Below are 57671 nucleotides of genomic sequence, written 5' to 3'. Positions count from 1 at the left end.
GCGGCGCGATCGAGCAAGGCAGCCCAAGTGACGAAGCAAAGGACGCGCTGTTCGCTGTCCAACATCGCAAACGCGATACCTTCGAAAAGTCGGAACTCGATATCGCGAGACGGATCGGTAGTAAGGGGCATTTGAAATCTCCAATAGGCAATCCCTCGATTTTGGTGGGTTCTGTCGTTCCTCACAAGGGGTGGAACGGTGGCCTACGGCAGGCCAAATTGGTGCGCATGCGGCAGACGGCGTTACTGGAAACGAGCGCATCCAGATCACGTAAATTGCTCTGATCGCCGCGGGGGTGCTGAAGGTGCCGACGCCGGCGCGGTTGTGCGTCCGCAAACGGAGGCCCGCAGGCAGATGAGCTATTTCTTGTACAATCCCTTACCCCCCTGCGCATTGCCGAACATGGAATCGACATCGCCAATCAGCAGGAAGGAATACAAGTGAAGATTGCCATGGAGATCGACCACGGTGAGGGTATCGTTCCCGCCACGTGCATCACCCGAGAGCCCACCCCCATCGCCGTATAATCTCCCGCCTCCGGTCTGGGCTTCGTCCCCGATCGTGAAGGTGAGGTTATCATTGCCACCGTGCGCGTGATCGGCCATGCCGAAGGCATCGCCGTACAGAAGTGCCGAGCCGGTCTGGCCGGTCTGGAGAGCGATCAGCGTGTCGTTGCCGCCATGGACGTGCCCGGACATGGTTGTGCCATCGCCCACCAGAGTGTTCAATGATCGGCCGCCGAACGCGCCGATGACGATGTCGTTGCCGCCCTGCACGTGGTCAGACATGGCACCCTCGGCGTCCCTATAGAGTGTGAAGCCGCTGCGAACCGAGCCCGTGCTGTCGCCGATCACCGTGTCGTTGCCGCCCCTGGCATGGCCTGACATTGGATTGTGCATCGCCGTCGATGATGACGGTGTTGAGCGAGCCGTCGATGTTCACCCTGAGTGTGTCGTTGCCGCCATGCGCATTGGCCGGGAACTCAGGGTCGCCGAATAAGGTTTCGAAGCTAACTTGCGGGAGTGTCAGCGTGATCGTGTCGTTGGGCAAACGGCGCATGGCAACTCCAATTTCAAGGCGGAGAGGACGTGAAGATGTGAGGATCGCTTCAACGGTCAAAGCTACTTCGGGTTGATGACCGAGATTCGCTCGGAATTGGACTTGATTGCGACCGCCGCGCGCCCTCGATCACTCTGGTAAACCCGATCAACGGGCGGGAGCGTCTTGCCAACGGAAGTTGGGGGTTTGGCGGCAACTGTAAGCCGCGGCTTCCCTTGAGGCGCTACCGCTAGATGTCACTTTACAGTGCAGAGCGGACGTTTGCAGTGGAACGACAGACCGACGCTTCTGACCCTCAGCGGACGTTCAGGCTGCCTTTTCGAATCTTCCTTGAAGAGGGCGGGCGCTCCCCTTGAGGGGGCGATTTGTTGCAACTCGCCTCTGACGGGCCGAGATGGAATGGGCCGGCAACCTACGCGAGGTAGTCATTCCAAGGAAAGCATGCGATGCTGACGCCCAATTGAACGAACTTTCGGCCTGAAGACTAGTGTGTTGGCAATGACTCGAAAAGAATACGTAGAGCAAAGCAAGGAACATGCGCTCTCGCTGCTGAACGTTGGTCGGGCACGTGAGGCGGTTGCCTCGATGATGGTGGATATGCGGATTAGCGCGAACTTTGGCGCACCTCCCGAAATCCACGCAATAGGCATCTGCGCCGCTGCGGCGGACGACGCGTCCGGAGTTCGCGCCTACCTCGAGGGCTTCAACTGACAGTGCTCGGCAAGGCCTGTCCGCCTCTGGCCTAACCTTCCAGAATGCGCAAGCTCGTCCGACTCCATTCTGATAGCGGACCTCAGCTGTTGCACGCCCCTGAATGGAGTGAACGGGCGAGTCTTTGTGACCGTCGTCGGAATGATATTGTTGCGATCTAAGTTCCAGCTCTGCGCGAATTGCAGGCCCGCTCGCAGCGGGAGGTCGGGGGCTTTGGTCTGCAGGTCTGCCGCGCTGCGCTCAAGATTGCTCGGGGGCTACTTCTTCAACAGCAGTCCCAACGTTCGCGCCATGCGCCTCACCGATCCGGTGTGGCGGCCGAGTTCGGCGGCTATCCTCGATGCGCCGACTCCCTGCCGAGCCAGCGTGATCAATCGTCGGACCTCCTGCTCGGCCCATTGTTTCGGCTTCGGTGTTTTCATAATGCGGCGCTCGATCCGCACCAGTTAACCAGGGAGCGAAAATCCGACACTTGGGAAATTTACGGGTGGGCTTCCTGCCTGCGGCCCGCCCTCGCCGTAGAACGGCAATTCCGATGCTTGTCGGCTATTGCCTTTAACCGGGCGTACGGCTGCGCTTGCCAGGACCGCCGCTTGCGACCCATAGCGGGAATAGGAGGCTCGGTAAGTGCGGTACCCCTGAGGGAGTGGACGGCCGCTCGCAGGTGTGGCTAAGTCCGGACCAGTGAAGCGCCCGGAGGAGACCATGCCCCTATTTCACATCCAAACAGGACAAAGGCGAACGCGCAGCTAAGGTGCTGGCCGATGTATTCTGCGCGATTTTGATTGCAACTTTCGCGGTCGTCTTTTTCGGATGGATTGGGGGCCTACTCTCGTTTGTCATAGTCGAAGCCTGCCTCCTCGCGATCGACTGGGTCGTTCCGAGTGGTGACCATCCTGCAGCCGCAGTCCGCTAGCGCCTCCCTGAGAGAGTGGATGGGACTGGTTCTGCCTCAATAGCGGACCTTCGGCGCCCCCCCGGCCTGGGCAGCTTTTGACCCGTTGCGGAAGTTGACGTGAGCTGTGCGGCCGCGCGGCTCAATCACACACTTCCGCTGTGCCCTCCCGCCGCGTACCCATACGACAGTGCCTTCTGTCCGACAGCCGGACCTTACCAGCCGACAGCCCGGGATCAGATAGTTGATGCAGTCCAGTTCGGTGCCATGCCCGGCGTAATAGACCACCGCGACCTCGGCATCGCGCGCCTTACTGGCAAAGTCGCGCAGCGTCCTGCGCATCTCCGAAACATTGAGTTCGAGCTTGATGTTAACATTATCGAACCCGGCCCTCCTGCATGCCGGCGACTAATGCGGCATCGTTCGTGGGGTTCGCCAGCTTCGCGCCGAGTTACCGATCACCAGCGCGCCGCGCTTTTCAGCGTGTGCGGAGCTATAGCCCAACCAGACCGCACAATATCAACAAGGCGATTAGCCGAAGCAGGCCCTAGCGCCGTGTCGGGAACACGGACGAACTTCTGCCGGCGGCGATTTGCTGATTTAATTGTTAGACCTGTTATTAATATTGTCATTATACTAATAACTGGCAGACTCGGGAGAGACAGATAGGTCTAAATAGTTGCGATGCGCGCCTGCAGCAGCACAACTTGCCTCCGTCAACGTTGTTTAGTTGGGACGTCATCGGCCGGGGAGACTTATGCAAGAGAGAGCAAGCGCCGCCAATCGGCTTCCGGTCACCGTGCTCAGTGGATTTCTGGGTTCGGGGAAGACGACATTGCTCAACCACGTGCTGAGGAATCGCGGGGGCCTCCGAGTTGCAGTCATCGTCAATGACATGAGTCAGTTGAACGTAGATGCGGATCTGGTTCGCAACAGTGGCGCGAACCTATCGCATACCACCGAAACACTCGTGGAGCTCAGCAATGGTTGCATATGCTGCACGCTGCGCGACGATCTCCTGGTGGAGGTCAGGCGGTTGGCCGAGGAGCGGCGCTTTGACTATCTTCTGATTGAAGGGACCGGTATTTCTGAACCTCTCCCTGTCGCGGCAACTTTCTCCTTTCGCGACGAAGCCGGCGTCTCGCTCTCCGATCTTGCGAAACTCGACACGATGGTGACCGTCGTGGACGCGACGGACTTGCTCGCCAAGTATAGCAGTCGCGATCTTTTGCGCGACCACGGCGAGCTACGTGATGCCTCCGACGTTCGTACGGTCGTCGATCTCCTAGTTGAGCAGATCGAATTCGCTGATGTGGTCGTCATCAACAAGGTGTCAGAAGTGACCGAGGCGACGCGAGCGGACGTGCGCAAGGTGGTTGCCGCGCTCAATCCCCGGGCACGCACAATCGAGACCGACTTTGGCGACGTTCCTCTCCACACAATTCTTAACACCGGCCTCTTCAATGAAGCCAAGGCTGCGACACATCCTCTCTGGAACAAGGAGCTGTACAATCCCGCTTGCCATGTGCCGGAGACCGAGGAGTACGGCATATCCAGTTTCGTCTACTTGGAAAGACGTCCGTTCGATCCCGTCAGTCTCTTGTCCTTTCTCAATAAACCCTGGCCAGGCGTATTGCGCGCCAAAGGACATTTTTGGCTTGCGACCCGTCCGGATTGGATCGGTGTCCTCTCGGTTGCAGGGATGCAACGTCGGTGCGAGCCCATAGGATACTGGTGGGCAACAGTCCCAAAGTCGACGTGGCCAAGCCATCCTAACGTCCAACAACACCTCAATGATCAGTGGGACAGCACTTGGGGCGACCGTCGTCAGGAGCTGGTGTTCATCGGTTCAGGCATGGACGAAGCATACATCCGAGCCTCGCTGGATGCCTGCCTTGCCAATTCGAAGAATGGGTTTGATCCCCAGAGCTGGCGCAATCTCAGCGATCCCTTTCCGCCCTGGCAACATCCTGATCACGTAAGCTAGGCGGCGCCGGGGCGCTTTGCATTTTAGCTACATCAAGACGGCCAGATGGCGAGTATGTGATATGAAAAATCTTGATATTTAATATTTAATAAGTTAAAACGTGCGCTTTAATTCGGCGGAATTGAATTTTGGGCAATCATGGCAGCCGCTACGAGTAACGGTGCAACCGCAGCCGAAAGGCAGATCGAGCAGTGCGGCTTCCCGCTCGCCTACTGGTTCAGAGCCCCGCCTGTCAGTCCAAGATTGGCTCGTTCGCGAACATTGGAGATGTCCCTCCGACATCCACGTCATCGTCTAGGTGACGGGCATCAGAATCTTTCATTCACACTCTCCCATCTCTCGCGAGGATGTCATGAGGTCCTTGTACGAAAAGTCTGGCTTGAGCCAGTTGGCTTTCGGATTGCGGACTTGGCCACGGACCCTGCACCGGAGGAGCATTTGGGCGTCAGATCCAGAGGCTAAGGACGAACTGCTGCCAACGCACCCCGTGCGCAATCCGCTTGAAACGGACCTGCGCGCCTCAGATGCCACTGCACTATCTTTATCCAATTTGGCTTCGAGCGCCGAATTGCCGAGGGTAACCGCAGGATGGCGAACGCCAACCTCTGCGGCAGCCGACCAAACGACCTCAAATCCGGTCGTCATTCTTGGTCGGATTCCCTCGGCGGCCTTGGCTCCGAGTATCGTTGGATCGTCGGGGATTCCAGCGGCCGCGCAGGTTTGTGGTTGCGGCTACTTCATTGCTCCAACACGATTGCTCGATCAAAGTGCAGCCCACATCGGGCAGTTGCAAGGTACTCGTTTATCTGGTGGAGCGGACTTCGTGCTGACCGGCCAGACCGGAATCATGGGAGCCTCCACCAGTGCCGACATGCCATTGCAGCAGGTTACGCCTCTTATCAACTGGAACGCGCTGCCAGGTGGAGGAGAGACCGGTACCGGGACGGCAACCAGCCCAATTGGAATTCTGTCCGGCTCGGTGACAACCGCAAAGACTCCCCCAGCCGGCCGGCAGGCCGCCACAACGGAGTCCACCAGCAGTCTCGCGGCTGCAGCGACTTCGACAAACCCAATTGTTCTCGAGAACCAGAAGCCGGGAAACCCACAAAGCGAATGGGATATCGTTGGCGCGGGCAGTTCGAATATCGAAGGTTTCGCCACCGACATCAGCGTCAATCGGGGTAACCGGGTCGACTTCAAGATCAATACGAATTCATCAAACTACCGGATCGACATCTACCGCCTCGGCTACTATGGCGGCATGGGAGCGCGAAAGGTCGCCACCATCCAGCACACGGGCGTGCAGAACCAGCCTACGCCGCTGCGCGACGCGGCGACCGGCCTGGTCGATGCCGGCAATTGGTCCGTCTCAGCCTCCTGGGATATTCCCGCCGATGCCGTGTCCGGCGTCTATATTGCAAAGCTCGTGCGCCAGGACGGAACTGCCGGCGCCAATCACATCCCCTTCATCGTTCGAGACGACAGCAGCACCAGCGATGTGATCTTCCAGACCTCGGATACAACCTGGCAGGCCTATAACGGCTGGGGCGGTGCAAATTTCTATGGCGGCAACGGTCCCGCGACCGGTCAAGGCGCCGGGCGCGCCTACGCGGTGAGCTACAACCGGCCGATCGCCACCCGCGGCAACGTCGGGACCTATGCCGGCCCGCAGGACTATTTGTTCGGCGCTGAGTATTCTGCGATCTACTGGCTGGAGCAGAATGGTTACGACGTCTCCTACATGTCGGGAGTCGATGCCGATCGTTACGGCAGTCTCCTCCTGAATCACAAGCTCTACCTCGACGTTGGCCACGACGAATACTGGTCAGGGCAGCAACGCGCCAATGTCCAGGCGGCCCGCGATGCCGGCGTGAATCTTGCGTTCTGGAGCGGCAACGAGATGTATTGGCGCACGCGCTGGGGTAACAGCATAAGCAGCGACGCCACCGCCTACCGCACCTTGATCTCCTATAAGGAGACTTTTTCACCAGGAGCGTCGATTGATCCAAGCGACCAGTGGACAGGAACGTTCCGTGATCCGCGCCTCAGCCCGCCGGCGGTCGGCGGGGGAATCCCGGAAAATGCCCTGATCGGACAGATGTTCCAGGTCGATGATGTCGGCCAAGGCAGCGGCCTCCAGTCAATCACAATTCCCTATGACGACGCTAACCTGCGCTTCTGGCGCAATACCAGCGTTGCCAATCTTCAGCCCGGGCAAACGGCAACGCTGACCAAGAACTATCTTGGCTATGAGTGGGATGAAGCGCCTGACAACGGATTCGATCCAGCCGGCCTGGTTCGGCTTTCCTCGACAACCATTCCGGTCAATACCTATCTGCTTGACTATGGCAACACGACCGGAAGTGGCGTTTCAACCCATAACCTGACCCTCTATCGCGCTCCGAGCGGCGCATTAGTCTTCGGCGCCGGTACGGTCTACTGGGCATGGGGCCTGAGCGACAATCACGACCTGGCGCCGACGCCGACCGATCCGCGCGTGCAACAGGCTATGATCAATCTGCTCGCCGACATGGGGATTCAACTGGGAACGCTCCAACCGGGGATGATCGCGGGCACCGGCTCGACGGACTCGGCGGCTCCGACTTCCACCATCAACGCCCTGGCGAATTTCAGTGCCGGACGTGCGGTCACGATTTCCGGCACGGCAGCGGATGTCGGCGGCGGCGTGATCGCTGGCGTGGAGGTCTCGACCGATGGTGGGCTGAGCTGGCAGAACGCGATTGGCGATGAGACATGGACTTATACCTGGGCGCCGCAAGTTGCCGGGACCTACACGATCAAATCACGCGCGGTGGACGACAGCATCAATCTGGAAACGCCTTCGGCGGGCCGCACGGTGACCGTGAGCGCGCCGTCCTTCATCTCGCTCTTTCCTGGCTCGGCGACCCCCGCCACAGTCAACACGATAGATGCCAGCGCCGTCGAGCTCGGTGTGAGGTTTCAGACGTCGACTGCCGGCACCGTAAGCGGAATCCGCTTCTACAAGAGCAGCCAGGATACAGGCACCCACACGGGTGAACTCTGGACCAGCACCGGCACCTTGCTGGCAACCGCCACGTTTACAAACGAAACGACAAGCGGTTGGCAGAGCGTGACCTTCTCCAACCCGGTCCCGCTGACGGCAGGCACCACCTATGTCGCGTCTTATCACACGAACGTAGGCCACTACTCCTCCAGCGTGAACTACTTCACGAGCAATGTGACCAGCGGTCCGCTGACCGCCCTCGCCAATGGTAACGGCGTCTATACCTACAGCAGCAACAGGGCATTCCCGACCACCACGTTCCAATCGACAAATTTCTGGGTTGACGTCATGTTCAACCCTTCCACCACCAATTCCGCGCCGGTGGCTACGAACGATACCGGGCCGACCGTGACGCAAAATACGCCCATGACGATCACGGCGGCGTCGCTGATCGCCAACGACAGCGACCCCAATGGGGACGCACTAACCATAAGCGGAGTAAGCGCAGCGACAAACGGCACCGTGGTCCTCAACACGCAACCCAATCCGCAGAATAACAACATCACATTCACGCCCGCCGCCGGCTATACCGGTCCGGCCAGCTTCAGCTACACGATTTCGGACGGGCGCGGCGGTACGGCCACTGCCAATGTCAGCCTCACGGTGGTACCGCCCGGTGCGGCTCCCGTCAGCCTGTTCAGCGCGTCAAATACACCAGCGCAGATCAACCTCAATGACGGATCGCAGCTTGAAGTCGGGATGAAGTTCACGTCCTCCGTTGCCGGCCAGATCACGGCTCTCAAATTCTACCGCAGTCCCGGCGACACTGGTCCCGACGTCCTTGATCTCTGGACGTCGACGGGCACCCGCCTCGCTACAGCCAACTTCACCAATACGTCGGTCAGCGGCTGGCAGACCGTTAACCTGCCGTCCCCGGTTTCGATCGCCGCCAACACGACCTATGTTGCTTCTTATCACACCACCGGCTCCTATGTGGCCACCGGCAACTACTTCACCACGGCTGTCACCAACGGCCCATTGACCGCGCTTTCGACTACGACGGCCGGCGGCAACGGCGTCTATTCCTATGGTGGCACCAGCACGTCCGGCATCTTCCCGACCAACTCCTATAACGCCGCCAACTACTGGGTCGATGTTGTGTTCGCGCCGTCCAGCGGCGGCAACCAGCCGCCGGTTGCCAACAACGATAGCGGCTACACCACCACCCAGAATACCGCACTGACGATTGCGGGCAGCGCGCTGCTCGCCAACGACTCCGATCCCAATGGCGGCAGTCTCACAATCACCGGCGTGAGCGGCGCCGTCAACGGCACCGTCAGCTTCAACAGCCAAACCAATGTAGTTACCTTCACGCCGACTACCGGCTATACCGGTGCGGCATCCTTCAGCTATGCCATTGCCGACGGACAGGGCGGAACCGCAACTGCCACGGTCGGCCTGACGGTAAATACCGCAACCAACCAGCCGCCGGTAGCTAGCAACGACAGCGGCTACAGCACCACGCGGGACACGGCTCTCACGATTGCCGCGTCGGCCCTGCTTGCGAACGACACCGATCCGAATGGCGACCCGCTGACGATCACGGGCGTGAGCGGCGGCGTCAACGGTACCGTCAGCTTCAATGCCCAGACCAATCGCGTCACCTTCACGCCGACCACCGGCTACACCGGCGCTGCATCCTTCAGCTATGCCATCTCGGATGGTCGCGGCGGCACCGCAACTGCAACGGCTAATTTGACAGTGACCCCGCCGACAGTGAGCCTGTTTTCAAGTTCCGACACGCCGGCCATTCTCTCGGATCCTGACGCGGCCCAGGTCAATCTCGGGGTGCGTTTCACGTCATCCGCGGCCGGCACCATCAGCGGCATCAAGTACTACAAGGGTACCGGCGACACCGGCACCCATACGGGGTCATTATGGAGCAGCACGGGCACGCTGCTCGCGACCGCGACGTTCACGAACGAAACCAGCAGTGGATGGCAGACCGTCATCTTCAACAATCCGGTTTCGATCGCCGCCGGCACGACCTATGTGGCAAGCTACCACAGCAACGGGCACTACACGTCCACGAGCAACTACTTTACGGCCCCGCGCGTCAATGGTCCGCTCACAGCGCCCGCCGGCAACAATGGCGTCTACACCTACGGCACCGGCAATCTGTTCCCAACCAGCACCTTCGGGGCCACCAACTACTGGGTGGACGTGATGTATAGCCCCGCGAGCGGTGTCAACCGGCCACCAGTCGCGGCGAATGACTCCGGGTTCAGCGCTACTCAGAACACTGCGATCTCGATCCCGGCTTCGGCATTGTTGGCCAACGACACCGATCCAGACGGCGATGCCCTGACCATCACGGGCGTCAGCAACGGCGCCGGCGGCGTCGCGAGCTACAACGCGCAGACCAGCACCGTCACTTTCACCCCGAACTCCGGATATACGGGACCGGCGTCATTCACTTATTCAATCTCTGACGGTCGAGGTGGGACGGCAAGCGCGTCCGCCTCTCTCAACGTCAACGCAGCATCTGCGAGCATCGTAAGTCTGTTCAGCAATAATCCGACGCCGAGTGTGGTATCGGCCAATGATCCGAATTCGGTGGAGCTTGGGTTCAAATTCCGGGCGTCGAGCGCCGGCGATGTCACCGGGCTACGCTTCTACAAGGGCCCGTCGAACACCGGCACTCACACTGCCAATCTCTGGAGCAGCACCGGCACCCTGCTGGCCACCGCCACCTTCACCAACGAGACGGCGAGCGGCTGGCAGCAAGTCAACTTCGCCACACCGGTGACGATCACGCCAGGGCAGACGTATGTTGCATCCTATCATACGTCGGGAAACTACTCCGCCGATCCCAACTTGTTTAGCTCGGCGGTTAGCAACGGACCGCTGACTGCGCCATCCTCGGCTTCGAGCGGAGGCAATGGAGTGTATGCATATGGATCAAACAGCCTCTTCCCAACCGACACTTACAACTCAACGAGCTACGGTGTGGACGTTCTGTTCCGCCAGCAACTGACTGGCTAACGGGGGCAGCGCCCGTTTGCGTAGCGACTACGGTCAGATGGCAAGGACGCAATGCGGAGTACGCTCCATGACTTCAGTCGATGAATCATTACACTAGCTTATGCGGAATTCCTCCCACCGTGTCTCCACTAGAGCGCGGGTTGCGGTTGGTGCCGCAAGGGTCGCCTGAGTCTCGTGTCGGCTACTGCATCGGGTTGTTTTTGCAGATTTTGAAATCAGGTCTCCTGCCCAAGCATCGCGATCGGCCTTACCCGGCGGACGGCAAAAGTTCTGGATCAAGGTGAAGAACCGCAGCCAATCCAGCGATGGAGCGCGAGTTGTAACGCGCGAGACTCCGGGCGGACGGTAGACATAACCGACGCCCGGTATCGCAAGTCAGTTTGGAAATGACATTACGCCCGAGCAGCGGTTTCTCAACAGGCGGCTTGGTTCTACACAGTCCGGGATCGCAGATCATTTCTGGATGGCTATGCGTTGGTACCTCGATGCAAGGACCTACAACTCCGCATAACGTGTGCTCAACCCCTTGCGGAAAAGCGAGGCGTGACTGGCTCTGCATGTCTCTTTCTGGGCGCTGCGAGGCCATTGCTGGCGCAATGGAAAGGGCGGAGAGCGCGACGGCAACCGCCAACGATATGGTCTTGAACATGTCTCTGACCCTTTGATGTGGTCGCTTGCGTCTGTGCAAGCCGCCGCATGGTGTGGGACCGGAACGTCTTCGTCCGTGAACCGCGTCACGGTGGCCGCCCAGTTAGCCCCGATATAGACGATGGCGCTTTAGAGGGGGGCACATGCGACTAAGGGACTTCCTTGGGCTGGGCGTTTTTGGCACTGCAGTCGGATCGACATTGTTTGGTTGGGACACAAGGGCGCAACCTGCGCGAAAACGTCCGCTCATCAAATGGGCAGGAGCTGCACCTCCGGGGGTCACCTCCTCTCATTCATGATAGACTTGGTGTTCGGCAATTTCGCTAAGGGGCTCTCGAACCACTTTCGTCGCATTCTCAAGGGCGGCCAAATTGTATTCGGCTCACTTTCGGTTGATTGCATCGTTCGCGATATCTCCGCGACGGGTGCCCGCATCCAAGCGCGGGGCCCGTTTTGGTTTCCTGACAGCTTCGTGCTCGCGATAGCCTCGGATGGCACTTCTAGGCCCTGCCATATTGTTTGGCGAAAGGACGGTCAGATCGGCGTAGCTTTCTACGCGTAACGCCGCATCAGCTAGAGACCCTCATCCTTTCGAATGTCGCCTTTTGGCCCATCGCGACTTGCTCGTCGCATCTTCGGACGTCCGATGAGCAGCCCATAGCGGACACGCAATCGACCCGAAAGACAGGGCCGGGGCTCGCTTGACCATGCGGCCGTCCGGCCTCTACGCCGCCAACATAACTCAGGATATTGATGTCGAGCTCGCTATCTGATCCCCTTGCTGAGGGGGCCGCATCACATGCGCGAGCAGCAGATCATCTTTGACCCGACCTTTGTTGATTTGCGTCCCAAGTGCGACGACTGCCACATTGCCGCTGATTTGAGATCGGTCATTCTTGATCCGCGAGACGGCCAACAAACTTCCGTCTACCAGTGTCCGAATTGCGCTCGGCTCGCCTTGAAAGACTAATCCAGTAAGCAATTTTGGATCGGCTCACACGAGTGCTTTGCTCACGCAGCGTACTTTCCCCGACAGGCTTCGCCGATCGACAGATGGCGAGGGTCGTTCCGGTCAAACCTCATTTCTCGTAAGCGGGACGATTTTCTATCCTCACGCTCCTCCCCGCGAAACAATCTCTCTGAAACGCGCAGGTTCGCAGCTAGCCGCGGTCTCGAGCTATTGTCTGCCACAACACGCAATTAAAACTAAGCTCCACCTGCGCCCACTCTGTCGACGCCACCGCGCCAAATGTCTGCTTCCGTGAATCCGGCTTCCGGCCAATGTATATGCGCCGAGAAACTGCAATCCAAGGCCGGCTGACGATAACCCTGCCTTGCTACAGGTAGGGAAGAATCGCCGGCGGGGGCGGAGGAGCCCCTGCTCTAATGTTGCTGACAGAAGGTCCAGTGAAGAACAGTCCCCAAAGCGTCCTCGGGCCACAAGATGGCTCAAATCGACTGAGGCCATAGCCTGGTAACGGGATGGGGCGCTGCGTCGCGAGGACAACATTTCCGAACTCACGCAACAACGGAAGGTCCTTATCCGAAAGCGCGTCAGGAAGTTGGCCGCTTGCTATAGAATAGATTCTCAGGAGTTCTGGCCGTGGCGGTGGTGACGCTCCACCTAGCAAGGTTTTGAAGTTTGCGACCTTCTGCAGGAATGCAAGGTTGCTTTCCCGAAGAAGCTGTGTGGGGAAACCAGCGAACTCGGGATAATACGAGTTCGGCTGCTTCATTTGCGTACGTATATCAGCAATCGATGATGCGCCTAGTAGGATCTCCTTGATTCTCAGCTATATCGGAAATCTCATTTTCAACCGAAAGTCCCAAAAGCTCCGACAAACGGCCGTGAAGAACCCGCCCGAACAATGGACTAGAAGCGAGGGTTGCATCGAGCCCATCATCGATCGCGAGGTCTTCTTCAGCGTTAGGAAGATTATCGAGGAGCGCCGGGTTGATCTGTCAGAGGAGGAGATGCTCTCCCGGTTGCGCAAAGCACTTCTTAGAGAAGGCCGCTTGACACCGACCATTATCGATCGAACGCCGGGGCTGCCCTGCTCCGCGACCTGCCAAACCCACTTTGGCAATTTTCGCAATCTGTATCGGTTGCTCGGCTACACCCCGAAGCGAAACTACGAGTTTCTCGACGCGCGGCCTGTCTGGTCTGAGTTCAGGTCAAAGCTCGTCGAACAGGCCACCGCTGCCATTAAGGCGGCGGGCGGGCGGATCAGTTCGGGGGGCTGGAGCGATTGCGTCCGAGTGGACGGGATGGCCTGTCTTTCCGTCAGGGCCGCCCGTTGGACCGCTGGCCAAAAGCCAACGCATGCACCGTACTGTAGTATCGAGCGCGAGGCGTGCCTTCCTCACGGCTGGATCGCCGCCATTCGCTTGGCCGAGCACAACAAGACAGTACTCGATTACGTCCTGTTGCCTACCGACGGCAAAATGAAACGCACAATCCGCTTTTCCGAAAAGTCACGAGCGCGGCGGGGGATTGCGCGTTTCAAGACAGTCAATGGCCTAATCCAAGCCGCCGCCCGCCGATTCATAAAGCCGGATCCTACTTCTCACATCGCGCAAGGGCCGCAAGCGGCCAAAAGCGCAACGATCCAAGACCAAAAACATCCGCCAGCGGCGCTGATTCAGCAAGCCGGATTTGCGACCTTGCGCTGGCGCTCGGGCTGAGCTTTGATGCTCGCATTTGGATTATGCCTACTATGAGTGTTAAGTCGATTGTCGCGAAAATCCTCAGGGATGAACTTGCGTCCATGGGCATCCGATCGCTGACCTTCCAGGAATCGGAGAGGATCGCCGCTCACATCTTCGAGCGGATCACTGACCTTGAATTGGAGCTTGCCGCGCGCGACCTCGCCTCTGCGAGCCGATATCGCGACTAGCCTTTTGGCGCTTTGCGCGCTGCGTTGCTTCGACGAGCAAGTATCCGGTGCCGCCCCGACTTGCACATGACAAATTGCAGAGCGGATTGCGTCAGGCCGAAATGAAGGGTGTTGTTGCGTTCGGGTTTCATGATCACGTACAAGCAGTATCACATCCAGCGGTTTGAGCACGGCCATAAGCGCTGGGTTGCCCGCATCACAAGGGCGGATGGTCAAAACATCCGAACCATCCTACCAACCTCTGAGCATCCCTACCTTGATACGAAACCCGCCGCTTCCGCCGAGGAAGCCGAGGAGCTTACCAAGGAAGGCATCGACTTTGGCGGTATCGTTTAGGCACTTGAAGGTTTAAGCCTCTGCTATCGCAGCGAGATATCGGCACAACGCGCGAAGGAATTGACGGTATCAGCGTCCATTCGCGATCCAGCCCTGAGCAGTGAGAGCCCTTCGCTTCCGGCGGGCACCCGGCTGGTTTAGGAAGCATGTCAGCTTACAGCAGCAACCCCCTCTTCCCCAGCCACGCCAGTGCCGTCGAGCAAGCGGCCGAAAGCAATGCCGCCCAAAACCAGGAGCGCCCACGGGCGGCGCTAACGGAGCGTAGATAAAGAAAGGCTCCAAGCAGCTTCCCGTAGTTCCTTCGGAATTCTCCGTTTAGCTTAGCTAGCTCCGGCAGATCGGACGAAACCTTGCATTGGTCGGCCATTGGCTGGACTCCATTTCGCACTGGACCAGCACCCTATGAACCACTGTTTTGCCCGACGACGCAAGTTCCATTTCGGTTTTTCGACAGGCTTTGCAGCCGGATGAATCCAAAAAAACCCTTGGAACAGTTTACCCGATGCTCTCGCTGAGCGACGTCTACAGCGAGCGTGTTCCTTTGAGTATGAATCGGAGCCCCTTCACGTCCAACACACCGATCTAAATCCTAAGCGAGAAAATCCCAATTTGCAGGCTTGGTGTCTGCAAGATAGAGATGATTGCGCGCCACCCTTTTTGCGGCGGTGGCTAGCTCGCTGAGGACGTGCCTCACGCTCGCGGATGCTATCTTACCGTACCAACATAGTATCCGTTGGCTTGGCCGTCCTCCGAGAATTTGGGACAGACGCAAAAGCCTCCCCGGCGAGCTGCGTGTCGGACATACCACCCTTGGTGTTTCCGACGGCAGTTCGGACGCATGCACGAGGCACTGCGATTTAGGCGTTGTGGCGTGCGGCGTGCTTTTGGCGAACGCGCCCCAAGCGCCGGCGAACAAAAAGCCAACCAGAACGACCTGAAAGCAGCGCACGTGCAAATCCTAGTGCGATGACACGAGTGCGGCTAGGCTGAAAGCCACCACGCATGCAGCAGCCAAAGACCACAGTGTTATGAGGACCTCTTTGTGCATACCTCTAAACCCACGCAGCGGTTCCTAGCGCTCCAAGCATATAGCCTAAAACTCCGATTGAAAGCCAAATTGCGTCTGCTCAGATGCGTTCAGAAAAAACTCGCGTAAGCAAAGGCCTACTTGCGACGACTGGCCTGCGTAAACATATCTTCCCGCCCCTGCCCAGTTCAAAGCTTATCTCTGTCGGGAGATCCCCGTCCCTGCACGGTGACTAAGCCGAAGTAAAACCATATCCGCACGAGGGGCAGCTGAGCGGACTGTCTAGTCCAACTTTACAAGCGTCACTTCAGCTTTTGGATACCCTGCGGGTCCCCGCCGATAGAAGCCTCGTACAGTTGATCGCCAACCTGCCCAAAGTAGCTCAGCTGCCTATCTCTGACTCGAATCGGGCTAGTCAGCAACTTCACGGGCCGGCCGCCATCGACGCAGGTTCGCCCGCACCATCGCGTAAAGCAGAAAAGACCGATGGTGAGGTCACCGTTAGCAGGGAAAAATGTACTCCATGCGGTCTCCAAGTCGTCGAAGTAAATGTGAAAGCTCCAAGTCCTCATCTGGTGTTGAGCTTCATGCGTTTAAGCCCTCGCCGCTGTCGCGAGAGCGCGGCCTTCTCATAACGTTCCAAGCTCGGCAGAAGTCTCATTTGTTTTGTATCAGCGCCCTCGATCACGGCCAGGATCAGACTTAGCCGAAGAGCTCGCAGGCGATCCTGTCGATTCCTGGCTTGAACAAAATCTTGAAGCGCGATCTCCATACCCGCGCCTTTGAATTCCTCTGCAAGAACTGCATCGAAGTCAGTGGAAACAGAGCCTTCAGAATCGTCCCAACGAGATAGACCATGTCGGTAAGCATTGCGGCTTGATATTGACTTCCCAGCACTTGTTTGCGGGCCGGTACTCTTCGTCGCGTTTGCGCGATTGGCTTCGATTTGTCTCCTTGTTGCCAACTTCCCTCCTTGATTTCAGAGCTAGCGATCGACCGATCTCGATCGCTAATCGAGGCGCTAATCCTCCGTTCCCGCGAACCCGCGGTGTTGATGAGGAGGATGGCGGGACCAAGCCGTCAACAGCGGGGCGACAAAGGTATGGAGGTTAGGCCCATCAAACAGATAGCCCGCGATGCCAGCCGCCCGCGCTGCGGCAAGGTCGCTCTGCTTGTCCCCAATTATGAAGCTTGCATCGAGATCCACTGAGTACCGCTCAAGCAGGGCTCTAATCATCCCCGGCTGCGGCTTGCGACAGTTGCAAAGGACACGGTATCTCTCAATCAGTCCATCGGGGTGATGTGGGCAAAACTCGAACGCATCGATATGTGCACCAACAATAGCAAGCTCACGCGACATCCATTCATGCAAGGTGCGAACATGCCGTTCCTCGTAAAAGCCTCTCGCAACCCCTGATTGGTTCGTTACGACAAAAGCAAAGTACCCTGCGTCATTGACTGCTTTCACGGCTTGTTGGGCTCCTTCCACCCACCGGATCTTGTCCGGATCAAAAGCATAGCCGTCGTCCTCATTGAGGACGCCATCACGATCAAAGAAAACTGCTGGACGCTTCAAAGCTCATTCACCCACGTTCGAGCAATACTGCCGATCTTCCGACAATCACTGCTCCATTTCAACACGTCGCGGCCGGACAAGATCCTCCTCTGCGCCCGCGCCTTGCGTCCAGCTGTCTGCGTTGAAGCATAAATTAGCTTCGTTTTGCCGCTTTGATGCTGGTCCGCCTCCCGTCACCCCCGCCCCAAACGCGTGAGAACAAGAGCCCATTCTTGACCCTAAAGAGAGCAACAATGTTGCTGCAGAAAGAACTGGCATTCCCGCGCGATCGGAGCGTTACTGAGTCGGCCGGGCGCTACCACCGATTATAGCGCCGGTATCTCGCCTCGCGGACGCGGGGCTTCAGGCAGTGCGGCATGTACCGCGGCTTGTTCTTGCGTAGGAGATACCGGTGACGACGGTTCAAACGAATGGCGCAGACGCGTCCAATCAAATCATCAGGTTCAACCCAAACGACCGCCGGCATTTCATCGGCGGCTCGGACGCCCGCATCATCATGGGGGATGATCAAGAGAGTCTCGTTCGCCTTTGGCGCGAAAAGCGCGGCGAAGCAGAGCCTGAGGATCTATCAGACAACTTGATCGTTCAGCTCGGCACCGTGACGGAGGTCCTGAACCGCGCCTGGTACCAACGGGCAAGCGGGCACACGGTCAAGGACATCCAAAAGCGCGTCCGTCACCCCGTGCACAAATGGATGGCGGCAACGCTGGACGGGACCGTCGAGCAGACCGGCGCGGTCTTCGAAGCCAAGTTCATGCTGCCCTGGGCCTTTACCGAGGAAGCTGCAGCCGAGAAGCACATGGCCCAGCTGCAGCACAACATGTGGGTCACAGCCAGCCGCAACGCAGTCCTCTCGATCATCACCGGCGGCGGCAAGTGGGTGGAGATCAAAGTCCACGCCGATCCGCTGTATCAACATCTTCTGCTGACCGCCGAGAAGAAGTTCTGGCGCTGCGTCCAGAGCGGGGAGCCGCCCGCTCTGTTCAACATCGAGACGCCCCGCCCGCGGCTGGAGGCTGTCAGAGTGGTCGACATGTCCACCTCCAACCAATGGGCAGAGCTGGCGGCCACTTATTTGCGAACTCGAGAGGCCCACGGGCAACATGAAGCAGCGAAGGCCGACCTGAAGGCGCTCATGCCGGAGGACGCCAAGGAAGCCATCGGTCACGGGAAGGCCAAGCGCTCCAAGTCTGGCGCGATCAGCTTCGAGGCTCAGGCGACGGAGGGGCCCCATGCATCAGTCCAGTGAGCGCATCGGGACTATCGCGGCCGCCCTCGCCCGAGCTCAGGCCGAGCTGACGAATCCCGAAAAGACCCTGACCGCCGTGATCCGGTCGCCATTCCCGCGGGAGGACGATCGCACCTTCCGCTACGCGTCTCTGGCTTCCGGCCTGGACATTGTCCGCAAGACTTTGAGCCAGCAGGAGATCGCCACCATCCAGACCACCCGGATTGAGCAGGTCACCGGTCAGATCCACCTCACCACCCTGCTGGCCCATGCTTCCGGCGAATGGATTTCCTCGGACCTACCGGTCTGCGCCTCGAAGGAGGTCGAGGCGCCGCACCGGATGGGCGCAGCACTGACCTATGCCCGCCGGTATGCCCTATTTGCACTGGTCGGCATAGCCGGAGAGGACGATCTGGACCCGCCTGATGTCGTTACAGGGCCTCCCGCCGCCACCGAGCCGCAGGCCGCACCAGGGCCGAAGGGAAAGTCGCCTAAGGGCGTCCTGAACCGGCCACCGGTGCTGCCTCCCGAACGATCCGCCGACCTGCTGGACCAGCTCCTGGACGAGCTGGGCCGCCTAGAGGGCAGCGAAGGACTGCTTGCCTGGGCTAGGACCTGCCTTCCTCTCAAAAACACTCTGCTGGAGGCAGATGCTCGCGTGCTCGAGGCCGCCTATCAAAAGAGGTTCGAAGAAGCTCCGCTCCCAGAGATCGATCCAGCAGAGCAGCGCCCCATATCAGCGGCCGGACAGCCCGGACTTGAGCAATCCTCGGAACCATCCAGCGACGTTCGCGCACCTCGCGACACCTCTCCCGGAGAGCAGGCCGGTCTTGCCTTCCCGAAGGAGCCGCCCCGGCGACGCAGCAAGGATCACCTCGCTTTCATTCGCAGCCAGGGCTGCCTGGTTTGCAGAAGACACCTGCCGATGCGCATCACCTGAAGTTTGCCCAGCCACGCTCCTTGGGACGCAAGGTCAGCGACGAGTTCGCCGTGCCGCTCTGCAGATCCCACCATCAATCTCTGCACCGACACGGAGACGAAAGTGCCTGGTGGACCAACCTTCAGATTTCGCCCCTGCCGATCGCGAAGGAGCTTTGGGATGGCAGTCCCGTCCATCTGGCGAACGGAGCAACAGTTGCTGCACCGCCTTCGCGTCGACTAACGGGTGCGCAAGGTCAATGAATGGTCCTGTCAACCTATCTAAATCTCAGCAGACGAGCGTCTTGCCGCCTCAATTCGAGGCGCTGTGCCCTCCGCCTCAACTTCTGCCCGGAGAGGATATTGAGCACTATCATGCAATCCAGGCAACGATCTTTCGCGACCTAAGCCCTCAATCGGCCGTCGAATGGCTACTCGCTATCGACGTTGCCGAACTCTCCTGGGAGATGCAGCGCTACCGGGTACTGCGGCATAGGGTCCTGAACACCTACCGCCAGAAGGCTATCGAGATGACGCTTCGCCGCGTCGACCTAGCTGGCAGTGCTCCAGACGTTCAGGATGTAGCCGAAATCTACACCATCAATAATGCCCTGGATTGGCAAATGGATGCTTCGGCCGCGCACGACATCGAGGCCCGTCTCAGATCGCACGGCTTCGATCAGCACGCCATCAGCATGGAGGTTTATGTTCAGGCGCACGAGATCCTCACGCTATTTGAATCACTCCTGAACGGAGCGCAGCTTCGGCGCCTACTGCTGATAAAAGAATTCAATGCTTCGCGGAACCCGGCCAGACGGCACCCAATCCGCGGTGCGCATCGAACCGCTTTGCGGCAAGGCGGAGCGTAAAGACGTAAGCGATGACATCAATGGACCTCCTGCGAAGTGATCGAAGCAGACCAACGCGAGCGCCGCCCAGCTTCCGCGGACGAGGCAAACATCGCCAAGGCAGTGCGAGTATTGCAGGATCTGATCGGATCGTCTTCGAAGTAATAACCTTCAAGCGATCACAGCTCCCGTGGACAGCTTACGATGGATTAAGCGAGAGTAACCGCTCTATCAGCCGAGCGACAGATATGCCGCGTACGCCTGTTTCAGACCGTCCGCGAGAGCGGTCTTCGCACGCCAGCCGAGCCCTTCGAGGCAACTGACGTCGAGTAGCTTGCGCGGCGTGCCGTCCGGCCTTGATGTGTCAAAAGAGATCTCACCCTTGTAGTCAATGACGTCTGCGACGACCCGGGCGAACTCAGCAACGGCGATGTCCTTTCCGGTACCGATATTGACCAGCCCGGCGCCGGAATAGGTCTTCATGAGGTACACGCAGGCATCCGCCATGTCGTCGACATAGAGGAACTCGCGCCGCGGCGTGCCGGTGCCCCAGACCTCGACGGTCTTTGCGCCCGACAGCTTGGCCTCATGGAAGCGGCGGATGAGCGCGGCAACGACGTGGCTCAATTCAGGATGATAATTGTCGCCGGGCCCGTAGAGGTTGGTCGGCATCACGCTGATGAAGTCGCTGCCATACTGGCTGCGATAGGCTTCCGCCATCTTAATGCCAGCGATCTTGGCGATGGCATAGGGCTCGTTGGTCGGCTCCAACGGGCCCGTCAGCACCGAGTCTTCCCGCAGCGGCTGCGGCGCCAGCTTCGGATAGATGCAGGACGAGCCGAGGAACATCAGCTTCTCGGCATGGTTCACATGCGCAGCATGGATCACATTGGTGGCGATCGCGATGTTGTCGTAGATGAACTCGGCGCGCAGCGTGTTGTTGGCGACGATGCCGCCGACCTTCGCGGCGGCGAGGAAGATCACCTGCGGCCGCACTTTCGCGAACCAGTCGAATACTTGCGCCTGGTTGCAGAGATCGAGCTCGCGACGCTCGATAGTGACGAGATTCACATCCTCCCGCGCCAGCCGGCGCACGATCGCGCTGCCGACCATGCCGCGATGGCCGGCGACGTAGACGCTCTTGCCCTTCAGCTCAAATGGTACGCTTGCCATGAGTTGCTTCCCGTTTGGCCTCGGCCAGATCGCCCGTCATCATCTCGTCGACGAGCTGCGCAAAAGTCCGCCTCGGCTTCCAGCCGAGCACCTTCTGCGCCTTGCTGGCATCGCCGACGAGCAGATCGACCTCGGTCGGGCGGAAATAGGTCGGATCGATCTTCACCACCGTCTTGCCGCTGATGGCCTCGACGCCGGTCTCGTCGACGCCCTTCCCGCGCCATTCGATGCGGCGGCCGACATGGGCGAAGGACAGCTCGACCATCTCGCGCACCGAGCGCGTCTCGCCGGTGGCGAGTACGAAATCGTCGGGCTTGTCGGCCTGCAGGATCATGTGCATGCCCTCGACGTAATCCCTGGCATGGCCCCAGTCGCGCTTGGCCTCGAGATTGCCGAGATAGAGCGTCTGCTCCAGCCCAACCTCGATCCGGGAGACGCCGCGGGTGATCTTGCGGGTAACGAAGGTCTCGCCGCGGATCGGGCTCTCGTGGTTGAACAGGATTCCGTTGGAAGCGAACATGCCGTAGGCTTCGCGGTAGTTCACCGTGATCCAGTAGCCGTAGAGCTTGGCGACGCCATAGGGCGAGCGCGGATAGAACGGCGTCGTCTCCTTCTGCGGGATCTCCTGCACGAGGCCGTAGAGCTCGGAAGTCGAAGCCTGGTAGAACCGCGTCTCTCTCTCCATGCCGAGGATGCGGATCGCCTCCAACAGGCGCAGCACGCCGACAGCATCGGCGTTAGCAGTGTATTCCGGGCTCTCGAAGCTGACGGCGACGTGGCTCTGGGCGGCAAGATTGTAGATCTCTGTGGGGCGGATCTGCTGCACCAGGCGGATCAGATTGGTCGAATCCGTCATGTCGCCATAGTGCATCAGGAACGGCACGTTGCCGACATGCGGGTCTTTGTAGAGATGGTCCACGCGCGCGGTGTTGAAGGACGACGAGCGCCGCTTGATGCCGTGCACGACGTAGCCGAGCGACAGCAGATACTCGGCGAGATAGGCCCCGTCCTGACCCGTCACGCCGGTGATTAAAGCGACCCGTTTGGTCATGGCCTACCTTGTTCCCGCGCATCTAAGATAAAACAGGCGCGACGAGGCGCCAGCGAAGCATGTTCACGCACGTCTTTTTGGACAGATCACCATTCGCACGTCAACCCCCATCCCGGCGTCTGTCAAACGACTGCAAGCTGATTGGAAACAGTGACATGGCTAGCCGACGGGACAGTGGCCAGGTGGTCGCAGATATTAACCCGCCCTTCCCACTGCCTCCACACGAACTCAGTTCCTCAACCTACATGGAGGAACAGTTCGTTCGCCCGCGCCTAGAGGGTTGCGCGAACCGCCGCGTCGGACCTGCTTCGATATTTCTTAAATTGAGGGCATTCGTGGTTCCTAACCGCTCCCCATTTTGGACAAAGATACCGGTTCGCGGCCGAGAGAAGATTGGTTACGGCAAGAGGATCGTGGCCCTCAGCACTAGCTGTAAGCACCAAGTGAGTCTCCACAACCAAAACGTTCTTTATGCCGTCTGGTGTCAGCTCTTTGGCTTCCCAAGCTATGCTGTCATTTGGATGATTAGAGCCCATCGGCAATGTCCCAAGATCTTAGAAAATCCCATAGAGGAGGGAGCGGTCAACCGGGAGCCGCCCGGAAGGAATTATCTGACCGCATGGCGGAGTCATGTACCGCTCTTGCGAAGCCCTTCTCGGATCGATAGAAGCGCCTAGGAGAATGGCTCGCCCACTCCAAGGGTGCACTCCATTGACAATGCTATCTAATTGCCCTTCTCATCGGGGGGCAGAAGTAAGACGCACAAAGATTGATGGGCAGGCGGAACCATCGAGGCGGCCCTCGCCCGGGCTCAGGCTGAACTGACAAATACCGAGAAGACACCGACTGCCGTGATCCGATCACCTTTCCCCGAGAGGATGATCGAAGCTTTCGGTATGCGTCCTTGGCCTCCGGCCTCAGTATTGTCCGCTACCGCGCCAGCGGCAGAGAGACCGACGTGTTTCTTGGTGATCGCCATTATTCAGCCCCCGGCTGTTTGAGCACGCGCGCGAGGCCGAACGCCGTCGAGAGAACGATGCCACCGAGCACGTATGCGAGTGTTGGGATTTTGTCAGCGAGCGCGGCCAAACCATAATCAGGCCGTCGATGGCGCTTCAGAATAGACCGCCACGGATTGCGACCCGCACCGACCAGAGGCGATGCCACGCCTCATCTAAGCCTGCCCTCAGTTGAGGACGGCACACTGCACCGGCAATGGTTGCAGGCTAAGCTTGCGGAATGTGGTTGAACCCGCCCGCCAGGATGAACTTTGCGGCGGCGGCGACGAACAGGGCGACTGCGAGCCAGATCAGTCTCGAGAGGTAGCCGTTCAGCTTGTCAACGCTGGTTTCGATCCGCTCCAGCGATTGCTTGATGTGCGGCTGCTGCGCTTCCAGGAGAACGACACGCTCTTTCATGTCGTTAAGCTCCCGTGGACTCGATCTCAGCTCGCGTGACTTCATCCATGATAATCCGCCCGGCCCGCTTTGGGCCACCTGAGCGCCTCGCAACGTTGTTACGAAATAGCAGCAGCCCAGCCGGCCACCATGTTCGCTTCACCCGCATCGTTCGGATGAACGCCGTCCGGTGTCAGCTTCAACCCATCGGGAATGAGCGTTGCCGTATCGACGCCGACCAGTTGAGTATACCCCAACTCCGTGATCACCTGCCCGGCCACAGCCTTGTAGCTGGCATATGGGATTGGAAGTACTTGCGTCGAGAGCGTCACGCCCGCGACGTAGACCGGCACGGTCGGCGCGACGACGTGGATGTTCATCAACAGTTGCTTAAGATCAGCCTTGTAGTCGGCGACCGGCCGTTGACCGAGGAAGTCATTCATTCCCAACAGAACAGTGATCCTGTCAGGCTTCAAATTTGCGGCAGCAGTCCCGTCGCTCGGCACTGTTTGGCGACCGCCATAGCCGAGATTGATGCAGCGAAAGCCCTTCGCCTGGGCGAGCAGGAACGGCCAAGATCGGCGAGTGTCGGTTCCCCCAAATCCTTGCGTGATGCTATCGCCCAGGCACACCATCAGCGGCCCCGTGCGCGGCGCTGCGGCCGTCACGACATAGGCCGGATCGACCTCGACGCCACCGAACTCAACGCCATCCGCATATGGCAGGATGATTTCATAGAGGCGGTTCGCGCTCGACCCCATGTTGATCACGACCGCACCAGTAGTGACCTCATTGATCTCTGCCAACGTTTGGAAGTCCTGGACAAACACGCCATCAACGAAGACGTGTCCGATCAGATTGCGCGCGTCAGTCCGCGTTACTAATCCGTTCCAGCGCAATCGCACAGAAACAGAAGGCGCGTTCGACATGAACCGCTGCCGCGCTCCGGGCATGCAGTACTGGAAGTCCGACCCAGGATCAGCGATCGGCCGCTGAAAGCGAGCCCAACCATTAACGAACGTCGGCGCAACGCAATCGCTGTAGGAAATAGCGGGATCATTGGCGGGGTAGCTTCCGGGCATGCGACCAGGAGGAGGCAACTCGGATACTCCGCTGCCACCCCTGACGCGTTGCGCGCCAATTCTCAACATCATCGCAGGCACCCCAAGAAGGAGTTGCCGTCTTGCCAGCGCCATAAAACGAGTGATTACATCTTGTACCTCCCGGCGCAAGCGGGCCAAACATGAAACGAGGCATCCTAAAGTAGAATGCCGGTTCACCACGAGGGGCACACTTCCGAAAACTCAAAGCGGGCCATGACAGGTCGCGTCGTCCCGTTGGCCTGAACTCCGATGGATCGGAGATCGCCAGCGTTCAGGAATTGCATGCAAGGGCCGTAGACCGTCCCTGCCGCGAGTGACCCGTAAATGAGAACACTTGCGATTTCTGCACGCTCGTCGTGTCACAAACCCAAGCTTGGTGTACGATGGCGAACCGCCCTACGTCTGATAGACGTAGACATTGACTAGATATCGCCCGGCGCGCGGGGCAACGAACGTCTTGTTAGCGCTATCGAAGAACAGGTTGAGCCCGGCCGGATCGTTGCTCGCAGCCGTCAGGTCGACCTTGACAGCGGGTGCGCCGCAGACGCTTGGTCGGTCGCGCGTGTCAGCAAGCCGACGAACGGAATTTGCTTCGCCTGGACAACCTCCAATCCGTGCGGTTCGAGCGCAGCAAGACGCGTTCATTCGCCCACATGACAATGCTTGCGCCGGATCGGCCGATGATGACTGCCGGCGTTGTGATCGTGTAAAGCTTGGAAGCGCTCGACGGCTTCAGCACGCTATCGAGATACGCACGCGCGAGGTTGCGCGCCTGCTCGCCATTCGTCCTCGCCGGGCGGACGTTTCGGCAAATACTTGTCGATCGCGTCGCGGATGCTTTCCGCCGCCGCCGAGAACTCGCGCTCGCGCTATGCATCAATCAGCTTGTCCCAGCGCAATACGATGTGCTCCAGATTCTTCAAGCTATCGACCACGCCGCGCTGCTCCTCGACCGGCAAGGTCTTGTAGGGACAGAGCCGGCGCAGGCGTGCCCTTCCTCGCGCGCCGTCCCAGGCGAAAAGCTGTTCCGGCTCTGCAAGGGCGGCCGGCTCTACAAGATGCTGCACCTGGCACTGGACCGCGCCAAGGTAGTGCTGCCCGCCGCATGCGGGGCTTTCACATCTTCTGCCACACGGACAGCGCGTGGATGCATCGCTATGGTGGACTCGACACGCGCGGACTTACCCGGACTGGGCGGTGGAAGAATCCGGACTCGCCCATTCGTTACAGCACACCATGGCCAGCGCAGAGGCCGGCGGGCGGCTTGTTGCCGGTGCCAACGACCAAGTCCCGCCCATTGAAGCGACTATAGCTCAGATCCAGCAGGCGTCCGACGGGAATCGCGCTGATTTGGTACAAGAATCCATTCCCTTTTGGAAGCACTTGTGCACGCTTCCAGGTTTCTGAACAATATCCCTCATTGGGGGTATACGATGATCATTTCGCGGGCGACGGCCTCAGTCGTTTTTACACTGCTGTTGATCGCAACGCTTTTGAGCAATGCTGAATCTGTTGAGATCAAAGTCGGCGTGGACAAATCCGGTCAAGCGACCATCTGGATCACCGGAGAAATTGTTCCCGCCGATGCGGATAGGGTTTCGCAGTCGGTTCGCCAGGCAAACGATGCCGGAAAATTCGTTGCCAACGTGAGACTGGATTGTCCTGGCGGTAATTCGCTGGAAGGAGTGAAGATTGCCGACACTATAAGGTTTGGCAAGACATCCATCGCTCAAGCATTTCAAGCGCCATCGCTTCCGTCATGGTGTCCTCCTCTTGCGTGGTGTCCAAACTACGGGCAATAAACCCCGGAGGCGCCACGCAAGCCGAAACCAAAATGACTCAGCAATTCGAGTTGAGCAGCCCCAGGAATTTCCTGTAAGTTGCAGGAACAGCAATTGCGTTGCTCGGTCCGACCTCGGTCGAGTTGGCAACTTTTCTAAAGTGCACGACAGCTAAAGAGGGAAACAGAAGTGCGTGATGAAATTAGGATTGGCGTCGTTGGACTCGGCTACGTTGGGTTACCGATTGCTGTTGCGTTCGCACGCGCGGGATTTCAAACTGTAGGCTTCGACATAAACCCGCAACGCATAGATGAGCTCATCAGAGGTTACGACCGGACCAGAGAAGTTGAGTCAGACGATCTCAAAGAAGCCGATGTGGTCTATTCGAACAATGTTCGGAGTCTTGCGGCGATAAACTTTTTCATCGTGACTGTTCCGACTCCCTTGGATCACGCCAAGCGGCCTGATCTTAGCATGTTGTTTAGCGCTTCGGAGTTCGTCGGCTCGATGCTTTCCCGGGGCGATATCGTTGTTTATGAGTCAACTGTGTATCCTGGTGTCACGGAGAATGAATGTGCGCCCTATCTGGAGAGAGCATCCGGGTTGGTAGCAGGTAGAGATTTTTTTCTTGGCTACTCGCCTGAGCGGATAAATCCCGGAGATAAAGTGCATCGCTTCGAAAACATCGCCAAGATAGTTGCCGGTCAGAATCAAAAGACACTGGAAACGATGACGCGTGTCTATGGCGCGGTCATTAACGCACCTATCCATGAAGCGCCAAACATCATGACCGCCGAAGCGGCAAAGGTCATTGAGAACACACAACGCGACTTGAACATCGCGTTGATCAACGAACTCTCGCTGATCTTTAAACGCCTTGGTATCGACACGGGTGACGTGCTGGCGGCCGCAAAAACAAAATGGAATTTCCTGCCCTTCTCGCCTGGCCTGGTCGGCGGGCACTGTATCGGCGTCGATCCGTACTACCTGACCCATATGGCAGAGCAGATCGGCTACCACCCGGAAGTCATACTTGCAGGGCGCCGCGTAAACGATTCCATGAGTAAGTCCGTAGCTGACGAATGCGCTCGTGTGATGATGATGAAGAAACTTGACCACCCGCTGACAGTGACGATCTTGGGGTTGGCATTCAAAGAGAACGTGCCTGACATACGAAACAGTCGCGTTGCAGACACGGTGAAAGAGCTTGAAAAATACGGGATTAACATCCAGGTGCATGACCCCGTTGTGGATCGGCTCGAGGCAATGAAGGAATACGGCTTGAGTCTTTTTGAGTTTGATGATCTTGCCCCGGCCGATGCGGTGATCATTGCTGTCCCGCACAAGATCTTCAGTGAGTATGGATGGCGTCGCGTCTCCGGCCTGCTCAAGCTGGCCGATCAAGGCATTGTTTTCGATTTAAAGGGCATGTTGCCGCGGAGTGATGTGCCTAGCGGAATCCATCTCTCCCGCCTTTGACGGATGAACTGGTTGAATGTCTGTGCAGTCTGAGATGGCCATTGGACGTCTAATGCAGTTGGGGCGACTTGGAAAAAACTGCGCGCCTGTTTCTTTCTCTCTGGGAGAGCAGAGCCTGAATTGTTTGAGCCCGGAGAAGCGATCTTTCATTTTTTTGATAGTGCTTCTTCACATCCTCTTCCTATGGTTGCAGGGTGCAGTCATATGGGCGGATGCATCAAGCTACATCAATATATCTGATGCGCTCTTTACCTCACAGCGTGGCGTCGGCATCATCACGGGGGAGCCCCTTTGGTGGCACAATTACGTTCCATTAGGCTTGCCGTTGCTTTGGAACGCCTTGGCGTTGTTGCCAGTCAAGCTGATCTGGCCTTGCCTTGCAGTCGGACAACACGCAATTGCCGCTTCTGCACTCGTCTATTGCACCCGATCCTTTTACTCTACCTGGCCGTCAAGATGGTTTGCGGTTGCGGCGGTGGCGCTTTGTCTCATTCCATTCTATCAATCGATGCATAATGCGCTTTTGACGGAGTCGCTATCTTCGTCGTTTTTGCTGATATCCTTGGGAACATCGGTCGGCGCGATCAATAGCCGCAGCATGAGCGCTCGAGCTTCGGTTCTCTTTTGCATTTGCATCTTCTTCGCAACTCAATTGAGAAGCACCGTAGCAGTATTCTGTCTTGGCATCGCTTGCGCGACGCTCATTCGGCGAGGCCGGCTGCTCTCCGGGAATCTCGCGGCATTCAGCTTGGTTTTCATCTTCGGCATTTTGCTTTTCCCGTCAATCAGAGCACTTGATGGAGGCGAGTTCATTTTTCCCCGACTGGGTCCGAGCAAGTTGTGGGCGGGGCTGTATGCAAATCCCAAACCGAGCCCGGAATTGACCGAGAGATTTAGAAGCTACCAGTTACCACCCTCGATCAGTGCGGAAAGGCTGCTCAAGGAGGGAGCTTCGTTTGGTGACGTTACGACCATCATGCGCTCCTGGATTGATGCGGGTGCCTCCAACACAGAAGTCATCGGCAAAATCGAGGACATGGGCCGGGCGCTTGTGGCCGACGGCTATCGACCTCGACTTAACTCGATCGGCTACGGTCTTTCTTCGAGCGGTTTCAATTTTTATCTTTTAGCTCTTCCAGCCGACTATGAGATTTTTCGCGGCTTCAATGGCAAGAAGCTCTTTGCGCATGAACGCAATCACTATCTTTACCTGTCCTGGGTTCAGCCAAACGTTGGCGCCTTCGACAGTCAAATCGCCGAGTTCTTTGAGAAGGATGGCAAGTCCGAACTTCATCGGGTGTTTGCTGCATCGATGAAACCATACTTCAGAAGCCAGCCGACTTACCTTCATTTTATCATGGGGTTGGTCGCCTATATTCCGCTTGACCTCTTCTTTCTTCTTTCATTAGCGGCATCGGCGGTTCTCGTGAGAAAGGACGTTTTGCTTGGCGCGATATTTCTCGGGATACCCCTGATCAATATCTACATCACGGGAAGCTCGTTGTTCGCAGACGTCCGCTATAGTTACGCTTTGCTCGGGACGTTCCTTTTTTCCATAGCAACTTGCCTTGCCCTTTTGCCTTTGCCTCCAACGCCGGTTCTTCTTCAGATCTCCGCGATCGTTAAGAGGAACTTTTCATTTGCCAGGAAGGGGGTGGATTGCGGAAACAGTCCAATTCCAATTGAAGGCGCTCGCTGGAGCCTTCGGGCATGACTCGAACGCCGCGTACAGGCCACCGATCGTCCGTTGCTCCACCCGCGCCATTTGGCGTACAACACTGAAGGACGCTAACTGGCTCAGGATGAACGTTCAGGGCGGCGGCCCAAAGCAAAGCGGAGCCGGCTTTGGAAGCCAAGACAATATCGAGGGCACGAACCCTGAGTTCGTGAAGTCAAAGATGCCGACGCTGATAACCGGCGCAGCTGGTTTCATTGGATATCACACCGCCCACCGTCTGTTGGAGGCAGGTCACGACGTCGTTACGATCGATAATGTGTGCGATTATTATGATGTGAATTTGAAAAGAGCCAGACTAAGCCGGCTTTCTGCCTTTCGGAATTTTCACTTTGTAGAAGCGAATCTCGAAGATTGCAGCGCCGTTTCGGGCTTGTTTTCAAAGTTCAAGCCGGAGAAGGTCATCCATTTGGCGGCTCAGGCTGGCGTGCGCTATTCCCTGGAAGCGCCACATGCTTACATCAACTCAAATATCATAGGTTTCTTGAACATATTGGAGGGCTGTCGCCACAACGGCGTCAAGCATCTCGTCTTTGCGTCGTCTTCGTCCGTATACGGCGCAAATACCAAGATGCCGTTTTCGGTCAGTCATAACGTTGATCATCCTCTCAGCCTCTACGCGGCCACCAAAAAATCCAATGAGCTAATGGCGCACTCGTATGCCCATTTATACAATCTGCCTGTAAGCGGATTGCGATTTTTCACCGTGTACGGTCCTTGGGGTAGGCCGGATATGGCTCTGTTTCTCTTTACGCGCAGTATTATTTCCGGAACGCCCATCGACGTATTCAACAACGGGAAGCATGAGCGAGACTTCACCTATATTGATGATATTGTCGAAGGCGTCGTTCGGGTTGCAGACAAGATTGCAACGCCCAGCGCGGTCCGAAATTACGAGGCGCCCGATCCGGCAACTTCATCGGCGCCCTACCGAATTTACAATATTGGAAACAGAAATCCGATTAAGCTGACTTCATTTATCGAGTGTATCGAGGCGAAAATCGGCAGGAAGGCCATTAAACGATTTCTTCCGATGCAGCCGGGCGACGTAGCCAGCACATATGCCGATGTTGATAGTCTCGCTGAAGCCGTTGGATTTCAACCGAAGACCTCGATTGAAGAGGGAGTCGGGAAATTCGTCGATTGGTATTTAAGCTACTACAAGCCCGACCAGTCCGCCTAACCACGTTGCGAGGGGCCACCAGCAGTTTTCATCGTACCCCGATCACACTCCAGCTGTAGCCGTGCCTGTGATGGGTACGAACGTTCGTGAAGCCGTTGTTCTCCAACAGGCCCCGCGCCTCGTCTTCGCTATAATACTTGGCGTATGCTGGATTGAGCTGGTCATAGATCACCAGGCGTCGCTTATCGGGGGGCAGCCGGCGATAGACCATTTGCATATATTGGCGCATCGGAAGCGGCAGGATTCGCGAAGCCGCGGTGTACGACATCGCAATGAAGTCCAAGACGTGGCACAGAATGGCTAGCAGGCGATGCGGCATTCGCTTGGTGACGGCTCGCAAGGGCTCGAACAGCGCCAGGTATATGCCATTGCCTTCCCGACCGTAGAGCCAAATGAAAATCACGCCTCCCGGTCTTAGCGCGCATCTCGCCGCCTTGACGATCGGTGCGGGATCCTCGACGTGATGCAGCACGCCGATCGATACCACGAGGTCGAAATCACGATCCTGCGGAATGGCCGTCCCGTCGCAGCGTATCACCTCGACCCGGCTGGCGCGATCCGCGGTGTTGGCAGCGACAACAGCGAAGGATTCCGAGGGCTCAAGTGCGGTCACGTGCGCGGCGCCGGCATCCAGCAGCATACTTACTATTCGGCCAGTACCGGATCCGATATCCGCAACAGTGCGTCCGCGCACATTGTCGAGGCTCAGTAGCGGCTCGCAGATATCGGCAAAGAGTCCGAGCGAGCCATAATAGCCAGAATTGTCGGTGTAACGGGTCCATTGATCGCCGAAATCGGCAATCGTCCGCTGACCGACGTCCGGCTTGGATTTTGCTGAATGCGAGGATGTCATTGCCCGTTTCCCGCTTCCGGCGCGCCGCGCCTTCTGGATCAGGTGCGCGTAGCCAGATAGAGATAGTTCATTCCATAGACAAACCGCTTTACCGAAACCTGCGTGAAGCCGGCTTGCTCAAGAAGCCGTAGCATCTCAGTCTTGTCTATTCCCATGACCTCGCCTTCGGCAACGTCGCGGTGCTTGTCTTCGCTGTACCACCAGATGGCATGGCCAACATCGCCGATCAGCCGCCCGATCATCGTCGCTACCAGCAAACCGCCGGGCTTGAGCACACGATGCGCTTCCTTCAGGGCACCGATCCGCTCAGGGATATGATTGAGGCATGCGACAAAGGCGACCGTATCGAAGCTTTCCGCTTCGAACGGAAGACTGTCCGAGGATGCGATCTTTAGCGTATCCCCGCCCCAGTCGACGACATCGACCCCGACGCTGTCGTCCGCGCCGGCGTCATCCTTGCCTGAGCGTCGCAGCCTTTGTAGATAGAGACGTATCAGCGCATTGTCGCCAGCGCCGATGTCGAGAACCCGTCCCCTGAGCTGCGGCAACACGGCCGCATAGCGCTCGGCCCGCAGCGATGTCAAGTGCAGCCGTTCGCTCTGTGAATCCGGCAGCAGCACCATCCGCAGGGGGGCACCGGCTAGGTCCCAGGCCGACTGCAGCAAGCTCCTGCGCGGGGCGAGCGCCCAGCTGGGCGGGAGAGTTCCATCATGTGTCGTCGCATTGGGATTCATGGCCGAACCCGTGTCCCTTTCGCTATCAGAGGAGGCAACCGGGCGATCATTTCACCGCCGGCGCGATCGCCTTCCCTCGCAATGCCTGCAGCAGCGGCCAGGCGAAAATCACTCCTGGGACACTGGCCGCCAGATTGCAAAGACCTATGCTCAAGCTGAGGGCGACCGCATCCGAGTCGACCAGAACGCCACTAGGTACGAGCAAAGCGGCGAACGCAATCTCGCGCGAGCCAAACCCAGCATAGAAGATCGGAACAACCTGCGAAAGATAGATGGCGGGCGTCGTCGTGAACGCGACCCAGAGCGGAATGCGCAAGCCGAGCCCGAGCCCGAGCAGCACCAGCATCGCTACGAACAGGCCGGTGCTGACGGCCGCGAGGCCAAGCTGCCAGCCGAGGCTATGGCACGTCGCGATATGTCCCAAAAACCGTCGCGCGGCTTCTGCTGCGGACTTGAGGAACCGCACGTGCAAGGTCAAGCCGAAGGCAGCGACTCCGAGGAGCACGAGCAGCCCGCCAAAGGCCGCGATCTGAGCCATGACGATCCGCCAGGGCCAGTGCATCGAGATCTGCAGTGGAAGCAACAGCAGTCCAAAAAGCGCAAATCCGGCTACCGCCAGCGCGCGATCTGCGATCACGCCCTCCACCGCCTTGCCGACCGACATTTTCAGGAGCCTGCGCGAAATCAGCGCGCGCATGGCATCCACCAGCGCGCCGAAGGGGACAAAATGCGCGCTGAAGAGCGTCAGGAGGTTGAGCTTGAGCAACGGGAAGTAATGCACCGGACCGTCAGGACAAAGGGTTCGGAGCACCGCTTGATAGCGCAGGGTTGCGACTGCGTTGCTCAGCAACATTAGCATCACGGCGGCGACGAAGAAGCCCGGCCGCATCGCCGACAATTGCCGCAACACTTGGCTCGAATCGACCGCGTATGACACCTGCCAGAGCAGCAACGAGGTCAATAGCAGCGGCGCGGCGGATCGGCCGACCTTCAAGACATGGCTTCTCAAGACAGTCCCGGCGGTAATTTCGCTTCGCGGTCCTTTGCAAGCGGCAGCGCGCGATAGGGTGTGGTGGTCTCGTATTGGACGAGGCGCAACTGGCTGAGCTGGTCGGCGATCAGCCCCAGCATGCCGATGAGAAGGCCGGCGAGCATCAAGAAGATGCCGAACGTCGGAAACCCTTCGCCGTGCAGGATTGCCAGGGTCGCGCCGTAGACCGCGCCGATGCTGAACATTGCCAATGCGAAGGGCAGGAAAATCCGCATCGGGGCGAACATCATGATCACCCGCATCACCAGCAGCAGACTGGCAAAGCCCGCGCGGAGGGTGACCTTGCTGGTTCCGATGCGGGCGGCGAGCTCCACGGGATGGTATCCGATAGGATAACCGCGCTCGAGCATCACCAGCAGGCTCGTCATCGACGCGCTATAACCATTCGGAAGCAACGGCAAATATCGACAGATCACCTCAGTGCGGAACACGCGAAGCCCGCAGTTCATGTCGCGACCGCCGCGGAACCCGAGCGACCGGGCGAGCATCAGGATCACCGCCTTGCCGACGCCGCGGACCGCGGACGCGCCGCCCGATATTCGCTGGCCGATCACCGCCGCCAGACCGCCCTGGCGAATGGCACCTATCATCGAAACTAGATCGCTGACGCGATGCTCGTTATCGGCGTCGAACCAGGCGACCAGCGGACGGCTGGCGTGGGCCATGCCGGTTTTCAGCGCCGCTCCGTATCCCCGGTTGAAGCCATGCCGCATCAGGGTCACGTTCGGATATTTTTCGACAACCTCGGCGGTGCTGTCGATCGAGCCATCATCGACGACGATGATTTCGGCGCCCGGCACTGCAAGCGAAAGCTGCTCCAAAGTCGGACCAATCCCGCCCGCTTCATTGAACGCCGGAATGATGACTGAAACGTCTTCGAACGGCCCCAAAATTGTTTCCTAAATTAGGCTCGGAAAGCACTGCTAGACATTGGCCGTTGTTCGCCAGGTCGCCAAGGTCAGCAAGGTCCAGAGGGTGTAACTATAACGGGAATTTCCGTCAACGTGCTCTCGCCAGAGTCGCCGCACGGCATCCGGCTGCAGGAAGGGCGCCAGACAGTCAGCCTCCCTGTCCAGCAGCCTTTCTCCAAGCGACCTCAGGCCATGGCGCAGATAGCTTGCCACCGGAATATTGAAGCCCTTTTTAGTCCCCTGTGTCAGGTCCTTTGGCAGACCGTGTCTCTCGAGATAGGCCCGCAGAATGCGCTTGTCCGGACCGCGAAGCGGGCTGAGCACCGCCACGTCGAGGCCATTGGCGAATTCCATGACGCGCCGATCGAGGAACGGCACCCGCACCTCAACGCCGTGCGCCATGCTCATCGAATCGGTCTTCATCAGCATGTCGCCGGGAAGATAGTAACGCTGATCCGCCTCGAGGGCCCGGTCCGCCGCGGAGCCTTCGGTGCCGAGTGCCGCGGCATATTCGTCGAGGGCATCAGCCTCGCGATCGATGTCCTTCATCCCGGTGCCATAGAGGGTGTGGATCTGTTCGGGAAATAGATATCGCCGCCATTGCGGGTGTGGCCGCGCGCCACCGTTCGCCATGCCGGCGAGCAATCGCGCGAATTTTTCCGCGGCTCCCACCTTGGCCTGGCTCGCCGCCGCTTTCGCAAACAGCGCGTCTGAAAGATGTCGCATCGCGAATTTCGGAAACAAAGGCCCCACGGCCGTTGCAACGCGGGTGGCGCGATAGGTTTCATAGCCGGCGAAGAACTCGTCGGCGCCATCACCGGTCAGCAGGACGCGGACTTCCCGGCCGGCCTTCTGGCAAAGAGAATAAAATGCCAAAGCGCTCGAATCGGCCAGCTGGCCATCGACCTTGGCGACAACGTCCAGAAAGCGAACCTCGATATCTTCCTCGGTATCGATCGAAACAAAACGCTGGCGTAGATTGGTGTGTCTGGCGGTGACCGCGGCGAGTCCACTTTCGTCGAAGGCGGCTTCGCCGAAACTGGCGGTATAGGCCGACAGGTCCGAGCGACCAGGCAGCGCGGTGGCGATCAGCGCGCTGTCGATTCCGCCGCTCAACAACAGAGCGACCGGCACGTCGCTGATGAGCTGATCATCAACCACCTCGGGCCAGAGCTGATCGAAACCGGAAAGGGCTTCTTCGAAGCTCACGATCTTGGTGTGCCGCTTGGGTTGCCAGAAATGTTCGACGCGCCAACCGTTCCGGTCCGCGACGAGCGTGCTGCCGGGCGGCAGCGGCTCGATCCCGTCGATCAGGCTGCGCGCTGGTCCGGGATAGCCCTGCGCAAAGAACCGATGCAGGCTTTGCGGTGAAAGTTGCCGCGGCTGATCTTGCAGCGCCAGCAGAGCTTTGATCTCGCTTGCAAACCGCAACGACCGCCCAACGAAGGAAAAATAAAGGGGTTTGATCCCGATCGGATCTCTCGCCAGAATGAGGCGCTCGTTCTCCTGATCCCAAAGCGCAATCGCGTACATGCCCTCGAATTTCAGGAACGCGTTTTTGCCCCAGAGACGATAACTGGGAGCGATGACTTCGGTATCGCAGCTGGTGTGGAACCTGGCACCCGCCGTGTTGCCGAGCGTTCGCCGAAGTTCAACGTCGTTGTAGAGTTCGCCATTGTAGGAGACCGCGATCTTCGCACCGGGATCGATCATTGGTTGGGCGCCGGCGGGCGACAGGTCCCGGATCGCGAGCCTGCGATGTCCAAGACCGACATGGTCCTCGACCCAGATCCCGGAGCTATCCGGGCCCCTGTGTGCCAGGGTTTCAGTCATTTGAACGATGGACTGACGGGCGATCGGTTCACCATCGAAATTTACGATACCGGCAATTCCGCACATTTCAATCGATCGCTTTCGCCCTGAAGCTGCAGCCCTTAGCATAGCGGCAAATGTACCGCTAGCGAGAGCAGGTGCGGGGATCGGGAAGGATACTGGGAGCGCCGCCCCCGCAAATCGGAATACACGATGCGATCACCGCGATTGGAGGGTTGGTACGAGAGTAAACGAGTTGGTAGGAAACAGACCGGAAGACCCGTAAAACTGTCGAGAAGGGTAGAACCCAACCATTGCGAGCCGCTATAACCGTGCCATCGCCTAGATCTCCATGCCCATCAAGGGAACCTCGAATCGATCCTCAGACCGTAGTTAGAACGTGGGCGATTGCGGAAAGAGCCCCGCCAGCGTGAACCGGCGCCCTTTGATTTTGGGGGTAATCAAACGTTTGCGCGTCCGTCAGCCAGCGCCAGGTGATAAGCGCTCTTGTATCGGAAGGAATCGGATGTTCAAGGAAAACTGGCGTGTAATTTTGGTGACGTTGCTTGCGGCAAACCTCGTCTTCATGGGCCTCCTGCAAATGCAGAGGCTCGCGATATGGCGGACCGAAGAAGCATACTTTAAGCAGATCCAGCAACCATCAACCGAACGATTTGACTTTTTAGCCAAGGAATTAGCTGAGGCCAAGAAGAGCGAAACAATGTATCTGGACCTGATCTACAGGGGACTGGCCGAATTGAATCTTCGCATGACCAAGGTAGAAAAAGCCACGGAAGAAATCCCAACCAACGTCGCCGAAACAAGAGCAATTCGGGCCCACGTGGACGCGTTGAAAGCTACAGTAGAGCGAACCGCCACCGCAAGACCATAGTTGTCCAAAGGCAGGTGCTATCAGCTTTGAAACCCTGCCGATGGAGGTCGCTCATACATCGGTCCAGTGAGCGTATCCGTGCGATTGTTGCCGCTTTGGCCAGGGCATGGCCGATCCGGAGAAGACATTGCTGCAAGGTAGCACAAGGTGTCATGGCGTTCAATAAATTGTCCTCAAGTACCCTGCTCAGATTGGTCAACTGCGGAGGCAGCTTCACTGGCAACCTCGGTGTTGGGCCATCGTCAAAATACGATTTAGCCCTGTCGAACCTTGCGACCGCTGATGGAACGTGGGATTTCAGATGGATGTCATTCTCTTTAGGCAAGAGCCGTAGCACGGTAGATCCGAAGTCCGAGATCAGTGAGCTAATGACGCGTCTTTCGCATCTCACCTTGCGCAATTTCCTGATCGCGCTCCACGACCTGCTCGCGACCACGGCGGCGCTTTTTGCCGCCTTCTATCTGCGATTCGAGGGCGGCGACGACTTCTTCGAGCGCCTGCCGCTGCTGTTCCAGATCCTGCCCTACTTGCTCGCCTTCAGCGTGGTCGTCTTCTTCGTCCTCAACCTGACCACGACCAAGTGGCGCTTCATCTCGCTGCCGGACGCGCTGAACATCATTCGCGCGGCGACCGTGCTGACCTTTGCGCTGCTCGTGCTCGACTACATCTTCGTTGCCCCCAACGTCCGCGGCTCCTTTTTTCTCGGCAAGGTGACGATCGTCCTCTACTGGTTCCTCGAGATTTCCTTCCTCAGCGCGCTGCGCATGGCCTACCGCTACTTCCGCTATACGCGGGTGCGCCGTGATGCGAGGACCGGCGATGCTGCGCCGACCTTGCTGATCGGCCGCGCTGCGGATGCCGAGGTGCTGCTGCGCGGAATCGAGAGCGGGGCGATCAAGCGGATCTGGCCGGTCGGCGTGCTGTCGCCGTCGAGCGCCGACCGCGGCCAGCTCATCCGCACCGTGCCGGTGCTGGGGGGCATCGACGACGTCGAGGACGTCATCGCCGACTTCGCCAAGCGCAACAAGCCGATCGCGCGCCTCATCATGACGCCGTCGGCGTTCGAGCCGGAGGCCCATCCGGAATCCGTCCTGATGCGGGCGCGCAAGCTCGGCGTGATCGTCAACCGGATGCCCTCGCTGGAGAGCGGCGACACGCCGCGGCTCACGGCGGTTGCGGTGGAGGACCTCCTGCTGCGGCCGAGCGAGAAGATCGACTATGCGCGCCTCGAGGCCCTGATCAGGGGCAAGGCCGTGCTCGTCACCGGTGGCGGCGGCTCGATCGGCTCGGAGATCTGCGAGCGCGTCGTGGCCTTCGGTGCCGCGCGGCTTCTGATCGTGGAGAACTCGGAGCCGGCGCTCTATGCGATCTCCGAAGCGCTCGCCGCCCGCCGGGCGGCAGCTGCGATCGAAGCGCGGATCGCCGACATCCGCGACCGGGAGCGCATCACGCGCGTGATGGCGGAGTTCAAGCCGGACATCGTATTCCACGCCGCGGCGCTCAAGCACGTTCCGATCCTCGAGCGCGACTGGAGCGAAGGCGTCAAGACCAACATCTTCGGCTCGATCAACGTTGCCGACGCCGCGGTGGCGGCCGGCGCCGAGGCGATGGTGATGATCTCGACCGACAAGGCGATCGAGCCGGTGTCGATGCTCGGCCTGACCAAGCGCTTCGCGGAGATGTACTGCCAGGCGCTGGACCACGACCTCGCCGCCGGCGCACGCGGGGCCAAGCCGCCGATGCGGCTGATCTCGGTGCGGTTCGGCAACGTGCTGGCCTCGAACGGCTCGGTGGTGCCGAAGTTCAAGGCCCAGATCGAGGCCGGCGGCCCGGTGACCGTGACGCATCCCGCCATGGTCCGCTACTTCATGACCATCCGCGAGGCCTGCGATCTCGTGATCACCGCGGCCACGCATGCGCTCGGAACCCAGCGTCCCGACGTCTCCGTCTATGTGCTCAACATGGGCCAGCCGGTGAAGATCGTCGATCTCGCCGAGCGCATGATCCGCCTGTCCGGTCTGCAGCCCGGCCACGACATCGAAATCGTGTTCACCGGCATGCGCCCGGGCGAGCGCCTGCACGAGATCCTGTTCGCCTCGGAGGAGCCGACCCGCGAAATCGGCGTCCCCGGAATCATGGCTGCGCAGCCGAACGAACCGCGGATGCAGACGCTGCGCAAATGGATCGCGGCGCTGGAGCAGGCGATCCTACGCGATGATCGCGCCACCATCAGGACCGTCCTGAAGGACGCGGTCCCCGAATTCGGTTCGACCGCGGCCTGACCATGCAGCCATTGAGCAAGATCGTCGTCGCGAGCCAGCACTATCCGCCGGATACCAGCACGACGGCGACGATCATGGCCGAGATCGCCTGCCATCTCGCAGACGAGCACGAGGTCGTTGTACTCTCGGGCTGGCCGGGCGCGTTGCCGGCCTCGCAAACCTGTCCGGGCAAGCCGCGCGTAGTCGCGATCAAAAACCGCATTCCAGGCAAGGCGGCGCTGGTACGGCGCGCGGTGTCGGAGCTTCTGTTCGCCTCGCGCACCTTCGTCGCATTGACGCGGCAGTTGAGGCGCGGCGATGTCGTGCTCACCGTCACTGCGCCCTTCATGCTGCCCTACGCAGTGACGGCGGCGGCGAGGCTGAGGGGCGCGCGCTCGGCCCTGATCATGCACGACCTCTTCCCCGACGTTCTGGTGATGGCGGGCCTGCTGAAGCCCCGCTCGTTCGGGACGTGGGCGATGCGGGCCGTCAACGGACTGATGTTCCGCGCGCTCAATGCCGTCATCACCATCGGCCGCGACGCGGAGCGGCCGCTGCTGAGCTATCCCGGAATGACGCGGAACAAGATCCGCTTCATCCCGAACTGGGCAACACTCGTGCCCGCACCGCGGCCGATCACGCCGGACAATCCGTTCCGCAAGGCGATCGCCGCGCGCTTCATCGTCGGCCTGTCGGGCAATCTCGGCTTTACCCATGATCCGGAGATTGTGTTCGAGGCGGCGCGCCTTCTGGAGGACGAGACGGACGTTCACTTCCTCCTGTCGGGCTGGGGCATCGGCTTCGAACGGCTGAAGCAATTGCAGGCGGCTGCGAATCTCGCCAACGTCTCCTTCGTCGGGCGGGTCGAAGATTCCGAGCTGGAGGCGCTTTTGGCGTCCGCCGATGTCTGGATCATCCCGTACCGGAAGGACGTTGCGGGCGTGTCGGTGCCGAGCCGGTTCTACAACCTGCTGGCGGTCGGCCGTCCCGTGGTGCTGGTGTCCGAGCCGGAGGCCGAGGCCGCACTGACGGTGGTGGAGAGCGGGCTCGGCTGGGTCGTGCCGCCGGGCCGCGCTGATCAGCTGGCCGACGCAATCCGGGCGGCATCCCGTGCCGACAACGGCGCCATGGCGGGACGCGCGGTGAAGGCGGCTGCAAAGTTTGACCGGACCGTCGCGATGAACGCCTATGCCGGCCTGATCGGCGAATTGTTGCGCAGCCCCGACCTTTCAGAGCAACGATGAGCACGCACAACGTTTTCGCCGGTGCGTCAGCTGAGCAGCTACCGAATGACTCGGATGGGTGTCTAGGACGAAGCCGATGTACCCACCGCCAGCCGCAATCCCTCGGTCATGCTGAGCGGCGTTCTCCAGCCAGTCGACAGGGCGGCGGAGGTGTCAATTTCCATGGATCCTAACAGGCTGTGGCGCAGCTCCGGCCGGATCACCCGAAGGACGAGCGCCAGCGCCGAAGGAGGGACAGGCAGAAGAACGACGGGCTTATCCATGGCCTTGCCGATGCGGCGAACGAAAGCCGCGGTCGAGATCTGCTCGTCGTCGGCAACCAAGTAGACTTGATACGCCGAACCAAGGTCGAAGTCGACCAAATGCGCGACAAAGGACACGAGATTCTGCACGCTGATGAATGCGCGCTTGTTGTCGACAAGGCCAAGCGGAAGCGGAATCCGCCGTCTGATCGCGCCGACGAGTTGACGAAAATTACCAAGCGCCTCGCGTCCATACACCAGCGGCGGGCGCACTACAGCTATCCGCATTTTGGATTGAGCCCCGATGCGCCGCAGAGCGTTCTCTGCGGCCGCCTTGGACTTTCCGTAGACACCGCGCGGCGCCGTTGCGTCGTCCGCCTTAAAAGGTCCCCTCCCGTCGGTCGAGCTTCCATTGACCAGGATCGTGCTCAGGAACACGAACCTGGATACCCCCGCCCGCGCGGCTGCTTGGGCCAATTGCATGGTGCCTTGCATATTCACCGCGTCATAAAGTCCGCCCGCGTGCTCTTCCTTGGGATGATGCACCCGGGCGGCCAGATGGATCACGGAGTGCACCCCCTCGAGCGCCGCGCCCCAATCAGTGGACGGTCCGACCGAGCCGACCAGGACATCATCCTTCCCGGCTCGTCCCTCGCGTAATGCCCGGCGCACGCGAAAACCGCTGCTATCGAGCAAGGGAACAAGATTGCGCCCGATAAATCCGGTCGCGCCGGTGACGAGAACGACCGGTCGATTCATGTCGTTGCACTCCAATGATTGCCGATCAATGCCGATGGGCTCGGATTGCCTGCTTGATGGTCGAGACGAAGCTTTCGGCGAATCCCCGCACACGTTCGCCCAGTTGATTGTTCATGTCGCGCACGACGAAGGCAGGATGCTCAAGATCATGGATGTGGGCGGCGAGCGCGGCGGCATCGTCCGTGCCGAAATAACGCGCGCGCTGTTCTGCTTGTTCACGGTGCACGTCAATATCGGACAGTATCATCGGAACGCCGAACGACTTGGCTTCCTCCACCGTTGTGCTCCAGCCCTCGAACCGCGACGGATTGATCATCGCTCCGCAGGCACGCAGGAGGGCATAGACATCGGCGAGCGGGATCATCCCGAGATACCGGAACTGCCGCTCCAGACCGCGGTCTGCCACTTCGCGCAGGATTTGATCAAGATACTCCGGTTCATGCGGATCGCCGCCGCCGGATGCGACGACAACGGGGTGGATGCCGCGCTCCCCAAGCAAGGCAAGCGCTTCCAGAATGATCCTGTGGTTCTTGTGGCGCCAGAACTGATTAGGGACATAGAAGTACGTTCTCGGCAGATCGTATCTTTGAAGCACCTCTTCTGGATCCAGCTTGAGGAGATCGGCCGAAGGCTCGCTGGCGAACCTCACGATGGCGGTCCGGCCCTTCGTACGCGGATAGTAACAAAGGCAATCGCGCTCGGCGCTGCGGCTGCTCAGAATGATAGTGCGGCCGGACAGGACCTGCATCTGAAAACCCAATTCACGCCGTCGTCTCGCCTTATTCGAGAACAGATGAGGCAACTGCCGATGCTGGAAGTCAGGCATCCAGGCTACGGTCGGATAGGGGGAGTTCCATCCAAAGAAGCGGGCGTTCTCCCACACCGCATTGACATCGTGATCGCGAAAGATGGAGATCGCGTCGCGATCCTGGGCGAACATGGTCGGCAGCAACGATGCCAGCGCGGGACGATCAAAATGCGCCGAGCAAATAGTCTCGGCACCTGGCACCTTTCGGATGGGTGCCAGTTCGCCAGCATCGTGAGCTTTGCCTGCGAACACCACCGGCGTAATCGCGCCAGGGCAGTATTTTGCAAGCGCATGGAAAAGGTTCAATTGATAATTGTAGCCGCCCGCCCAGGCCTTGCGAGAAATCAAGGTGAAGGCGAGCCGGATGGGGCGGGCATCGCTCAATGGGCCCGCCCCTTGAACCAGCTCACATACTGGGCAATGCCATCCTGGACTGGGATACGCCAGCTGAATGGGATGGAGGCGAGCTGTCTGGCGTCGGCGACCAAGCTGAAGGGATCTCCCGCACGGACGACACCCGAAAACCGCACGGAGGTATGGCCGCCCCAAGCTTTCGTCACCAAATGGGCGATCTCTGCAACCTTGGTTGGAACGCCGCTGCCGCCGTTCAGCACCTTCAGGGGCGCACCGTCGGCTCGCGCGAGTTCCGCTAGCAGTCGCACGACATCCCGTACATCAATCCAATCACGAGTCTCGTTGCCGGTGCCGCCGAGCACGAGTTCGCGCTGGCCTTCCCCGAGCCGCAAGCAGAGATCCCACAACAGCTGTTTGCGCAGTAAGGGACCGTAGACCGAAAACAATCGAACGATGGTAGCCCGGATACCAAACGAAACCGCATAACTGCGGCAGAGTTGCTCCATGATCAGCTTGTGATGTCCATAGGGCGACATGGGCTGCGCGTTGTCCTGCTCTGAAATTGCGCCTGCATGATGCGCTCCGTACACGGCAGCGCTGGAGGCCACGATCAGCCGACACTCGGGCACTGAATGGCGCAGCCACTCCAAAAGGCTTGCCGTCGTTGCAACGGTGCGGGAGAAGTCCTCGTAGGGCTGCTCTATCGAACGCGCGACCGATGACCCGCCGGCGAGGTGAAAGATGGCGCTGGGAGCGCCCCCGCGTTGCACAAGACCGTCCAGGTTCGGCGTGATGATCTCGCCATTTATCCAGTCTCTCAGGCCAAGCTTCCGTCGATCCGTTTCGTCAATCGCACCATGACCAACACCATACACGCTTTCGCCCTCTCGGGCCAGTTGACCGATGAGATGGCGCCCGATGAAGCCGTTGCCGCCTGTGACCCAAACGCTCATGGGACGCCCTTGTGGCAGACAAAAGAATAAAGTCGGCCTGGACGATTGTCGAAGTATCCGGCGAGAGACAATAGATAGTCGAAGCCGCGTCCTCGGCCGAGCAAGAACTCGAACAGTGCGCGCCTCGGAATATATCGGGAAAGCCGGTCGATGATCGCCGCCCGCAGACTCTCTCGCGAGTGGGGAAAGAGATTGATCGCGCTCCTCAGCGGTGTCAGGATTTCGATGCGCGAGAACCCGGCCCTCTGCAACGCCGTATAGTAACGATTAAGCAGATAGGCGCGCTCGCCGCCGTAGAGCCGATGAAGCGGGTGCTGCTCCAGGAAGCAGTTCAGATCTTCTTCACGGCTGATCACATGTTCGCGCAAGGCTAGAAATACGCCCCCAGGGCGCAGCACGCGATACATCTCGCGGCACGCGGCGTCGAGGTCACGAGTATGATGCAGTACGGCTCGCGCGAACACTACGTCAAACGTCCCATCCTCGAACGGCAGCCCTTCCGAAAACTCCTGAACCACCTCGATAGCAAGTCCGGTGTCGCGGCCGAGCTTACGGATTGCCTCCGCGCCGACGATGGCACTGCCGTCGGGCTCCAGCGCGGTGACGTCGAAACCCTGCCGGGCCAGCGCATAGCTGGCAATGCCCCGGCCGGCGCCCACGTCGAGCGCCTTGCCGCTGCGGCCCGCGAGCAATTTGGCGATCTCGTGCCACTCGCCGCTCCGGAAGTATCGCTCCGCGGCCTGGGTCAGGGGATCGTCATAGTAGGCATCGAGCACCAGTTGGCGCTGATCCGGCTGCTCGCGCAGCCACACCACCGCGTCCTCCCAGTTGCGCATCTTCGCTTCAGCCGACATCGGCCTCAAGCTCCCTCACCACGACGGCCGGGTTGCCCGCCACGACCGAATAGGGCGGCACATCCTTGGTGACGACCGCCCCGGCCGCAACAACGCCCCCCTGCCCGATGTTCACGCCGCGCAGCACGATGGCGTTCGCGCCGATCCAGGCATCGTTGCCGATCCGTACCGGTCGCTCGCCGAGATCGATCTCCCTGGGATGGCCGGACTTGAATATGTCCCTGATCTGCACATGACGCGCTTGCGCGCTCAGCGGATGAGTCAGGTTGTCGAACACATTGGCCGAATGAGAGATGAGAACGCGATCGCCGATGATGATGGAGCCGGCGGACCAGATTCGGCTGCTCTCGCCGACATAGCACCATGAACCAAGCTCGATCCGCCCGCCGTGACGAAACGTCAGAAGCTCTCCCAGGACCTGCGAATGCGATCCGACCCTGATGCGGTCACGTTGACCGAAGATATTCCTGATCCTCGCGCTGGAGCCAAGCACGGCGCCGTCCTCCAACACGCAGGTCGGACGTCCAATCAGTCGCTGGATCAGGTAGTCAATGTTCATGCGGTCAACTGCAGGCACGCGATGGCACGGGACGATGCGGCGAGATCGTCGGCCCAACCCTCCCCGCTGTGAACGTCATAGACGGTCGCATCGGAGAGACCGGAAGAACTGCCGCGCGACCAGCCGTTCCGGCTGTAGCCGAAATAGTCGATGACATGAGACGTCGGCGCAAAGGCCGTGACGATGGATTGGATCTTCTCCTGATCGAACACCTGATACCAGCCGAGATTCGTACGTTGGCCGTACGGAACAGAAATCAAACAGGTGCCGCCGGGTTTGAGAACGCGCCGAAACTCGCGGACAGCTGCCTCGAACCCATTCTCGTCGGTTTCGGCATGTCGCATGTCGCCGGAATACAGCATCGCGTTGTCAAGGCCGATGTGTTCGATCGTGGAAATGCTCGCCACGACATCGAACACGTGATCGTTAAAAAGCGTCCTTCTGAGATCGCCGAAGACGTAGGAAATCCCGAGGTGCCAGTAGCACCGCTTTTCCGGCGCAAGCGTCATAATGGTGAGGTCAAGATCCTTCAGGGGCGGGCGAGACAGGAGGAAATCGTGGTTGAAGGTCGAACCCGCGTCAAGCATCCTGCCTCCCCTGGGGAGCCGCCAGAAGGCCCAGGGATACTCGACCACCCGCTCATCCATGGCGATGCCGTAGGCCGGTGGCAATTCGCTGGCTTCGCGCAGGACTCCCTGATCGATCGCGCGCCCGATGATACGGCGCTTGACGGTCTGATAGCCTGGCCCGAACGGTCTCGGGCGCATCTTGAAAAGCGGTGCCGCGGCTGCGTCGACCAGGGATTTGGCCGCATGCACGGGGGCATCTGTGCGCATGATCGAGGTCCTAAATGATCCCTGCTGGCGGCTGGCCAGAGACGGTCAACGCCAGTTCCGGGGATTGATAAGTCAGCATCGTGACGCCTGCGCTCATGCCAGGGGGAATTCCCTCCGTCCCGGGGCGCCGCATCCAATCGCCTCGAAACAGCCCATATTTCCTCGATCCATTCCCGCCATGTCAACGGCTCCGTTGAGGACGATTTTTGGACGTTCCGACACGTTCGTACAACGGCCTCCCAAATACGGTGGCCGGCTGATTTTGGCTACCGTGTGCGGCCGTCTAGGCCATCCAGGTTTCGGAAACAAGCGAGCCAGCCCGTTTCGGCCAGACGCGTCAAGCGCGATGCATCGAAGGTGGAACACGACCTCAAGCATTTGCGGCAGCCCGGACACCTGTTCCAGCGCTTTCGCGCGGGCGGAATGGTGCCGCGAGTAGCCGCCGACGATGACGATCGATCGGCCCTCTAAGGGCCGACGTAACTCGTCAAGTGCTCCTCGCCAGCATCCATTTCATGTTGAGATACGGCCAAACTCGTCCGACCGATTCCCAATCCCAGGCCGTCGATGTTGTCAAGCGGCTGACCGCCCGGCGCAACGCAGGCTCGTCCACCAACTCGGCGAATGCCGGAACGTTCTGATCGAGCAGGCTGGCCGTCCAGCCGGCAAGAGGCCCGTTCAGCCACTCCGGCATCGGCGAGTTAAACCCCACCTTCCGGCGTCCCATGCGGATGGACTCCGGCATCTGATTTTCCATTGCCCGCCGCGCAATGACTTTCGTGAGACCATTGGAGGATTTGCTGCTCTCCGGCAACGCCATCGTGTAGGTTACCAGGCGCCAGTCCATGAACGGCATCCGGACCTCGATGCCATGGGCCATCGAGAGGCGATCGTAGTTTCGCAGAATTGTCGGCAATACGGTGCCGTGAAACATTCGATAGAGGCGGCGATTGAACGCGCCCCAATCGCGCGGCAGGACGTCGTCATCGCCCACAAGACTGAGCTGGCCCGGAACCTGGCGCAGTCCGCCGCGCAGGAAATACTGCCCCTGACGCTTGATCATCAGCGCCCTCAACAGATCGACGCCACGCCTGGTCAACGCTGAATTCGAGGAAATTCCCGCAAGGGCATTTCTAATCCAGAAAGCGCCGTATTGCCCTCCCTGGAAATAGCCCCCCATCAACTCATCGGCCCCATGGCCATCGATCGACACCGGCACGTTCTGACGTTTGAGTTCACGATAGATCAACCAGATCGCACTCGGGAGCCCGATATAGACGTCATCATTGTCGTCGAGGATCTGGTCCAGCTCCGTCAGAGCGTCCGCCCGACCGATCTCCAGATAGGTCGGGTTGACTTCCGCCCACGCGGCCGCCTCCTCGGCCATTGGCCGCTCATCATTCGATGCGCCCGGAAATGTTGCGACGAAGGCGTGGCGCCACGACGTACTGTCGCGCGGTCCCATCCCGGCCTTTTCGTGCGAAGCCATGGTGCAAATCACCGCTGACGAATCGAACCCTCCCGACAAGCAGGTCCCGATTGGTACGTCGCTGCGCATCCTCAGCGCGACGGCATCCTGGAACAATTCGCGAAAACGCTCAACGCGCTCGGCTTCGGTTTTCGGCACCTCCGGCAAGTGATCGATGGTGCGCCACCAGCGTCGAATCTCTACGTGCCCATGACGCAGCCACAAGCAATGGCCGCTCTGCAAGCGGCGCACGTCCTGGCATAGGGTCCGCTCGCTCCCTTCGACTCCGAAGGCATCCAGCAACAGCCGCCGCGCTACGTCGACATCCAGCGATGTCCCGATCAGACCGCTTCGCACCAGGGCGCGCTGCTCCGATGCGAAAACAAAGCGCTCCGGCGACATCGCATAGAGCAGCGGTTTGACGCCGAAGCGGTCCCGCGCGAGGAACAGTTCCCTCGTTTCGGTGTCGTAGATTGCCAGCGCCCACATGCCATTGAAGCGCGACAACATCGCTTCCCGCCATTCCCGCCACGCAGCAAGAATGACCTCGGTATCCGATTGAGTGCGGAAGATCGCGCCCCGCTCCTCAAGTTCGCGCCGAAGCTCGAGGAAATTGTAGATTTCGCCATTGAAGACGATCACATGGCGACGATCAGCCGACAACATCGGCTGGTAGCCGCCCTCTCCCGGATCGATAACCGCCAGCCGGCGATGCCCCATGGCGACATCGCGATCGGCGCTGAACCAGGTCCCCGCGCCATTCGGGCCGCGATGGGCCAGGAGATTCGTCAAGCGCGATATCGCCTCCTGCTCAATCGCGTTGCCACGGAAATGAACGATACCCGCAATCCCGCACATGGCTAGATGACCTTCGCTGACAAAAGGCGGCTCGCAATCACACGTATATCCCCCCGACATGTCGCGTCATACGGCCCACTTCGCGAAACGGCAACGACTATCACGAAATGCTGGCCGCCAGGGCAGTGTCTCATCCTTCTGTCGCCGAGGACTATCCGAGCTTCTTGAACAGTGCGTCCATGAAGATGACGTGGCCGTCCCCTGCAGTGAATTGCTCTATGGCTCCGGCGAAACGATGTCCCGTCTCGCCCAGAAGTTTACTCAGGTCTTCAAAGGTTGGAGCTCCCTTGTAGAGCTCGTCAAAGGAAATCTCGACGATCACCGCCTTCGCCGCCGCTATCGTTTTCCTGCCTCCCGCAATGACTTCGGCTTCATAACCCTGAACATCTATCTTGATCACGAGATCTTCGAGCGGTGGCGTCGGGAATTCGGCGCAAACGCCGTCCAGCGTCCGGACTTCGACGGGAACGCTGGTCTGAGCACGAGTTTGGGGAAAGAGCTCCTCACACATCCCAGTCGTCGGCATCAGCGACGACGACGGCGAATGCTCGCTATGGAAGTGCATGTTCACCACGCCTTGCTTGGCTCCGAGCGCGAAGTTCAGGGCGGTCATGCGACCGTCACTGCCCTGTTCCATGCCTTTCAAGAGCTTGTATTCCGCGGGAAGCGGCTCGAAGCACCAGATCTTCGCGCGGGGAAATCGGTTGAGCGCCACACGCGCGAACTGTCCCGTATTGGCTCCGATATCCAGCACATTTCGTACGTTTTCGCTCGTAAGTCCGAGAAGCGTTTCTTTCGGATGCTTGGACAAGCGTTCGATGTGAAGATCAAACTTGGCGAGAAATGCAGTGGCGAGGTGCTTCATGCTCATATGTCAACGGCCTTCCTTCCGCCATGCCGCCTTAGCGACGGCAGCAAACTATCGCGTATCAGCCTTGTTGAGGGATTGGTCAAAACGGCCAATCCGATCACGAGCGTTCCGCCAGCCAACCCCGCCAGCGCACTTGTCGATGTGCCGAGCGACGCGCGCATAGCGAAATAGAATGTCAGGCTTGCTATCGGCCCAACGACGCAAAGAATTGCAAAGCGCAGATCCGAAGGCCGCCACAGATGTTCCGACCCACCAAGGCTGTTGGCATGCACCATTCGCATGCACCAAACGCTTCCGACGACGAGCCCGGACGTGACGCCGACAACAACTCCGCGCTCGCCGGCGAGCAGGCTGAATGCATACGCAAGAACGGAACTGCCAACGGAGATCAGCAGGTGGGAAACGACGACGGGAGACAGGTATCCCGCGGCGGTCGCCAGGAAGTAGGAGGGCGCGCTCAAAATGTTGATGGTCCAGCCTACGCTGAGTACCGCAACGAAGACGACAAAAGAATCATTGCTCTTGCCTATCCACAGTATTGCGATCAGGGGAGCCGACACGACAAGGAATGCCATCGTCGGCAGCGAGAAGAAGAGCGTCATGGACAAGGCCGAGCGATAGGCAGCCAGAAGCTCTACGCGAGAGAGCGCGGAAAGCCGGGCAAAGTAGGGCGACATGACCTGATTTGCCATGACGATCAGGTTTCTCGCCTGCTGGAGCAAGCGAGAGGCCATATCGTAGTAGGCGACGGCGTCGAGCGTTTCGACCCTGGCCAAGATGATCCGGGTAGCTGGCTCAAATACCAACATGGCAAGGCCTGCAACATGCAACTTCAATCCGTAGGCGAAGAGCAGGCGCATGTCCTTGCGCCCGGCTCTTCGTGGCACGAAACGAAATCCCGGAAGGCTGCGCTTCAGATGCAAGGCAGAAACTGCGATCGAAACAACGTGTTGGATGATCTGCGCCCATGCGACACCGAGAAGTCCGTAGACCGGCACAAGGGATACGGTTGCCGAGAGCATGACCAGGGTCGCGGTGATGTTTGCATAGGATCGCTGGTCGGTACGAAAAACCGCCGTAAGCGCATTCAGATAAACTTGCCCCATCGTCATGATCGCAAGCAGAACCAGCGCCCATGGGACCAGCGCTTGCGCTTCATGCAAGGAACCTTGGACGGATAACGGGATTAGGAACCACAATGCTGCGGCCGAGATGAGGCCCAACGGCGCAAGTAGAACGAGAGTCCCCACGACTGCGGAATCGACCAGATCCGGCGATCGCCGAGGGTCATCGGTCTGCAATGGAAGGTAACGTATCAATCCCCTCGACAGACCGAGATCGGCGCCGCGTCCAATCGCGGCGATGCTGAAAACGACTGCCCAAAGACCGACCTGATCCGAGCCGAGAGAACGCAGGAGGTACCCGTACAGAAATGCGAGTGCGACGCCCTGGATAACAACATCGGCTTGGGAGGCTATCGCCTGCCTAGTGACTGTCGCGCGCATCGATAAGGCCCAGCTTGTCGCGCGGCACAAACATCAGGTTGGTATAACCATACCTGACCTGGGCCTGGTGTGGCCTGGGGCCACTTCTTGATGCCTCAAACGCGACGTAACCGCGGGGAAGCAGCCATTCAACGATGGATCGCGAAGCGGGAACGTTCGGAAGGTCGAAATCGCCGAATTCTGCGATGACGACAGGCTTGTATTTCGCAAGCGATTGTTCGGCACCGATCAAAACCCTCAGCTCGGCGCTCTCTGCATCGATCTTCATGACGTCGATGCGTTGATGGCCCAGCTCGTTCCAGATATCGTCGAAGCGGCGCGCCCGAACATCGACAGGGATTCCGGTTCGCTCGAGCCCGCGTCCAACGAATGCAGAGTTGAACGATGAATGCGCATCCCCGTAGTCGCGAAACTCGAGTGTTTTTTCCTCATCGAAAGCGGCGTACTCGACGATGCTTGCGCAACCGGCTCCGATGGAGCCGGAAAGGTTCGCGCTCAGCAGGCTGCGTGTCCGCGGCATGGGCTCGAACGCAACCACATGCCCGCTCCCTCCGACGAGCCGCACGGCAAGTTTCGAAAAAAACCCAAAGTGAGCGCCAATATCCACAAACGTGTTGCCCTCGCGCAGAGCTGCAAGCAAGAAACGGCAAACGTTCTCATCGTAATAGCCGAAGCGATAGATCATTGCCGAAACCGGCTCGGGAACCACAACCCGCATTGTCTCGCCCCAGAACGTTTGGGCAGGAACTTCCTTGACGTGCCCGAGCGTCCGCAGAAAAGCAGGCGTCACAGCGCGCAGGGGGTCGGCGACCAGTCGCTGTATCCGTGACGCATTCCGCCGGGCGACTGCAGCCTCAAAAGCTTCGGCAAGTTCTCCGCTCAGGCTTCGCGACACAACCAACTCCTAGTCACCACCTGTCCCTCAAGGTCTATATGTGGGTCATAACGAGGTTCGCTTGGATCGTCTACCGCGAATAATTGCCGCTAACGGTCCGCCTGATCGATGGGCTCATGGGATCGTTGGGGACCTTCCTTGCCGAGATCACAGGAGGTCCCGCCTAGGTCGGGGCCAATCTAGGATGCGCTGGTCCGCGAGTTCTTGGACCAGCCTCAGTGCGAATTTCCAGCTCAGCTAGCTCTGGCAAGGGCCTCGGCCACCGATGAAGTCCCGGTTACAGAGCACAGATCGAGCTGGCTTGCAGCCGACGGAGGCAGAGGAGCCGATCTCGCGCACACGCCCTGGAGTTGGGGCGCGCTTCGCAGTCTCGATCAGACGCGGCCTGTCCCGCGGTTCCCGCTTGTCGCGGCACTCATCACGAGCCTTCATCCTGCGGCGCGACGGTTAGCGGATCAACGTGAAGCGGGTGCATCGATTGAAGACAGCATAGTGCAATTTCAAGTGCCGCGACCTGGAGCAAGAGATCGCCGCGAACTTCATTTAAACCTTCTCCAACAGCCTGCACTTCTTGACAGATGATCACAAGCGGCCGAAGGATGGAGGGGTAAGTCCTGAATTCGGGGGAACGGAACAACTTCATAATGTCTGCTCCGATAGCACTTTTCGTTTTTCGCCGACCTGAAAAGACGAGAGCCACGCTAGCATCGCTCGCTCGCTGCAGGGGAATAGAAAACACTGATTTGTATATTTTCTGCGACGGTCCTCGCGGCACGCGCGACGACCAGGCGGTCGCGGATGTGCGCACCATCGTCGAGGCCTTCGACCATCCACGAAAGACCCTCGTCATCTCGACCGAGAACCAGGGCCTCGCCCGCTCGATCATCGCCGGTGTCACTCGCTTATGCGATCAATACGGCCGCGTCATTGTTGTCGAAGACGACCTGACCGTCTCACCTGCATTTCTTGACTATATGAATACCGGCCTCGATACCTTTGCAGATGATCCACGCGTCATGCAGATCTCTGGATTTGCGTTTGCGCGAAGCAACGCATCGCCGAACTCGAAGGCACGGTTTTTGCCAGTCACGACGTCTTGGGGCTGGGCTACATGGGAACGATCGTGGCACGATTTTGATCCCGATGCCCGAGATACCGATGCCTTGCGCTCCAACTACGCGCTTAGATCGCGCTTCGACCTTGGTGGGTTATTTGCCTATTACGACATGCTACAGAGACAAGAAGCGGGCCGCGTAGATAGTTGGGCAATTCGATGGTACTGGTCGGTGTTCCGCCGAGATGGGCTAGTGCTCTACCCGCCCATCAGCCTCGTTCGGAATGATGGGCTCGACAGCTCGGGAACTCATACCTCCCGTTCAAAATTGCTATGGCGAGGCCTAACTCACGAGTTACCGGAATCGTCGCCGCCGATGCCGGACCAGGTTGCAATCAATCAAGCATCGCTTGCCGAGCTCGCGAGCATCGTAGATCCCCTCTTCTATCGGAGAGCAAGAAACCTTTTGCGATGTCTGCTTTTCCGCGTCAATCTGACGATGCAAACCTCAATGCGAGGGCCAAAGTAACTTTCGGAAGAGAGCTTGTGAACGATGAGCGGCGTTTTACTTCGATCACTCAGCCTCACTTTGTTGAGCCTCCTGCCAATCGCGTCGCTGATGTATTTTCTCTCATTACAATTGTTAGGTATCAACCACGAATCCTCTTATTTTGCTGTCTGGTCGGTAGCTGTTTGGCTTATACCTCTGGCTCTCCTTCTGCCGAACTTCATCCGTCGCCAGGTGAGCATTACAGCAATAGACGTTACATTCTGCCTCGTTTCTGTCTTGCTTGCGGTCCATCTCAAGGTTTTCACACTCCATGCAGGTCTACGCGACTGGGCCCTCCTCGTGACGTTCTGGATCGGCCCCTACGCTGCAGCGAGGCTCGTTTCCGCGCAGGACATAACGCGCTTTCTCAAGATCCTCGCAGCGATAACGCTGACAGTAAGCGCAGCAGCGATCGCGTGGCGGTTCTCACTGGAGTTGACGGCGGGCGATAATTTACGACCGGTCATGCTGGGCCTTAACCACGGCGTACTGATCGTGGCCGTTGCGCTCGGCATCTCCGTCGTGATCCAAGCCAGCGGCGCGTCCGGGAAATACTCGATCGCAACCTGGACGAGGCCGATGATCGCCGCGCTGGTCACCGCTGCGCTCGTGGTACTCGGGGCGCGCGGCGTCGTTATCGCGACCATCGCGACTGCCTTGCTAATGGTAATGGCACCCACCCGCGATGGACGCCGCGAACGCATTGTCGTGTTCACCGCCATACTTTTCGGAGCCACGCTCTCACTGATATTGAACCACGTTGCCCGCGACTTCATGGTGCGTACCTATCTGCCGCTAGAACCGCCGGCGGGCGCTGGCGTTCCGGACTTGGGACGAGTCTCGCAGGAGGAGTGTGATCACCTTAATAAAATGGTTGATTCGACGCCGATTCGGATCTGGCTGTTTAAAAAAGGCTTCTTACTTTTTCAAGAAACGCCAGTATTCGGAATCGGGCTCGAAAATTTCGCCGCCCACTCTTGCCCAGGCAGCTTTCCGCATAGCACTATTTTGCAAGCCTTCGTCGAGATGGGCGCTGTTGGGGGGATCGCGTACGTAATACTGCTCGCCACAGCGACATTCTCGTTAATCGGCTTGGCGATTGATCGTCTCCCTTGCACAAGTCGCCCAGCGATTGTTGTGCTCGCATTGCTCTTATTCTTCATAATTCTCGATCAATTCTATGGCCGAATTCTTTTGTCGTCGACAGCTAGTCTCTTGCTGGGCTTTTCAGCATCACTGGTCACGAGATCCGAGCATCCGCACTTGCGCGGCTGGCCTATTCGAAATTCTGCAAACTCTCGGTGAGATGACTATGACGAATGACCAAGCTTTCCGCGGGACGACCGCCTCCTTCCCGACCCTGTCGATCGTCACGCCGTCCTTCAATCAAGCACCCTTCCTGTCCCAGACGCTCGACAGCGTTCTTGACCAGAATTATCCTGGACTCGAATACATCGTCATCGACGGTGGCTCCACAGATGGATCCCGCGAGATCCTCGAAAGCTACAGTGACCGCTTGACATTTTGGGTTAGCGAGAAAGATCGCGGCCAAGTGCACGCTCTCAACAAGGGGTTCGAGCGCGCTACCGGCGACTGGGTAGGCTGGCAAAATTCCGACGATTTCTATTTGCCCGGAGCTTTCGAATCCTTTGCCGTCGCCACTCGACGCTATCCCGATGCCGACATCGTTCTGGCCGATATCGTCCTCGTCGATGAAGCTGGCGCGCCGATCCGTGATGTCAGATATGTCAAGCCAACCTACGAGAGCCTATTCGCAGAGGGCATGGTGCTCGCGAACCAGGCGGCATTCTGGCGCCGCGCCCTGCATGAGCGCGTTGGAACTCTCGATGAGCAGTACAATTGCTCGTTCGACTATGATTGGTTCATGCGCCTCCTCAAGTCTGGACGCGCGGTCCACGTTCGGGAGCATTGGGGCTGCCTCCGGTATCATGGCCAATCGAAAACGAGTGTCCTCGCCGAACGTTTTGCGAAGGAGAACCTGGCAATTCGCGGTGGACGCGCACCGTCAGGCTTGAGCGTCGCCTACTCCCAGTTGCGCCGCCTCGCCCGGATGCTTGCCCACGGCGATATCGGATACGTCATGCGCGGCTTATGGCGGCGCGCTGGCCGGAATTAAAGCATGATCCGTGCGCAGCGGTTTTCCTAAAAGATCTTGCAAACAACAACCTAAAGCGCGATGATGATTCATCGCAATCTCATTGCGTTTGGGCGCCGAGGCGAAAACACCCGAGCCTTCGCTTGACTTTCAAAATTGGCCCCGCGCCACGGCCCGATCAGCTGCAAAATGCAAGGTTCGGCGATCCCGTACGCCGGCATCAACGGTCACTCGTTCGTCAACCGGGATGAACATACGCGCGCAAATCGTCACCGCGGGCGAGCTGCTCCATGGGCTCGCGTTCCCAGATCATGCTGTCGCTCGCGATCAGGTCACCGACCGACGGCGACAGCACAGAAGAATCCGGCGTTGATCCAGCCGCCGTCGTCGCCTGACTTCTCCTCGAAGTTGACGGCGCGATCGCCCTCGATCGCAATCGCCGCGAACCGCTTGGCCGGCCGCGCCAGCGAGACGGTGGCCTAGCGCCCGTGCGCCTTGTGAAAGGCGATCTCGGCGACGAGATCGATGTCGGCGACGTCGTCACCATAGGTCAACGCAAAAAAGGGGTCATCCGCGACATTAGACAGCATCCGCTTCGGCTTGCCGCCGGTCTGAGTGTTATCGCCGGTATCGACCAGCGTGACCCGCCAGGGCTCGGCGGTTTCGCGGTGGACCTCCATCCGGTTCTCGGCAAGATGGAACGTCACGTCGGACATGTGCAGGAAGTAGTTCGCGAAATACTCCCTTGATCGTGTAACCCTTGTAGCAAGGCAGATCACGAAATCATTGAAGCCGTGACGGCTGTAGATTTTCATGATGTGCCAGAGGATCGGTCGGCCGCCGATCTCGACCATGGGCTTGGGTCGCGTGCTGGTCTCTTCGGAGATTCGGGTGCCGAGACCTCCCGCGAGAATGACGATTTTCATTGACTGCCTGCTGCGGTCTGGGGTCGGCTCCGGTTAACACTGGAATGCGGGCACATTTGACCGTTCAATCAAACTCGGTTGGCACCCGCCATCACCTGGCGTCACGCAGCTTACGTGAACGTCCATGTCGACGACCGTGCCGACACGAAAGTGAACTGCGAGGCGCTGAATATCACCGCGTTGGCTAGCCGTCCCTCGCCTTTGGGAAACAGAGGGCTCAGGGCCGAATGACCCGCCGCAGCCACTCTTCCACCGTCATCGCGGCAGTCGCTGCTGTCCCATGCGATGGGGCTCAGTGTTCAAACATGGAGATGCCAGTCGATTGCGTGAGACGCAACCGGCCCGATCGTCCCGTCGGCATTGAGATCCTGATGAAACCGGGCCTCCGCCAGCAGCAGCGTGGCGCTCGTACCTGACACCTGACCGGTGCTGGTGGCGAAGTTGCCGCTGCTGTCGGTCGTCCAGATCGCGAACTGATCGCTGCCCGAGTACTCCCACGCCACCTCGTAACCGCTCGAGGTCTGCTCCGCGGCGATCGGCGTCCAGGCGCCGAACTGGCCGGCCACCACCGGCGAGCCGACGTATTTCAGCGCAGGTCCTGAGCCGCCGGCTATAGGATTCATGTTGAAATTGCTGCCGCTCTGCACCAGGCTCGTGCTGCCGAACGCTTCGATGCTGGTCGTGGGGATGCCGGTGACGCCATCGCCGTTGAGGTCCTGATGGAAGCGGCTCTCGGCTTGCTCCAGCGTGGCGCTGGTGTCTGACATCTGACCGGTGCTGGTGGCGAAGTTGCCGCTGCTGTCGGTCGTCCAGATCGCGAACTGATCGCTGCCCGAGTACTTCCACGCCACCTCGTAACCGCTCGAGGTCTGCTCCGCGGCGATCGGCGTCCAGGCGCCGAACTGGCCGGCCACCACCGGCGAGCCGACGTATTTCAGCGCAGGTCCTGAGCCGCCGGCTATAGGATTCATGTAGAAATTGCTGCCGCTCTGCACCAGGCTCGTGCTGCCGAACGCTTCGATGCTGGTCGTGGGGATGCCGGTGACGCCATCGCCGTTGAGGTCCTGATGGAAGCGGCTCTCGGCTTGCTCCAGCGTGGCGCTGGTGCCTGACACCTGACCGGTGCTGGTGGCGAAGTTGCCGCTGCTGTCGATCGTCCAGATCGCGAACTGATCGCTGCCCGAGTACTTCCACGCCACCTCGTAACCGCTCGAGGTCTGCTCCGCGGCGATCGGCGTCCAG

Annotated in this window: 44 protein-coding genes and 4 pseudogenes; 20 read left to right on the top strand and 28 right to left on the bottom strand. The window is 59.2% G+C overall.

Going from position 1 to position 57671, the window contains the following annotated elements; all coding sequences use genetic code 11:
* Nucleotides 1-359 precede the first annotated feature (359 nt).
* Together I6F12_RS33635 and I6F12_RS33630 are read right to left on the bottom strand one after the other, a co-directional pair.
* Nucleotides 360-788: a hypothetical protein gene (locus I6F12_RS33635; protein ID WP_225158227.1), complete on the bottom strand. Its 429-nt coding sequence runs from the start codon at nucleotides 786-788 to the stop codon at nucleotides 360-362.
* Between the two features lie 16 nt (nucleotides 789-804).
* Entirely contained in the window at nucleotides 805-1059 is a 255-nt protein-coding gene (locus tag I6F12_RS33630) for a hypothetical protein (RefSeq protein WP_225158226.1), read from the bottom strand.
* 489 nt (nucleotides 1060-1548) lie between these two features.
* On the opposite strand from I6F12_RS33630, the gene I6F12_RS33625 reads away from it, so the two are divergent.
* On the top strand, nucleotides 1549-1770 hold the full coding sequence (locus I6F12_RS33625) for a hypothetical protein (protein ID WP_225158225.1): 222 nt from the start codon (nucleotides 1549-1551) through the stop codon (nucleotides 1768-1770).
* 1126 nt (nucleotides 1771-2896) lie between these two features.
* Here I6F12_RS33625 and I6F12_RS33620 read toward each other — a convergent pair.
* Nucleotides 2897-3209: pseudogene (locus I6F12_RS33620) on the bottom strand (caspase family protein); the annotation flags it as partial.
* Nucleotides 3210-3422: 213 nt separating this feature from the next.
* On the opposite strand from I6F12_RS33620, the gene I6F12_RS33615 reads away from it, so the two are divergent.
* The 5 genes from I6F12_RS33615 (at nucleotide 3423) to I6F12_RS33595 (ending at nucleotide 14564) form a co-directional block, all read left to right on the top strand.
* Nucleotides 3423-4652: a GTP-binding protein gene (locus I6F12_RS33615; protein WP_225158224.1), complete on the top strand. Its 1230-nt coding sequence runs from the start codon at nucleotides 3423-3425 to the stop codon at nucleotides 4650-4652.
* A gap of 823 nt (nucleotides 4653-5475) precedes the next feature.
* A complete protein-coding gene (locus I6F12_RS33610; RefSeq protein ID WP_225158223.1) occupies nucleotides 5476-10683 on the top strand; it encodes a DUF4082 domain-containing protein in 5208 nt (1735 codons plus the stop codon).
* 2430 nt (nucleotides 10684-13113) lie between these two features.
* On the top strand, nucleotides 13114-14016 hold the full coding sequence (locus I6F12_RS33600) for a recombinase family protein (RefSeq protein WP_225158222.1): 903 nt from the start codon (nucleotides 13114-13116) through the stop codon (nucleotides 14014-14016).
* An 83-nt stretch (nucleotides 14017-14099) separates the two neighbouring features.
* Nucleotides 14100-14228, top strand: a complete 129-nt coding sequence (locus tag I6F12_RS37410) for a hypothetical protein (RefSeq protein WP_275970696.1) — start codon at nucleotides 14100-14102, stop codon at nucleotides 14226-14228.
* Between the two features lie 129 nt (nucleotides 14229-14357).
* The gene (locus I6F12_RS33595) at nucleotides 14358-14564 is read left to right on the top strand and encodes a hypothetical protein (protein ID WP_225144401.1); all 207 of its coding nucleotides are present in this window, start codon (nucleotides 14358-14360) and stop codon (nucleotides 14562-14564) included.
* Nucleotides 14565-16159: 1595 nt separating this feature from the next.
* Here the strand turns inward: I6F12_RS33595 and I6F12_RS33590 are convergent.
* Together I6F12_RS33590 and I6F12_RS33585 are read right to left on the bottom strand one after the other, a co-directional pair.
* A complete protein-coding gene (locus I6F12_RS33590) occupies nucleotides 16160-16555 on the bottom strand; it encodes a hypothetical protein (RefSeq protein WP_225144402.1) in 396 nt (131 codons plus the stop codon).
* A 57-nt stretch (nucleotides 16556-16612) separates the two neighbouring features.
* A complete protein-coding gene (locus I6F12_RS33585; RefSeq protein ID WP_225144403.1) occupies nucleotides 16613-17167 on the bottom strand; it encodes an HAD family hydrolase in 555 nt (184 codons plus the stop codon).
* 391 nt (nucleotides 17168-17558) lie between these two features.
* Here I6F12_RS33585 and I6F12_RS33580 point away from each other — a divergent pair, with 391 nt between their 5' ends.
* From I6F12_RS33580 to I6F12_RS33570, 3 genes and pseudogenes are all read left to right on the top strand, one after another.
* The gene (locus I6F12_RS33580) at nucleotides 17559-18416 is read left to right on the top strand and encodes a YqaJ viral recombinase family protein (RefSeq protein WP_225144404.1); all 858 of its coding nucleotides are present in this window, start codon (nucleotides 17559-17561) and stop codon (nucleotides 18414-18416) included.
* A pseudogene (locus I6F12_RS33575) lies at nucleotides 18400-19577 on the top strand (ERF family protein). Before I6F12_RS33580 ends, I6F12_RS33575 begins: the two are co-directional and overlap by 17 nt.
* Before the next feature lie 41 nt (nucleotides 19578-19618).
* A complete protein-coding gene (locus I6F12_RS33570) occupies nucleotides 19619-20182 on the top strand; it encodes a hypothetical protein (protein WP_225158221.1) in 564 nt (187 codons plus the stop codon).
* 210 nt (nucleotides 20183-20392) lie between these two features.
* On the opposite strand, the gene I6F12_RS33565 is transcribed toward I6F12_RS33570, so the two are convergent.
* Nucleotides 20393-21334 (bottom strand): GDP-L-fucose synthase, encoded by a 942-nt coding sequence (locus tag I6F12_RS33565; RefSeq protein WP_275970695.1) that lies wholly within the window; start codon nucleotides 21332-21334, stop codon nucleotides 20393-20395.
* Nucleotides 21315-22385 carry a GDP-mannose 4,6-dehydratase gene (gene gmd, locus I6F12_RS33560; protein ID WP_225144406.1) on the bottom strand — a complete coding sequence of 357 codons (1071 nt, stop codon included), beginning with the start codon at nucleotides 22383-22385 and terminating at the stop codon, nucleotides 21315-21317. The genes I6F12_RS33565 and gmd overlap by 20 nt, the downstream gene beginning before the upstream one ends.
* A 788-nt stretch (nucleotides 22386-23173) precedes the next feature.
* On the opposite strand from gmd, the pseudogene I6F12_RS33555 reads away from it, so the two are divergent.
* Nucleotides 23174-23316 (top strand): annotated as a pseudogene (locus I6F12_RS33555) (single-stranded DNA-binding protein); the annotation flags it as partial.
* A 295-nt stretch (nucleotides 23317-23611) separates the two neighbouring features.
* Here I6F12_RS33555 and I6F12_RS33550 read toward each other — a convergent pair.
* From I6F12_RS33550 to I6F12_RS33540, 3 genes are all read right to left on the bottom strand, one after another.
* Nucleotides 23612-23803 (bottom strand): hypothetical protein, encoded by a 192-nt coding sequence (locus I6F12_RS33550; RefSeq protein WP_225144407.1) that lies wholly within the window; start codon nucleotides 23801-23803, stop codon nucleotides 23612-23614.
* A 98-nt stretch (nucleotides 23804-23901) separates the two neighbouring features.
* Complete coding sequence (locus I6F12_RS33545) at nucleotides 23902-24711, bottom strand: SGNH/GDSL hydrolase family protein (RefSeq protein WP_225158220.1); 810 nt, start codon at nucleotides 24709-24711, stop codon at nucleotides 23902-23904.
* A 1043-nt stretch (nucleotides 24712-25754) separates the two neighbouring features.
* On the bottom strand, nucleotides 25755-25952 hold the full coding sequence (locus tag I6F12_RS33540) for a hypothetical protein (RefSeq protein WP_225144409.1): 198 nt from the start codon (nucleotides 25950-25952) through the stop codon (nucleotides 25755-25757).
* A 366-nt stretch (nucleotides 25953-26318) separates the two neighbouring features.
* On the opposite strand from I6F12_RS33540, the gene I6F12_RS33535 reads away from it, so the two are divergent.
* From I6F12_RS33535 to I6F12_RS33520, 4 genes are all read left to right on the top strand, one after another.
* A complete protein-coding gene (locus I6F12_RS33535) occupies nucleotides 26319-26687 on the top strand; it encodes a hypothetical protein (RefSeq protein WP_225158219.1) in 369 nt (122 codons plus the stop codon).
* Between the two features lie 168 nt (nucleotides 26688-26855).
* On the top strand, nucleotides 26856-28145 hold the full coding sequence (locus tag I6F12_RS33530) for a nucleotide sugar dehydrogenase (protein WP_225144411.1): 1290 nt from the start codon (nucleotides 26856-26858) through the stop codon (nucleotides 28143-28145).
* Nucleotides 28146-28179: 34 nt separating this feature from the next.
* Nucleotides 28180-29859 (top strand): hypothetical protein, encoded by a 1680-nt coding sequence (locus tag I6F12_RS33525; protein WP_225144412.1) that lies wholly within the window; start codon nucleotides 28180-28182, stop codon nucleotides 29857-29859.
* A gap of 184 nt (nucleotides 29860-30043) precedes the next feature.
* Nucleotides 30044-31063 carry an NAD-dependent epimerase gene (locus I6F12_RS33520; RefSeq protein WP_225144466.1) on the top strand — a complete coding sequence of 340 codons (1020 nt, stop codon included), beginning with the start codon at nucleotides 30044-30046 and terminating at the stop codon, nucleotides 31061-31063.
* A gap of 28 nt (nucleotides 31064-31091) precedes the next feature.
* On the opposite strand, the gene I6F12_RS33515 is transcribed toward I6F12_RS33520, so the two are convergent.
* The 5 genes from I6F12_RS33515 to asnB (I6F12_RS33495) are packed head-to-tail and all read right to left on the bottom strand — an operon-like array spanning nucleotide 31092 to nucleotide 36511.
* Complete coding sequence (locus tag I6F12_RS33515) at nucleotides 31092-31916, bottom strand: class I SAM-dependent methyltransferase (RefSeq protein WP_225158218.1); 825 nt, start codon at nucleotides 31914-31916, stop codon at nucleotides 31092-31094.
* 38 nt (nucleotides 31917-31954) lie between these two features.
* Nucleotides 31955-32650 carry a class I SAM-dependent methyltransferase gene (locus I6F12_RS33510; protein WP_225158217.1) on the bottom strand — a complete coding sequence of 232 codons (696 nt, stop codon included), beginning with the start codon at nucleotides 32648-32650 and terminating at the stop codon, nucleotides 31955-31957.
* A 46-nt stretch (nucleotides 32651-32696) separates the two neighbouring features.
* Complete coding sequence (locus tag I6F12_RS33505; RefSeq protein WP_225144415.1) at nucleotides 32697-33644, bottom strand: lysylphosphatidylglycerol synthase transmembrane domain-containing protein; 948 nt, start codon at nucleotides 33642-33644, stop codon at nucleotides 32697-32699.
* A gap of 11 nt (nucleotides 33645-33655) precedes the next feature.
* On the bottom strand, nucleotides 33656-34591 hold the full coding sequence (locus I6F12_RS33500) for a glycosyltransferase family 2 protein (RefSeq protein ID WP_225144416.1): 936 nt from the start codon (nucleotides 34589-34591) through the stop codon (nucleotides 33656-33658).
* Nucleotides 34592-34624: 33 nt separating this feature from the next.
* A complete protein-coding gene (gene asnB, locus I6F12_RS33495) occupies nucleotides 34625-36511 on the bottom strand; it encodes an asparagine synthase (glutamine-hydrolyzing) (RefSeq protein ID WP_225144417.1) in 1887 nt (628 codons plus the stop codon).
* 439 nt (nucleotides 36512-36950) lie between these two features.
* Between asnB (I6F12_RS33495) and I6F12_RS33490 the strand changes: the two genes are divergently transcribed.
* From I6F12_RS33490 to I6F12_RS33480, 3 genes are all read left to right on the top strand, one after another.
* Nucleotides 36951-37316, top strand: coding sequence for a hypothetical protein (locus tag I6F12_RS33490; RefSeq protein WP_225144418.1), 366 nt, complete (start codon nucleotides 36951-36953; stop codon nucleotides 37314-37316).
* A 368-nt stretch (nucleotides 37317-37684) separates the two neighbouring features.
* Nucleotides 37685-39598 carry an SDR family NAD(P)-dependent oxidoreductase gene (locus I6F12_RS33485; RefSeq protein WP_225158216.1) on the top strand — a complete coding sequence of 638 codons (1914 nt, stop codon included), beginning with the start codon at nucleotides 37685-37687 and terminating at the stop codon, nucleotides 39596-39598.
* Between the two features lie 2 nt (nucleotides 39599-39600).
* The gene (locus I6F12_RS33480; RefSeq protein ID WP_225158215.1) at nucleotides 39601-40821 is read left to right on the top strand and encodes a glycosyltransferase family 4 protein; all 1221 of its coding nucleotides are present in this window, start codon (nucleotides 39601-39603) and stop codon (nucleotides 40819-40821) included.
* 62 nt (nucleotides 40822-40883) lie between these two features.
* Here I6F12_RS33480 and I6F12_RS33475 read toward each other — a convergent pair whose 3' ends face one another.
* The 11 genes from I6F12_RS33475 to I6F12_RS33425 all read right to left on the bottom strand — a co-directional run bounded on the left by I6F12_RS33475 (nucleotide 40884) and on the right by I6F12_RS33425 (nucleotide 52426).
* Nucleotides 40884-41822, bottom strand: a complete 939-nt coding sequence (locus I6F12_RS33475) for an NAD-dependent epimerase/dehydratase family protein (RefSeq protein WP_225158214.1) — start codon at nucleotides 41820-41822, stop codon at nucleotides 40884-40886.
* Between the two features lie 25 nt (nucleotides 41823-41847).
* Nucleotides 41848-43014 carry a glycosyltransferase family 1 protein gene (locus I6F12_RS33470; RefSeq protein ID WP_225144422.1) on the bottom strand — a complete coding sequence of 389 codons (1167 nt, stop codon included), beginning with the start codon at nucleotides 43012-43014 and terminating at the stop codon, nucleotides 41848-41850.
* On the bottom strand, nucleotides 43011-43937 hold the full coding sequence (locus I6F12_RS33465) for an SDR family oxidoreductase (protein WP_225144423.1): 927 nt from the start codon (nucleotides 43935-43937) through the stop codon (nucleotides 43011-43013). The genes I6F12_RS33470 and I6F12_RS33465 overlap by 4 nt, the downstream gene beginning before the upstream one ends.
* The gene (locus I6F12_RS33460) at nucleotides 43934-44791 is read right to left on the bottom strand and encodes a class I SAM-dependent methyltransferase (RefSeq protein ID WP_225144424.1); all 858 of its coding nucleotides are present in this window, start codon (nucleotides 44789-44791) and stop codon (nucleotides 43934-43936) included. Before I6F12_RS33460 ends, I6F12_RS33465 begins: the two co-directional genes overlap by 4 nt.
* Nucleotides 44781-45302 carry an acyltransferase gene (locus I6F12_RS37405; protein ID WP_345944199.1) on the bottom strand — a complete coding sequence of 174 codons (522 nt, stop codon included), beginning with the start codon at nucleotides 45300-45302 and terminating at the stop codon, nucleotides 44781-44783. Before I6F12_RS37405 ends, I6F12_RS33460 begins: the two co-directional genes overlap by 11 nt.
* A 44-nt stretch (nucleotides 45303-45346) precedes the next feature.
* Entirely contained in the window at nucleotides 45347-46186 is an 840-nt protein-coding gene (locus tag I6F12_RS33450) for a class I SAM-dependent methyltransferase (protein ID WP_225158213.1), read from the bottom strand.
* Nucleotides 46187-46673: 487 nt separating this feature from the next.
* Nucleotides 46674-48512: an asparagine synthase (glutamine-hydrolyzing) gene (gene asnB, locus I6F12_RS33445; RefSeq protein ID WP_225158212.1), complete on the bottom strand. Its 1839-nt coding sequence runs from the start codon at nucleotides 48510-48512 to the stop codon at nucleotides 46674-46676.
* Between the two features lie 151 nt (nucleotides 48513-48663).
* On the bottom strand, nucleotides 48664-49377 hold the full coding sequence (locus I6F12_RS33440; RefSeq protein WP_225158211.1) for an FkbM family methyltransferase: 714 nt from the start codon (nucleotides 49375-49377) through the stop codon (nucleotides 48664-48666).
* 2 nt (nucleotides 49378-49379) lie between these two features.
* Nucleotides 49380-50888, bottom strand: a complete 1509-nt coding sequence (locus I6F12_RS33435; protein ID WP_225144428.1) for an oligosaccharide flippase family protein — start codon at nucleotides 50886-50888, stop codon at nucleotides 49380-49382.
* Nucleotides 50869-51783 (bottom strand): FkbM family methyltransferase, encoded by a 915-nt coding sequence (locus tag I6F12_RS33430; RefSeq protein WP_225144429.1) that lies wholly within the window; start codon nucleotides 51781-51783, stop codon nucleotides 50869-50871. The genes I6F12_RS33435 and I6F12_RS33430 overlap by 20 nt, the downstream gene beginning before the upstream one ends.
* Nucleotides 51784-52201: 418 nt before the next feature.
* Nucleotides 52202-52426 carry a hypothetical protein gene (locus I6F12_RS33425; RefSeq protein ID WP_225144430.1) on the bottom strand — a complete coding sequence of 75 codons (225 nt, stop codon included), beginning with the start codon at nucleotides 52424-52426 and terminating at the stop codon, nucleotides 52202-52204.
* Between the two features lie 100 nt (nucleotides 52427-52526).
* Between I6F12_RS33425 and I6F12_RS33420 the strand changes: the two genes are divergently transcribed.
* Genes I6F12_RS33420 through I6F12_RS33410 form a run of 3 tightly spaced genes read left to right on the top strand, consistent with a single transcriptional unit; the run spans nucleotide 52527 to nucleotide 55524 of the window.
* Entirely contained in the window at nucleotides 52527-53366 is an 840-nt protein-coding gene (locus I6F12_RS33420) for a hemolysin activation protein (RefSeq protein WP_225144431.1), read from the top strand.
* 24 nt (nucleotides 53367-53390) lie between these two features.
* A complete protein-coding gene (locus I6F12_RS33415) occupies nucleotides 53391-54692 on the top strand; it encodes an O-antigen ligase family protein (protein ID WP_225158210.1) in 1302 nt (433 codons plus the stop codon).
* A 7-nt stretch (nucleotides 54693-54699) separates the two neighbouring features.
* Nucleotides 54700-55524: a glycosyltransferase family 2 protein gene (locus tag I6F12_RS33410; RefSeq protein WP_225144433.1), complete on the top strand. Its 825-nt coding sequence runs from the start codon at nucleotides 54700-54702 to the stop codon at nucleotides 55522-55524.
* A gap of 458 nt (nucleotides 55525-55982) precedes the next feature.
* Here the strand turns inward: I6F12_RS33410 and I6F12_RS33405 are convergent, their stop codons facing one another.
* Nucleotides 55983-56429 (bottom strand): sugar phosphate nucleotidyltransferase, encoded by a 447-nt coding sequence (locus tag I6F12_RS33405; RefSeq protein WP_275970693.1) that lies wholly within the window; start codon nucleotides 56427-56429, stop codon nucleotides 55983-55985.
* A gap of 299 nt (nucleotides 56430-56728) precedes the next feature.
* Nucleotides 56729-57671 (bottom strand): annotated as a pseudogene (locus tag I6F12_RS33400) (protease); the annotation flags it as partial.

Origin of the sequence: Bradyrhizobium sp. IC4059, assembly GCF_020193615.1 — a bacterium.
Taxonomy (GTDB): domain Bacteria; phylum Pseudomonadota; class Alphaproteobacteria; order Rhizobiales; family Xanthobacteraceae; genus Bradyrhizobium; species Bradyrhizobium yuanmingense.
The sequence above is the reverse complement of the archived record's forward strand: the minus strand, read 5'-3'. Positions and strand labels throughout refer to the sequence as shown.

Bases quoted from the DNA above. Each gene is read 5' to 3' on its own strand.
- I6F12_RS33635 (WP_225158227.1), bottom strand. From the start codon at position 788: ATGTCTGACCACGTGCAGGGCGGCAACGACATCGTCATCGGCGCGTTC.
- I6F12_RS33630 (WP_225158226.1), bottom strand. From the start codon at position 1,059: ATGCGCCGTTTGCCCAACGACACGATCACGCTGACACTCCCGCAAGTT.
- I6F12_RS33615 (WP_225158224.1), top strand. From the start codon at position 3,423: ATGCAAGAGAGAGCAAGCGCCGCCAATCGGCTTCCGGTCACCGTGCTC.
- I6F12_RS37410 (WP_275970696.1), top strand. From the start codon at position 14,100: ATGGGCATCCGATCGCTGACCTTCCAGGAATCGGAGAGGATCGCCGCT.
- I6F12_RS33595 (WP_225144401.1), top strand. From the start codon at position 14,358: ATGATCACGTACAAGCAGTATCACATCCAGCGGTTTGAGCACGGCCAT.
- I6F12_RS33565 (WP_275970695.1), bottom strand. From the start codon at position 21,334: ATGGCAAGCGTACCATTTGAGCTGAAGGGCAAGAGCGTCTACGTCGCC.
- gmd (WP_225144406.1), bottom strand. From the start codon at position 22,385: ATGACCAAACGGGTCGCTTTAATCACCGGCGTGACGGGTCAGGACGGG.
- I6F12_RS33550 (WP_225144407.1), bottom strand. From the start codon at position 23,803: ATGAAAGAGCGTGTCGTTCTCCTGGAAGCGCAGCAGCCGCACATCAAG.
- I6F12_RS33545 (WP_225158220.1), bottom strand. From the start codon at position 24,711: ATGTCGAACGCGCCTTCTGTTTCTGTGCGATTGCGCTGGAACGGATTA.
- I6F12_RS33535 (WP_225158219.1), top strand. From the start codon at position 26,319: ATGATCATTTCGCGGGCGACGGCCTCAGTCGTTTTTACACTGCTGTTG.
- I6F12_RS33525 (WP_225144412.1), top strand. From the start codon at position 28,180: ATGGCCATTGGACGTCTAATGCAGTTGGGGCGACTTGGAAAAAACTGC.
- I6F12_RS33520 (WP_225144466.1), top strand. From the start codon at position 30,044: ATGCCGACGCTGATAACCGGCGCAGCTGGTTTCATTGGATATCACACC.
- I6F12_RS33515 (WP_225158218.1), bottom strand. From the start codon at position 31,916: ATGACATCCTCGCATTCAGCAAAATCCAAGCCGGACGTCGGTCAGCGG.
- I6F12_RS33510 (WP_225158217.1), bottom strand. From the start codon at position 32,650: ATGAATCCCAATGCGACGACACATGATGGAACTCTCCCGCCCAGCTGG.
- asnB (WP_225144417.1), bottom strand. From the start codon at position 36,511: ATGTGCGGAATTGCCGGTATCGTAAATTTCGATGGTGAACCGATCGCC.
- I6F12_RS33490 (WP_225144418.1), top strand. From the start codon at position 36,951: ATGTTCAAGGAAAACTGGCGTGTAATTTTGGTGACGTTGCTTGCGGCA.
- I6F12_RS33485 (WP_225158216.1), top strand. From the start codon at position 37,685: ATGACGCGTCTTTCGCATCTCACCTTGCGCAATTTCCTGATCGCGCTC.
- I6F12_RS33480 (WP_225158215.1), top strand. From the start codon at position 39,601: ATGCAGCCATTGAGCAAGATCGTCGTCGCGAGCCAGCACTATCCGCCG.
- I6F12_RS33475 (WP_225158214.1), bottom strand. From the start codon at position 41,822: ATGAATCGACCGGTCGTTCTCGTCACCGGCGCGACCGGATTTATCGGG.
- I6F12_RS33465 (WP_225144423.1), bottom strand. From the start codon at position 43,937: ATGAGCGTTTGGGTCACAGGCGGCAACGGCTTCATCGGGCGCCATCTC.
- I6F12_RS33460 (WP_225144424.1), bottom strand. From the start codon at position 44,791: ATGTCGGCTGAAGCGAAGATGCGCAACTGGGAGGACGCGGTGGTGTGG.
- I6F12_RS33450 (WP_225158213.1), bottom strand. From the start codon at position 46,186: ATGCGCACAGATGCCCCCGTGCATGCGGCCAAATCCCTGGTCGACGCA.
- asnB (WP_225158212.1), bottom strand. From the start codon at position 48,512: ATGTGCGGGATTGCGGGTATCGTTCATTTCCGTGGCAACGCGATTGAG.
- I6F12_RS33440 (WP_225158211.1), bottom strand. From the start codon at position 49,377: ATGAAGCACCTCGCCACTGCATTTCTCGCCAAGTTTGATCTTCACATC.
- I6F12_RS33435 (WP_225144428.1), bottom strand. From the start codon at position 50,888: ATGCGCGCGACAGTCACTAGGCAGGCGATAGCCTCCCAAGCCGATGTT.
- I6F12_RS33425 (WP_225144430.1), bottom strand. From the start codon at position 52,426: ATGAAGTTGTTCCGTTCCCCCGAATTCAGGACTTACCCCTCCATCCTT.
- I6F12_RS33415 (WP_225158210.1), top strand. From the start codon at position 53,391: ATGAGCGGCGTTTTACTTCGATCACTCAGCCTCACTTTGTTGAGCCTC.
- I6F12_RS33410 (WP_225144433.1), top strand. From the start codon at position 54,700: ATGACGAATGACCAAGCTTTCCGCGGGACGACCGCCTCCTTCCCGACC.
- I6F12_RS33405 (WP_275970693.1), bottom strand. From the start codon at position 56,429: ATGAAAATCGTCATTCTCGCGGGAGGTCTCGGCACCCGAATCTCCGAA.